The organism is Mycobacterium genavense ATCC 51234, assembly GCF_000526915.1.
In the GTDB taxonomy this organism is placed as follows: domain Bacteria; phylum Actinomycetota; class Actinomycetes; order Mycobacteriales; family Mycobacteriaceae; genus Mycobacterium; species Mycobacterium genavense.
Genome location: NZ_JAGZ01000005.1, coordinates 344,694 through 400,200 on the forward strand (window position 1 = coordinate 344,694; position 55,507 = coordinate 400,200).

Genomic DNA, 55,507 nt, shown 5'->3' on the forward strand with positions numbered 1-55,507 from the left:
CCCGCCCACTTCGACGATTCCGCACAGCGCGTTCCAGCTCAGCATCGTCAGGTAGTCGATCAGCTCGTCTCGGGTCATCCGCGGATTCGACATCCAGGAGTGCGTGGCCAACTGTACACCGCCGACGATCAGGTAGGACCATGGTTCGGCGCCGCCGGTGTCGATTCCGGCCTGCACCATCCGTCGGCGCATCAACACCGCGATCATGCGGGCAATGATCCGTTCGGAATCGGCGATCACCTTGCTTTTACTGGCCGAGCTGTTGGCCATCACGAACCGGTAGGGCTCGGGTTCGTTCGCCACGGTGTCGACGTAGACGCGGATGACCTCGCGGGTCAGGTCGATGCCGTCGAGATTGGACGTCAAAGCGGCGGCCATGTTCGGGATCAGCGTGGTCTGCGCGAACCGCATCATCACCGCGGTCGTCAGGTCGTTCTTGTCGACGAAATAGCGATACAGAACGGTCTTGGAGACCCCGATCTCGGCGGCGATTTCGTCCATGCTCAGGTAGCGGCCGTGCCGGCGGATTGCGTCGATCGTGCCGTCGACCAGCTCGTTGCGGCGCTCCACCTTGTGTTGGTGCCAGCGCCGCTTGCGCCCGTCCGTCTTAACGATTACAGCTGGGATTTGCTCTGTCACAATCGACGATTCCCATTCACTAGACGCCCTCGATAGTACGGCGTGAGGGGTCCGTTTGGCGGGTTGGACGCCCCTGTGCGGGGCTATGGCGGCGGTGTCGCAACACGAACCGGCCCAGGCAATACATGATGGTGGGGTGGTACATAGAGCCGAGGCCCCAGGTTCGGCCGCTTCGCAGCCGGAGCCGAACACGCCGGCGGCCGCGGCGGGCCGAACGCGCACGTCCTTCGCGGAATCCTTCGCTGGAGCCGATCCGGAGGCGGACGCCGCGCGGCGGGTGGCTCTTCGCCGGATGAAATTGGTGGCACTGAGCTTTTTGGTCGGTGCCACCGTGGTGTTCTTGGCATGCCGATGGGCGCAGGCGCACGGCAGCGTGGGCGTCTGGGTCGGCTATGTCGGCGCGGCGGCCGAGGCCGGCATGGTGGGTGCTCTCGCGGACTGGTTCGCCGTCACCGCGTTGTTCAAGCACCCGTTGGGCATACCGATCCCGCACACCGCGATCATCAAGCAGAAAAAGGATCAGCTCGGCGAGGGCCTGGGCACCTTCGTGCGGGAGAATTTCCTGTCGGCGGAAGTGGTCGAGACCAAGCTGCGCGACGCGCAGGTGCCGGGTCGGCTCGGCAAGTGGCTCTCGGAGCGCTCGCACGCCGAGCGGGTGGCCAGCGAGGCCGCCACCGTGCTGCGGGTGATCGTCGAGTTGCTGCGCGACGAAGACGTCCAGCAAGTGATCGACCGGATGATCGTCCGGCGTATCGCCGAGCCCCAGTGGGGCCCGCCGGCCGGACGGGTGCTGGCCACGCTGCTCGCCGAGAATCGGCAGGAAGCCCTGATCCAGTTGCTCGCCGACCGGGCCTTCCAGTGGTCGCTGAACGCCGGCGAGATCATCCAGTGGGTGGTCGAACGCGATTCGCCGACCTGGTCGCCGCGGTTCATCGACCACCTCGTTGGCGACCGGATTCACCGCGAGCTGATGGACTTCACCGACAAGGTGCGCCGCAACCCCGACCACGAGTTGCGCCGCTCGGCGACCCGTTTGCTGTTCGAATTCGCCGACGACCTGCAACATGACGCGGACACCATCGCGCGCGCCGACGCGATCAAAGACCAGCTGATGGCGCGTGACGAGATCGCCAACGCGGCCGCGACGGCTTGGAAGACGCTCAAGCGGTTCGTGCTCGAGGGCGTCGACGATCCCTCGTCCGCGTTACGCACCCGCATCGCCGACAGCGTCGTTCGCATCGGTGAGTCGTTGCGCGACGATGCCGAGCTGCGCGACAAGGTCGACAGCTGGATCGCGCGGGCGGCGCAGCATCTGGTGTCGCAGTACGGCGTCGAGATCACCGCGATCATCACCGACACGATCGAACGCTGGGAAGCCGAGGAGGCGAGTCGCCGGATCGAACTGCACGTGGGTCGTGACCTGCAATTCATCCGGATCAACGGCACCGTGGTGGGGTCGCTGGCCGGGCTGGTCATCTACACGATCGCGCAGCTGGTTTTCTAGCGGTGCTAACTACTGCTTGCAATTGCAAGCACATGTCCGTACGCTCGGTACCTGTCAAGGTCGGCCATCGGACCCAAGGAGCACGCAATGCCACCGGAGGAGACGCTCTCCGCCAAGGTGTCGACCGCGGCGTCCGACATCGGCAGCTTCATCCGCAGCCAGCGTGAACTCGCCCAGGTTTCGGTGCGGCAACTCGCCGAGCTGGCCGGTGTCAGCAATCCCTATCTGAGCCAGGTTGAGCGCGGACTGCGCAAACCTTCTGCCGATGTGCTGAGCCAGATCGCGAAAGCGCTGCGGGTTTCCGCCGAGGTCCTCTATGTGCGGGCCGGGATCCTCGAGCCGAGCGACAAGAGCCAAGTGCGTGACGCGATCATCACCGACACGGCGATCACCGAGCGTCAGAAGCAGATTCTGCTCGACATCTACGCGTCCTTTGTCCAGCAAAACGAACCGATTCGCGAGGAGTGTCCGTCCGAATCCGACAACCACGAGTGAGATAGCCCGGCCAGGCCGACTCAGTTGCGACAACGCCTGAGCACCAGTTGGTGACGCATATCCCAACGGCCGCCGGGTTACCAGAAGCGAAGGATGCGGCGATTCCCACTGATTCCCGCTATTCCGCGGCGCGGCGCAGCGCCGACACCCACTCGATCGTCAATCCGACCCGAACGACCAGGAGGTTTCCCGGCAAGACGCGTGTCATGTCAATCCGCGGGTCTTGACTACTCCTCGCACGAGGAGCCAACGCTTGCCTCGACTTCCACACCAAACGCTTCAACAACCCCGAGAACGACAACCAACCATGAAAGGAAACACCATGGCTGAAAACTCGAACATCGAAGAATTGCGGGCACCGCTGCTGGCGGCCCTGGGCGCGGCAGACCTGGCCCTGGCGACCGTCAACGAGCTCATCAGCAACCTGTGTGACCGCGCCGAGGACACCCGTACCGACACGCGCAGCCGCGTCGAGGAGAGCCGCGCTCGCATCGCCAAGCTCCAGGAGGACCTGCCCGAGCAGTTCACCGAGTTTCGTGAGCGCTTCACCCCCGAAGAACTGCGCAAGGCGGCCGAGGGCTACCTGGACGCCGCGACCAACCGCTACAACGAGCTGGTCGCGCGGGGCGAGGCCGCGTTGCAGCGGCTGCGCAGCCAGCGGCCGTTCGAGGAGACCACCGCGCGTGCCGAAGGTTACGTCGACCAGGCCGTCGAGCTGACCCAGGAAGCGCTGGGCACCGTGGCCACCCAGACCCGCGCGGTCGGCGAGCGTGCGGCCAAGCTGGTCGGCATCGAGCTGCCCAAGAAGGCCGAGTCGGCCGGCGCGGTAGTGGCGAAGAAGGCCCCTGCCAAGAAGGCTCCCGCCAAGAAGGCTCCGGCCAAGAAGGCCTCGGCCAAGAAGGTCACCCAGAAGTAGTTCGGATGCCGAGTTGCCCTTCGGGGCAACTCGGATTCGACGTTTACGACGGCGCCCGCATACCCTTAGTGGCGTGAGCCACCTTGTGGAGACCGTCCTGACGGCCTTGCAGCTCGGCGTCCTGGTGATGTCGGTGTACGCGTTCGTACATGCTGCGATGCAGCGCCCCGACGCCTACACCGCCGCCGACAAGCTGACCAAGCCGGTCTGGCTGGTGATCCTTGCCCTGGCTGCCGTCCTGAGCTGGTTCCTCGGCGTCATGGGCATGGCCGCCGCGGCCTGCGCGGCGGGGGTGTATCTGGTCGACGTGCGGCCCAAACTCCTGGAAATTCAGGGCAAGTCGCGCTGACGCGATGAAGGCCGTGCTGGGCGCGCCCGCCGTGGCGCTCGCGGTGCTGCTGGGCGCGCCGGGCGTCGCGTCGGCCGACCCGGGCACCGCGGCGGTCGACCCCGCGCCGCCGTTCGTCGACCACACCGCATGGACGTCGTGGGGCCTGCGGGTGTTTCCGACGCCGTCCGGGCGGCTGGCGTCCCGACAACCCGGCACCGTGGGCGCGGCGGACGAGGCCTGGGCCGAGGTACTGGCGACGGCGCCCAACGCCGACACCCCCGGCATGCGTGCGCAATTCATCTGCCATTGGCAGCTCGCTGAGATCGCCCAACCCGGCAAGACCAGCTGGAACCTCGAGCCATGGCGGCCCGTCGTCGACGACGCCGAGATGGTCGCTTCCGGCTGCAATCCCGGCGGTCCGGAAGAATCGCCCTCGTGACACTCAGTCGAGCACAGCTGGCGGCGCTCGTCGACCACACCCTGCTCAAACCCGAAGCCTCCGACGCCGACGTGGTCGCGCTGGTGGCCGAAGCCGCGGAACTGGGTGTCTACGCGGTATGCGTCTCCCCGTCGATGGTCCCGGTCGCCGCCGCGGCCGCCGCCGTCCGGGTCGCCACGGTCGCCGGGTTCCCGTCCGGCAAGCATGTGTCCGCGATCAAGGCCGCCGAGGCCGCGGCGGCGGCGGCATCCGGTGCCGGCGAAGTCGACATGGTCATCGACGTCGGTGCCGCGCTGGCCGGCCAGCTGGACGCGGTGCGCGCCGACATCGCAGCGGTGCGCGCCGCGGTACCCGGCGTCGTGCTCAAGGTGATCGTGGAATCGGCTGTGTTGCTACATGACTCGAATCCGCGCAGGCTGACCGACGTGTGCCGGGCCGCCGAGGATGCCGGCGCGGACTTCGTCAAAACCTCGACCGGATTTCACCCCGCGGGCGGGGCGTCGGTGCGGGCCGTGGCGCTGATGGCGCAAACCGTCGGCGGTCGTCTCGGGGTCAAGGCCAGCGGCGGGATTCGCACCGCCGCCGACGCGCTCGCGATGGTGGATGCCGGGGCGACCCGCCTCGGCCTGTCCGGGACCCGGGCGGTCCTCGACGGGCTCGGTTGAATACCGGCGGCTAGATGTTGGCGAAGCAGGAGTCGTAGTTTTCGCCCGCCGGAATGGTGGCGTTCTGGGACGAGAAGTGGCTCGTCACGCCGGTCGGTGTCACCTGGACGCTGTCCGCGTGAATACCCAGCGGGTAGTCGGCGGTCAGTTTCGCGGTGTAGGCGTCCAGCGTCGACTGGACGCTTTCGCGCGGCATGGTGAAGCCGAGTGCGTTGAAGCTTTGAATCTGTAGCTGAATTCCCTTGCCGGACACCACCGGCTTGGTGGTGATGTTGTCCAGCATCCCCTTCAGCTCGATGGTGCCGTCGGCCGGATGGGTGGTCACGCTGTTGGTGACGAACGGGCCCAGCACCGGTATCGCGTTCTGCACCGAGTCCTTGATGCCGTCACTGGTCCAGGTGATGGTGGCGTCGAGCGATCCGATGGTGCCCTTGGACGACGACGTCCGGTCCAGCTTGACGTCTTTGATGCCGATCTCGATCTTCATGCCCTTGGCATCGCGGATCTGGTTGCCCGCCGTCGACACCGAGATGTTGGTGAAATGCTGCGTCGCCAGCTGCCACAGCAGCAGCGGCGCCACCCCGAACGACGCCGTGGCCTGATCCTGAAGCTCGCATGCCACCGCCTCGGCGACCTTGGTGTCGGCCACGTGCCGGGCGTACAGCTCGCCGCCGATCAGCCCCGCGATGAGCAGCGAAACCACGATGACGCAGATCAGCACGATGGACAGCGGGTCGCGGAACCTCTTCTTCTTCGCCGGTGCCGGCCCCGGACCGCCGGGGGCGGTGATCCGCTCGGTGGGAGGCGTGGGCGGCGGCGCGTAGCCGGCCTGCTGGGTGTTTGCCCCGGCCGGGTATTCGTGCTGAGCGGCGTTCGGGTGCGGACCCGGGTCGGCGGGACGCAGCCGCTCGGTTGGGCGCTCAGTGGGGGGTGGGCCGAACGGACCTTGGTCCCCGCCACGAGCCCACGATGACGGGCCCTCGTTCGGTGATCCTGGTGGGTTCGTCACCCAACCGATTCTGCCCTAATCGCTACGAGCAAAGTCGGACTGGTTGCGGAGCACCGCGATGCTGTCGCGGGCCTTCGCGACCTTGTCGACGTCGATGTCGGCGATCACCAATTGCGGGTCGGCGCCGGCCGAAGCGACCACCTCGCCCAGCGGCGAGGCCACCAGGCTGCCGCCGACGCCCGTCGGCGCGCCCGCGGCGGACCCCGAGCCGGCACGTGTGTCACCGGGATCGGCCTGGCCTGCCGCGGCGACGTAGCTCATCGAGTCCAGCGCCCGGGCGCGGGCCAGCAGCGTCCACTGCTCGAGCTTTCCCGGGCCCGAACCCCACGACGCGCAGACGGCGATCAGCTGGGCGCCGCGTCGGGCCAGCTCGGTGTAGAGCTCCGGGAAGCGGATGTCGTAGCAAACGGTCAGCCCCACGCCGACGCCGTCGACGGTGATCACCACCGGTTCCCGGCCGGGCGCGACGGTGTGCGACTCGGTAAAGCCGAACGCGTCGTAGAGATGGATCTTGTCGTAGTGCGCATCGGGCTGGTTGGGGGTGCCGGGCCCGGCCGCGATCAGCGTGTTGGTCACGCGCCCGTCGCCGGCCGGCGTGAACATGCCGGCGATCACCGTGACGCCGGCGTCGGCCGCGATGGAACGGACGTCGTTGGCCCACGGGCCGTCGACGGGCTCGGCGATCGGCGACAGCGGGAGGCCGAACCGGCACATCGTCGCTTCGGGGAACACCACCAGCGCCGCGCCGGCGTCGGCGGCCCGAGCGGTGTAGTCACGCACCTGCTGCAGATTCGCCGCCGGATCGCTGCCGCTGAGCAGTTGCGCCAACGCGATTCGCATGGCCGCCAGTTTAGGCCGGGCGACGATGCGCTCCGGCTTGCGGAGCGCTGTGGAGGCCGGCGATTCAGCTTAGGCCGGGCGATTCACGCGTTGTTGGTGATCCAGTCGGTGGTGAAGCGTTGTTCCCGGCTCACCAGTTCGGTCAGGTGCGTGCCGATGATCTTCTCCACTTTGCCGCCGATCAGCGGAATCCGTACGTGGATGCTGACCCGGAACGTCAGCCGGGCGCCGCCGCGGTCGATGGGCGTCAACTCGGCGGTGCCCGCCACGTGCACCGGGGTGTCCACGATCGAGCCCTTGATCGACGCCGTCGACGACCGGCCGCCACGACTCTTCGCGCCGGAAGTACAGATCGCCCCGGTGCAACTGGGTCACCATCGCCGGCAGGTTGTGACTGTGCACTTCCTGCAGCGTCATCACCTCGATGGTGCCGTCGTCGCCGGATTCCCCACCGACGCGGATCGACTCCAGCCGCGCCTCGTCGACCGGAATGTCGGCCAGCCGGGCTCGCCAGTAGTCGGCCTCGGCGAACGCGCGGTGCAGCTCTTCGGCGCTGTCCTCGTAATCTGCGGACAAGTCAAATGAGCGGGGCATAGCAGGTCAGGCTACCGTTACGGGCCGTGACCGGATTGCCGTACGCGGGTGCGCGCGTCGCCGAGGCGGCGCCGTTGGCGCCGCTGACCACGCTGCGGGTCGGACCGGTCGCCCAACGCCTGATCACCTGCGCCAGCACCGAACAGGTCGTCGCCGTGCTGGGCGAGCTGGACGCGGTCGGCGGCGGACCGGTGCTGGTGTTTGCCGGCGGCTCCAATTTGGTGATCGCCGACGACCTGAGCGACCTGACCGCGGTGCGGTTGGCCGCCAGCGGTATCACCGTCGAGGGCAACCTGCTGCGCGCCGAGGCCGGCGCGGTGTGGGACGACGTCGTCGTCGCGGCCATCGAGCACGGGCTGGGCGGGCTGGAATGCCTGTCCGGCATTCCCGGCTCGGCCGGGGCCACACCGGTACAAAACGTCGGCGCGTACGGCGCGGAGGTGTCTGACACGATCACCCGGGTGCGGGTGCTGGATCGTGCCAGCGGTGCGGTGCGCTGGATCCCCAACGACCAGCTGGGCTTCGGGTATCGCAGCAGCAGGTTCAAGCGCGATCAGCAGGTCCCCGCCGTCGTGCTGGAAGTGGAGTTCGCACTGGATGATTCGGGACGCAGCGCGCCCCTGCGCTACGGCGAGCTCACCGCGGCACTGAACGCGGCCAGCGGCGAGCGGGCCGACCCGCGCGTGGTTCGCGAGGCGGTGCTGGCGCTGCGCGCCCGCAAGGGCATGGTGCTCGACGCGGCCGACCACGACACCTGGAGTGTGGGGTCGTTCTTCACCAATCCCGTTGTGACGCCGCAGGTTTACGAATCGCTGGCCGCGCGCACCGACGGTCCGGTGCCCAACTACCCGGCGCCCGACGGCGTCAAGCTGGCCGCCGGCTGGCTGGTCGAGCACGCGGGCTTCGGCAAGGGCTATCCCGACGACCCCGCCGCCCCCTGCCGGTTGTCCACCAAGCACGCGCTTGCTCTGACCAACCGGGGCAACGCGACGGCCGCGGACGTGATGGCGTTGGCGCGCACCGTTCGCGACGGCGTCCGCGACGTGTTTGGCATCACACTGGAACCAGAGCCGGTGCTGCTCGGCTGCCGGTTGTAGCGGTGGATTCGGTGTGGCGGCAGGCTTTCGCGACTCCGCGTAGCGATGGTGGCGTCGGCAGTGCCGGTATCTTTTAAAGTCGTGAGCACCTCCCCCGACCAGCCGCCGATCAATCGGCGATTGGCGTTGGCGGCCCTCGGGCTGGGTGTGTTCGCGCCGAGCGTGTTGGCCGCCTGCAGCAGCCCCGCGGCCAAGCAAGCGCAGCAGAACAAAGAGCAGGCGGCGCCGAGTCTGAAATACCAGCCCGCCGACGCGGCCGCCGACGTGGTTCCCATTGCGCCGGTCAGCGTGACGGTCAGCGACGGCTGGTTTCAGAAGGTGGCGTTGACGAATTCGGCGGGCAAGGTCGTCAACGGGGCGTTCAATTCCGACCGCACCGTCTACACCACGACCGAGCCGCTGGGCTACGACACGAGTTATAGCTGGAGCGGGTCGGTGGTCGGCCACGACGGCAAGACCGTCCCCCTCACCGGCAAATTCACCACCGTCGCGCCGACCAAGAAAATCGACGGCGGCTTCCAGCTGGCCGACGGCCAGACTGTCGGCGTCGCGGCGCCGATCATCATCCAGTTCGACGCGCCGATAAGCGACAAGGCCACCGTCGAGAAGGCGCTGACCGTCACCACCGACCCGCCCGTCGAGGGCAGCTGGGCGTGGTTACCCGACGAGCAGCAGGGCGCCCGCATCCACTACCGCCCGCGCGAGTACTACCCGGCGGGCACCACCGTCAACGTCGACGCCAAGTTCTACGGGCTGCCGTTCGGCGACGGCGCCTACGGCCTGCAGGACATGTCGTTGAAGATCCAGATCGGCCGCAAGCAGGTCGTCAAGGCCGAGGTGTCGTCGCACCGCATCCAGGTCGTCACCGACGCCGGCGTGATCATGGATTTCCCGTGCAGCTACGGCGAGGCCGACAAGGCGCGCAACGTGACCCGCAACGGCATCCACGTCGTCACCGAGAAGTACGCCGACTTCTACATGTCCAACCCCGCGGCCGGATACAGCCACGTGCACGAACGCTGGGCCGTGCGGATCTCCAACAACGGCGAGTTCATCCACGCCAACCCGATGAGCGCCGGCGCGCAGGGCAACACCAACGTCACCAACGGCTGCATCAACCTGTCCACCGAGGACGCCGCGCAGTACTACCAGACCGCGATGTATGGCGACCCGGTCGAGGTGACCGGCAGTTCGATCCAGCTGTCCTACTCCGACGGCGACATCTGGGACTGGGCCGTCGACTGGGACACCTGGGTGGCCATGTCGGCGCTGCCGCCGCCCAACGCGCACCCGCCGGCCAGCCAGATCCCCGTCACCGCGCCGGTGACCCCGTCGACCGCGCCGAGTTTGTCGGGCACACTGACCACCACGACCAGTTCGGGGTCGCCTACCCCCGGCGGTTGAACCGCATCGTGTTGGCCTGGTCGCGCGGCTTGAGGACGATCAGGTCCAGGTCGACGTGCGGCGGGCGCGACGCCACGAACCCGATCACCTCGGCCACGTCGGCCGCTGTCAGCGGCGTGATGCCGGCATAGACCGCATCCGCGCGCTTTTGATCGCCGTCGAAGCGGACCAGTGAAAACTCGGTTTCGACTGCGCCAGGGGCGATTTCGGTGAGCCGTACCGGTTTGCCGAGTAGTTCCCCGCGCAGTGTGCGGTGCAGCGCGCCCTGGGCGTGCTTGGCCGCGGTGTAGCCGGCGCCGTTGTCGTACACCTCGAGCGCGGCCACCGACGTGACGGTGACGATCAGGCCGTCGCCGGAGTCGATCAGCTTGGGCAGCAGCGCGCGGGTGACCCGCAGCGTGCCCAGCACGTTGGTCTCCCACATCCACCGCCAGTGCTCGAGGTCGGTGTCGACGACGGGTGCCAATCCGCGGGCGCCCCCGGCGTTATTGACCAGCACATCGACCCGGCTCACATTGCCCGCGAGGGCCTGCACCGCCGCGTCGTCTGTGACGTCAGCCACAATCGCGGTGCCGCCTATTTCTTCGGCGAGGGCTGTTATCCGGTCCACGCGTCGCGCCACTGCGACGACGTGAAAGCCAAGGGCAGCAAGGATTTTGGCAGTTGCTTCGCCGATCCCGGAGCTGGCACCGGTAACCACCGCGACCCGTCGATCCGCGTTATTCGAACTCACCGAGCCAACTCTAATAAACGTGCTAAATTCCTGGGGTGCACCACAGCGCCCTGTTCAACAACACTGCCGCGTGTCTTTGCGCGGCATGTGCGTGTTGTTGCCGCGCACTTTGCCGCGCCTGAACCCAAAAACAGGTTGTGGCCAAGACGGCCATCGGAACTCGGACAAAGGACGCTCGTGCGCTCGACTTCTCTCACCCACACCCATCATTCGCCCAGCCGTAAGGGCCACCTGCGGCTGCACCGCCAGATCCTGCCGCCGTCGCTGCACATCTCCGACTCCGCCGCGGCCTCGGTATTCCGGGCGGTCCGGTTGCGCGGCCCGGTCGGCCGCGACGTCATCGCCGGGGTCACCTCGTTGAGCATCGCGACGGTGAACCGCCAAGTCATTGCCCTGCTCGACGCGGGCCTGCTGCAGGAGCGCGCCGACCTGGCCGTTTCGGGAGCCATCGGACGCCCCCGGGTGCCGGTGGAGATCAACCACGAACCGTTCGTGGCGCTGGGCATTCACATCGGTGCGCGGACCACCAGCATCGTGGCCACCGACCTGTTCGGCCGCACGCTGGACACCGTCGAAACACCGACGCCGCTGAGTCCCCCGGGGGCGGCGCTGACCTCGCTGGCCGACAGCGCCTCCCGATACCTGCGGCGCTGGCATCGTCGGCGGCCGCTCTGGGTCGGGGTGGCCATCGGTGGCACCGTCGACGGCGCCACCGGCCACGTCGACCACCCGCGGTTGGGTTGGCGGTCGGCGCCGGTGGGGCCGGTGCTGGCCGACGCGCTGAGCCTGCCGGTGTCGGTGGCTTCCCACGTCGACGCGATGGCCGGAGCCGAGCTGCTGCTGGGTATGCGGCGGTTCGCGCCGAGCTCGCCGACCAGCCTGTACGTCTACGCCCGCGAGACCGTGGGCTACGCGCTGGTGATCGGCGGACGGGTGCACTGCCCGTCCAGCGGGCCCGGCACCATCGCGGGTCTGCCGGCCCACTCCGAGCTGCTCGGCGGCACCGGCCACCTCGAATCCACGGTCAGCGACGAGGCCGTGCTGGCCGTGGCTCGGCGGCTGCGGATCCTGCCGGCGGCCCCGCCGGGTCGTCCCAACGGCTCCACCGCCGGCATCACCGATCTGGTGCGGTTGGCTCGCGCCGGCAACCAGCAGGCCAGGAAGCTGCTCGGGGAGCGTGCCCGGGTCCTGGGCGAGGCGGTCGCGCTGCTGCGTGACCTGCTCAACCCCGACGAGCTGGTGGTCGGCGGCCAGGCTTTCACCGAGTATCCCGAGGCGATGGAGCAGGTGGAGATGGCATTCGCCGAGCGTTCGGTGCTGGCGCCGCGCGACATCCGCGTCACCGCCTTCGGCAACCGGGTGCAGGAGGCCGGGGCGGGCACCGTGTCGCTGGGCGGCCTGTACGCCGACCCGCTGGGCGCGATGCGCCGCGCCGGGGTGATCGGCTCAAGGATCCCCGAGGTCGTCGACGAGTCTTCCGCCTAACGCGAACGGCTTGGGTCGGCCGCCGGACCGTGCTGTAAAGATGACAGTGTGCGGCACGACGACGTCCTCCAGCTGAATGATCCGCGCCGGGTCGCGCTATTGGCGGTACACACCTCACCCTTGGCCCAACCGGGTACTGGCGATGCCGGCGGGATGAACGTGTACGTGCTGCAAAGTGCGTTGCATCTGGCCCGGCGGGGCATCGAGGTGGAGATCTTCACCCGGGCCACCGCGTCGGCCGATCCGCCGGTCGTCGAGGTCGAACCCGGGGTGCTGGTGCGCAACGTGGTGGCGGGTCCGTTCGAGGGCCTGGACAAATACGACCTGCCCACCCAGCTGTGCGCGTTCGCGGCCGGGGTGCTGCGCGCCGAGGCCTCGCACGAGCCCGGCTATTACGACATCGTGCACTCGCACTACTGGTTGTCCGGGCAGGTCGGCTGGCTGGCCCGCGACCGGTGGGCGGTGCCGCTGGTGCACACCGCGCACACCCTTGCCGCAGTCAAGAACGCGGCGCTGGCCAACGGCGACGCGCCCGAGCCGCCGCTGCGCACGGTGGGGGAGCAGCAGGTCGTCGACGAGGCGGACCGGCTGATCGTCAATACCGATGACGAAGCGCGGCAATTGATTTCGATCCACCACGCCGATTCGGAGCGGATTGACGTCGTGCACCCCGGCGTCGACCTGGACGTGTTCCATCCCGGTGACCGCCAAGCGGCCCGGGCCGCGCTGGGCTTTGCGCTCGACGAGCAAATCGTGGCGTTCGTCGGACGAATCCAGCCGCTGAAGGCGCCCGACATCGTGTTGCGGGCGGCGGCGAAACTGCCGGGGGTGCGCATCGTGGTGGCCGGCGGGCCGTCGGGCAGCGGACTGGCCAGCCCGGACGGGTTGGTCCGTCTCGCCGACGAACTCGGGATCAGCGATCGGGTGACCTTTCTGCCGCCGCAGTCGCGGGAGAATCTGGCCACCCTGTTCCAGGCCGCGAATCTTGTTGCGGTGCCCAGCTATTCGGAGTCGTTCGGCTTGGTGGCCGTCGAGGCGCAGGCCTGCGGCACACCGGTGGTGGCGGCCGCGGTCGGCGGGCTGCCGGTGGCGGTGCGCGACGGGGTTACCGGCTCGTTGGTGTCCGGGCATGACGTCGGAGACTGGGCCGACGCGCTGGGCGAGCTGCTGCGACTGGACAACACCGCGTTGAGCGTCGCCGCGGCCGCGCATGCGGCGACCTTCTCTTGGGAGAACACCACCGACGCGTTGTTGGCCAGCTATCGACGGGCCATCGGCGGGTTCGCTGCCGCACGGCAGCCCCGGGTTCGCGACCGGGTGGCCGCGCGCAAACCGCGTCGCTGGACACCGCGTCGCGGGGTGGGCGCATGACAGCGTCGGTGCAGCAGGTGATCGAGCGTGCGCTCGATGCCAGCGAGCTGACGTACTCCAAACACGAAGGCGCGCATGGTGGTTTGGCGGGAATCGTCGTCGAGTTGCCCGGTGAGCGCAAGCTGAAGACCAACACCATCCTGAGCATCGGCGAGCACTCGGTACGCGTCGAGGCGTTCGTGTGCCGCAAACCCGACGAGAACCACGAGGGCGTCCACCGGTTCCTGCTCAAGCGCAACCGCCGGCTCTACGGAGTCGCCTACACGCTGGACAAAGTCGGCGACATCTATCTGGTCGGCCGGATGTCACTGGCGTCGGTCGACGCCGAGGAAATCGACCGGGTACTCGGGCAGGTACTCGAAGCGGTGGATTCGGACTTTAATACGTTGCTGGAGTTGGGTTTTCGCTCGTCGATCCAGAAGGAATGGGATTGGCGGGTGTCGCGCGGCGAGTCGCTGAAGAATCTGGAGGCGTTCGCCCACCTGATCGACGACGACGATGACTACTAGCCCCGTTTCCTGACTCCCGCGAGCGTAAGCCGGCTGCGATTCTGGGTTCCGGATTTCGCAGTGGCCTTACGCTCGGCGAGCTTCGGACAGTGCGTGAGAGACTGACCGGCATGGGTGACACTGCGACGCTGGTACTGCTTCGCCACGGCGAAAGCGAATGGAACTCGCTGAACCTTTTCACGGGCTGGGTCGACGTCGGCCTGACCGAAAAGGGCCGCGCCGAAGCGGTTCGCAGCGGCGAACTGCTGACCGAGCACAACCTGCTGCCCGACATCCTCTACACCTCGCTGCTGCGCCGCGCGATCACCACGGCGCATCTGGCCTTGGACAGCGCCGACCGGCTGTGGATCCCGGTGCGGCGCAGCTGGCGGCTCAACGAACGCCACTACGGCGCGCTGCAAGGCCTGGACAAGGCCGAAACCAAGGCCCGCTACGGCGACGAGCAGTTCATGGCCTGGCGGCGCAGCTACGACACCCCGCCGCCGCCGATCGAGAAGGGCAGCAAGTTCAGCCAGGACGCCGACCCGCGCTACGCCGACATCGGCGGCGGCCCGCTCACCGAGTGCCTGGCCGACGTCGTGGTGCGCTTCCTGCCGTACTTCACCGACGTGATCGTCCCGGATTTGCGGTTCGGCAAGACGGTGCTGATCGTCGCCCACGGCAACTCGCTGCGTGCCCTGGTCAAGCATCTGGACCGGATATCCGACGAGGAGATCTCGGAGCTGAACATTCCGACCGGCATTCCGCTGCGCTACGACCTGGACGCCGACCTGCGTCCGGTGGTGCCCGGCGGCACCTATCTGGACCCCGAGGCGGCGGCCGCCGGCGCCGCGGCTGTAGCCAGCCAGGGCGCCCGGTAGTCTGTCGCGCAGCGCCGGTCTTGAGCGCTGATAGCCCGCTGACCAAATTTCGCATGAACGACAGCCGAACTCCTGTGGCGGAAGTTGTGACTTGTCCGATTTTGGCCTCGTTCCGCTAGGGCTGCGTTCATCAGATTTGTACGATTTTGTTCGTGACTGTGTTCTCGGCGCTGTTGCTGGCCGGGGTCTTGTCCTTGCTGGCGCTGGCCGTCGGAGTGGCGGTCGGCACTCGGTTGTCGGCACGGGTGGTGCGACGACGCCAGCGAGTGGCCACCGAATCGACCGGCATCACCGTCGCGCAGATGCTGCAACAGATCGTTACCCTGATGCCGCTGGGCGCGGCCGTTGTCGATTCGCATCGCGACGTCGTCTACCTCAACGAGCGTGCCAAGGAATTGGGCCTGGTGCGCGATCGGCAGCTCGACGACCAAGCCTGGCAGGCCGCGCAGCAGGCGCTGGGCGGCGAGGTCGTCGAATTCGACCTGCAGCCCGGCAAGCGCGCGGCCGCGGGGCGCTCCGGGATATCGGTGCATGGGCAGGCCGCCCTGCTGAGCGAGGAAGACCGCCGGTTTGCCGTCGTTTTCGTTCACGACCAGTCCGACCATGCGCGCATGGAAGCCACCCGCCGCGACTTCGTGGCCAACGTCAGCCACGAGCTCAAGACCCCGGTCGGCGCCATGGCGCTGCTGGCCGAGGCTCTGCTCGCGTCGGCCGACGATTCGGAAACCGTGCGCCGGTTCGCCGAGAAAGTCCTCATCGAGGCCAACCGGCTGGGCGACATGGTCGCCGAGCTCATCGAACTGTCCCGGCTGCAGGGCGCCGAGCGGCTGCCGAACGTCGTCGCTGTCGAGGTCGATACCGTTGTGGCCGAAGCGATTTCGCGTCACAAAGTGGCCGCCGACAACGCCAAGATCGAGGTTCGCACCGACGCGCCCACGGGTTTGCGGGTGCTGGGGGATCAAACACTGCTGGTGACCGCGTTGGCCAATCTGGTCTCCAATGCGATCGCCTACTCGTCGCCGGGGTCACCGGTGTCGATCAGCCGTCGCCGTCGCGGCGAGAACATCGAGATCGCGGTCACCGATCGCGGGATCGGGATTGCGCTCGAAGACCAGGAACGGGTCTTCGAGCGGTTTTTCCGGGGGGACAAGGCGCGTTCGCGAGCCACCGGCGGCAGCGGGCTGGGGCTGGCGATCGTGAAACACGTTGCGGCCAATCACAACGGCAGCATCGGGGTGTGGAGCAAGCCGGGAACCGGTTCCACGTTCACATTGTCCATCCCGGCCTATCAGGACACCGATAGAGACGAAGAAACCGAGCAATCGCGGGCTCGCGAGGTGCGGCCCACCAGATCCCAACGAGAGGAAGAACTAAGTCGATGACCAGTGTGCTGATCGTGGAGGACGAGGAGTCGCTTGCCGATCCGCTGGCCTTCCTGCTTCGCAAGGAAGGCTTCGAAGCCACCGTGGTAACCGATGGGTCAGCGGCGCTGGCCGAGTTCGACCGTGCCGGCGCCGATATCGTGCTGCTCGATCTGATGCTGCCGGGCATGTCCGGCACCGACGTGTGCAAGCAGCTGCGCGCTCGCTCCAGCGTGCCCGTGATCATGGTGACGGCCCGGGACAGCGAGATCGACAAGGTGGTCGGCCTGGAGCTCGGTGCCGACGACTATGTGACCAAACCGTATTCGGCGCGTGAGTTGATTGCCCGGATCCGGGCCGTGCTTCGCCGGGGCGGCGACGACGACTCCGAGATCAGCGACGGTGTATTGGAGTCCGGCCCGGTGCGGATGGACGTCGAGCGCCATGTCGTGTCGGTCAACGGGGACACAATCACGTTGCCGCTCAAGGAGTTTGACCTACTCGAGTACCTGATGCGCAACAGCGGACGGGTGCTGACCCGCGGGCAGTTGATCGATCGGGTGTGGGGCGCGGACTACGTGGGCGACACCAAGACGCTCGACGTCCACGTCAAACGCCTACGGTCCAAGATCGAAGCCGACCCGGCCAACCCGGTGCATCTGGTCACGGTTCGTGGGTTGGGTTACAAATTCGAGGGCTAGCTCGCTGGGCCTGCTTTGTTGCCGCTCAACCGTTTTGGTTGCGCGCACCTGCTCGTCGAGTGTTGAGGTCCAGTGTGCGCGGGCTTGGGTCCGGTGGCCGGCTTTGATGGCGAGGCTCAAAAATGTTGCGGCACTGGGCTTTAGCCTAACTCACCGCCTACCGTCAACGTGATCCACAACACATTTAGGGTTAGTGACTTTCGCGTGGCGCTGAGGTTAGTGTTCAAGCAAACCCGCTAAACACTCCTGGGCAGACATGTGTCGAATAGGCGCGCAGCCGCTGCTCGGGAAGGGATCGCGGTCATGGACTTTGCATTACTGCCCCCGGAAATCAATTTCGCGCCGATGTATGCCGGCCCGGGATCTGGCCCGATGCTGTCCGCCGCGGCCGGTTGGGATTCGGTGGCCGCCGAGTTGGAGGTGGCGGCGAGCGGGTGCTTTTCGGAGATCGCGGCGTTGACGGGTCGGTGGGCGGGCCCGTCGTCGCTTCGGATGGCCGAGGCGGGGACGCGATATGCGGCGTGGCTGCAAGCCTCTGCCGCTCAGGCGGCAAGGTCCGCCGCGCAGGCGTATGCGGCAGCGGCGTCCTACGAGGCGGCGCACGCGATGACGGTGCCGCCGTGGCTCGTCGAGGCCAACCGGGCGCGGTTGATGGCGTTGGTCGCGATGAACTTTCTGGGCCAGAACACTCCGGCGATCGCGGCCACCGAAGCCGAATACGCGGCGATGTGGGTGCAAGATGCCACCGCGATGTATGCCTACGCCGCGGAATCGGTGACCGCGAGCACCCTGACCTCATTCGAGGAACCACCCCAAACCACCAACCCGAGTAGGCAGGCCGATCAGGCCCGCGCGCTGGCCCAAACCGCCGACGAAAACGCCGGCGCCCGAACCCAATCCATCGTCCAGCTGGCCCAAACCCAGGCGAACGTCGGTCCCGGTATGCACCCCGCGCTCGATGGCTCCACAATCTACGGCCCAGGCACCTACACGATTGGCGACGGCACCCTCACAGTCGGCACCGACGGCAGCCTCACCGTCCAGCCGGGCGTAAGCTTCAGTTTGGTCAACGGAGGCTCCCTGACCATCGGATCGGGTAGCCACGCCCTCTTCGAGTCGGGTAGTCACGTCGTCGTCGACGGCGCGGGCGCGAGCCTTACCGTCGGATCCAACAGCAGCCTCACCGTCGGGGTCGACGGCACCCTGGCGGCCACCGGGCCCGGGGCTACCGTCACGATCCAGAGCAGCACCGTGATCGCGCAGAGCGGAGGCTTGATCACACAGCAGGGTGGAACCATCGCCGTCCAGGGCAGCACCGTCACCATCAACTCCGGCACCATCACCACCACCGGGGCCGATGGTCTCGTCTCGACCGCACCCGCGGGCGGTCTGGTCAGCTACGGCACCGGCGAGGTCCATATCGAAAGCAGCATCGTGACGCTCAACGGAGGCGGTCAGCTGGGTGTACGCCAAGGCGGCGGAGAGCTCACCATCCAGAGCAGCACCGTATCGGTCGGACCGAGGGCGCCGTCCCCGCCGACGGACAGGTCGCTCTTGTCGGAACGGACGGACCGGGCCCGAGCCTTACCATCGGCGCGCACAGCACCGTCAACGTCGACTCCGGAACCTTGATGGCACAGTCGGGTACGACCATCAACGTCGACGGCAGCACCGTCAACATCGACGCGGGCGCCAGCCAGGTTGTCATCGACCCGCCCGCTCAGCCGGCCATCGGCCCGGACGGCATGCCGATCCTGGACGCTAGCGGCAACCCAGTGATGATCGACCCTCCCGCCCAGACGTTCATAACCTTCAACGGCGGACTGGGCGACGTTCCTGAGCTAAACCAGCCATTTGCCGGAGGTGCCGACCTCGCGATCCACAACAGCGTCATCACCATCGGCGATTCCGGTCATCTGGGCGGGGGACTTGCAGACGGCGGTGCGATCACCATTGACGGCAGCGTCGTGACTGTCGGCCCGGGCGGCGAGCTGACCGCTCAGAACAACGTGCTCGTGAGCATCAACGGAGGCGTCCTCAACAGAGTCGACGGGGTCAACGGCAATCTCAACCAGCCGGTCACCATCGGCGCTCTCGGTGGCGATGCCGTGGGATCCCCCAGCGTGCCCGCCGACGCGAGCACCGTTAGCAGCGTGGCCAGCGCCAGCAGCGCCACGGCGAGCACCAGCAGTAGCGCGTCGGCGTCGTCGGCATCCTCGGCGGCAAACCTGTTGGCTACCCCGCACTTCGAGTGGGAAGTCCCCAGCGAACCGATTGAAAATCATGTGCCGGCTACCCCGACCCAAACGCATGTTCCGGACGACCGCGTGTGGACCCTAATCATAAAGAGGTGACGGCCACAAGCCCCTGGCTTGTATGAGTCCCGCTGGCCGGCAACGTGTTTCGCGCGTGATGGGCGCTCAGCGTAAACCGACCTCGGCATGGCCCAGCACCGACCAGCTGTGCTCGACGACGCCGCGGTGTGCGATCTCGACGTGAATGTCGGCCTGCTCGGTGTTGGTGCACACCGCGGTGGCCCCGTCGGGATCGGTGTATCGCAGGCTCACGCATCGTTGCCCGGGCTGGTCGACCCGGATGCACACATCGCGGTTCCCGATGCGCCCCTGGAGTTGCCAACGCTCCAGGGCCAGTGTAGTGCCTGCATTCGCAGGCAGGGTAAAGGCTTGTGGGCCAATCCTTTCCGTCGATACGGAAGCGAATGAAGGCCAGCGGTGCCAGCCATCGCAGCCCGGGCCTGCGCGACACCGCGCTGACCACTTCCAGGACGTCACCGTCGCCGAGGTCGGCGTGGATCCATCCCCAGCGCTCGGCGTTGCCGTGCCCGTAGATGTGGGCGAGGGCACCGCGCCAGCCGTCGACGCGCACCACAGTGCCGCCGACGGTCAGCGACCCGGCGAAGTCGGTGGTGGGTGCGATCACCACCTGGGCACCGGGCAGCAGCCCACGCTCCCAGGCCACGCGGGGAAACGTCCACAGCGGCCTGCTGCTGTCGGACCAGGACAGGTCCCACGCCAGCGATCCCGCCCGCCCGGTCACCCCGTCGGGCCCCACTCGTAGGCCCGTAGCGTCGAACCAGGCCGCACCGGCCGCGGGTTGGGTGGGCTCGGGGCCGAACCGTTCGGTACCCGGCGGGCCGTCGGGCGGGAACCAGCTCGCCCAGCCGTGCGCGTACGGGGCGCCGTTGTCGGTCGGGGCGACCGTCTCGCCGTGAATCCACAGCCCGGCGCGCGTCAGCGGATCCGACAGGGTGGCATCGAACACTATCCAGCCACGATCGTTGACGTACCCGCCGCGCGGATCCAGGTAGTGGAACGCGCCGGCCATCGAGTTGTAATCGCATGCCTCGTTGACGAAGCGGTGCCCGGCCTGGTTGACGATGATGCTTCGCGGCCGGGTCCGCTCCAGTCGCACGCTGCGGCTGCGCTGCTTGCCGTCGATGGTGTCACCGGGGATTTGCACGATCGGGACCCACCACGCTTCGCCCATGTTGGCCAGATCGGCGCCGTGTGCCATTGCCATGCGCAGCCCGTCGCCGGTGTTGTTCGGCGGCGAGACCGCGCCGTGCATCGGGCAGCGCAGGAATGCCTGTACCAAGCCAGGATCCCATTCGAAGCCGCCGACACCCAGGACCACGCCGCGACGGGCACGCACGTTGATCCGCTTGTCGGCCAGGGCAATTCGAACCCCGATGATTTCGCCGTCCGCGGCGATGAGTTCCTCGGCGCGCGCGTCGGTGTGCGGCGTGACCCCGGCGTCGAGCAGGCCCTTGAGCAGCCCCGCGATCAGTGCCGTGCCGGCGACGCACAGATCGCTGCCCTCCTCGACCGTGACGTGCATGCGCGCCCGGGTTTCGGCATCGATACCGACGTTGGACCAGTCGGCGGGAAACGACGTGATCCGGTTGCCCCACTCGCCGATCTGGCTCAGATCGAAGGGGCCCGCGCTCAGCGACCGGCCCCCCTTCGGCTGCCCGCCCGGCAGCTCCGGGCGGTAATCGGGGAAACCGGCGGCGATTTCGAAGCGTAGGGCACTGTGGCCCTCGACGAATTCCAGCATCCTCGGGCCGGTCCGCACGAACGTCTCGACCAGCGCGTCGTCCATCGTGCCGAGGGACTGCGCACGCAGGTACCGCAACGCGTCGGCTTCCGTCAATTCGCCTTCGGGAGAACGGTTATGGGCGGGGATCCACACGACGCCACCCGAGACCGCGGTGGTCCCGCCGACGGTCGGGGCCTTCTTGAACACCGCGACAGAGGCACCGGCGGCCACCGCCGACAGTGCGGCGGTCAGCCCGGCCCCGCCGGTGCCCAGCACGACGACATCGACTTCGGAATCCCAAGACATCAACTGCAATCCCTTCAGCTCAGCAGCTCGGACAACTGCTTTGCCGCTTCGACGACCGCCTCCCGGCCGCGCATCACGACGTCCTCCCGGTGGGAGATGAGGTTGATGCACGTCGGTGGGGACGGTGCCGGGCGGTCGACCGCCACGGCCAGGCCGTAAGTGTTCGGTTCGATCTCGCCGTAGGTCGTCACCCAGCCACGCTCGCGCGCTTGGGACACCAGATCCCGTTCGCCCGGACGCGGGGGCAGGCTTGCGAGCAAGGCGATTCCGGCGGCCCCGCGATCGAGCGGATACCGGCTGCCCTCGTGGAAGGACAGTTGGTAGGCGACGTGGCTCGGCACGATCACCGCGACCGCCACCTGTTGATCGCCCTCGGCGACGAGCAACGACACCGTGGTGCCCAGCTCGTCGGCCAGGGCACGCAGCGTCGGCAGACTCAGCTGGCGCACATTGCGGTCGAACGAGGCGCCGAGCACCGCGAGGCCGGCGGCCGGCCGGTAGCGCCCGTCTTCTCCCTTGACCACCAACCGAAACTGGGCCAGCGTCGACAGCAGGCGGTAGGCGATGGTGCGGTGCACCCCGATCTGGTTGGCGAGCTGCTGGACGGTCAGTCCGGCCGGGGAATCCGCCACCATTTGCAGCGCGGTGATTCCCCTGGCCAGCGTCTGCGAGCCGGTACCCGAACCCGTCACAGCCTTGACATACCTCCACGCGAGAGCGAAGCTCTAGTATATAGCGCACGATAATGTGCGATATTCGCACAATTAGTCTAAAACGAGAACCAGATTTCCACCAGTAGTAGGCGGAGAGGAACCGTGGCCGAGTTCGAGAGCATCTGGAGTGGCCTGCAGGGGGTCGCGTTTGAGCAGGGCTATCTGGACGCCGGCGGAGTGCGCACCCGCTACTTGCGCGCCGGTGATCCCGGCAAGCCGGTGTTGATGCTGCTGCACGGATCCGGCGGCCACGCCGAGGCTTACGTGCGCAATCTGGGGCGCACGCCGAACATTTCTGGACCTAGTCGATCGACATGCTGGGCCACGGGTACACCGACAAGCCGGGCTACCCGCTGGAAGTCGGCCACTACGTCGACCACCTGATGGCCGTGTTGCGCACCATCGGTGTCAACCGCGCCTGCATCAGCGGCGAATCGCTCGGCGGCTGAGTGGCCGCCCGCGCCGCGGTCGACCATCCGGATGTGGTTGAGCGACTGGTGCTTAACACCGCCGGCGGCTCCCAGGCCGATCCGGTGGTGATGAAACGGATCATCACGCTGTCCATGGCGGCCGCGGAGAATCCGACCTGAGAGACGGTGCAAGCCCGCATCAAATGGCTGATGGCCGACAAGTCCAAGGACTACGACGACCTGGTCGCCAGCCGCCAACGGGTGTACCGGCAACCGGGATTCGTCTCCGCCATGAGCGACATCATCGCGTTGCAGGACCCCGAGATTCGCGCCCGCAACATTCTCGGCCCGGCCGAATACGGCTCGATCGTCGCGCCGACGTTGGTGCTGTGGACCAGCGACGACCCGACCGCCGACGTCACCGAGGGGCGCCGGATGGCGTTGATGATCCCGGGCGCGCGTTTCGAGGTGATGCCCGGTTGTGGTCACTGGCCGCAGTACGAGGACGCCAAGACCTTCAACCAGTTGCATCTCGACTTCCTGCTGGGACGCTGATGGCGACGGACGGGCACCAGACACCGGCCGTCGACGTCGTCATGTCGGCGCGGGCCCGGTCGGCTTGACGCTGGCCAATATCCTTGGCGCCCAAGGTGTCCGCACACTGCTGGTCGACGAGCGAGACACGCTCATCGACTACCCCCGCGGGGTCGGCCTGGACGACGTGTCGTTGCGCACCTTCCAGTCGATCCGCCTGGTCGACCGCGTCCTGCCGCACACCGTGCCGAACCAGATCCTGCGCTTTTCGACGGCAATCGCCGGGTGCTCGCCGAAATGGCGCCGCCCGACGCGCGTTTCGGTTGGCCGAAGCGCAACGGGTTCGTGCAGCCGCTCGTCGACGCCGAACTGCTGGCCGGTCTGGACAGATTCGACTGTGTCGAGGTGCGCTGGAGCCGGCCGATGACGGCCTGCGCGGAAACCGCCGACGGTGTTGCGGTCGAACTCGGCGGCGACGGCGAAAGCACCACGGTGCGCGCTCGCTACGTCGTGGGCTGCGACGGCGGTCGCAGCACGACCCGCCGGATGATGGGCGTGTCCTTCGACGGGACGACGTCGTCGACGCGGTGGCTGGTGGTCGACATCGCCAACGATCCGCTGGGTCATCCCAACAGCGAGGTGGGTGCCGACCCCGAACGTCCGTACGCGTCGATCTCGATCGCGCACGGAATTCGCCGCTTCGAGTTCATGATTCACGCCGACGAGACCGACGAGCAGGCCGAGGATCCGGCGTTCCTGCGGCAGATGCTGGCCCGCATGGTGCCGCAGCCCGACCGGGTCGACGTGATCCGTCGCCGGGTGTACACCCACCATTCGCGAATCGCCGGGGTGTTCCGTAGCGGCCGGCTGTTGCTGGCCGGCGACGCCGCGCACCTGATGCCGGTGTGGCAGGGGCAGGGCTACAACAGCGGAATCCGGGACGCGGCGAACCTGGGCTGGAAACTGGCCGCGGTGGTCAACGGCTTGGCCGACGACAAACTGCTGGACACCTACGACATGGAGCGTCGCAAGCACGCGCGGGCCATGATCGACCTGTCCACGATGGTGGGCCGGGTCATCTCGCCGACCAACCGTCGCGTCGCCTCCGCGCGCGACCTGCTGGTGCGGTCGGCGTCAATCGTGCCCACGCTCAAGCGATATGTGCTCGAGATGCGCTTCAAGCCGATGCCGCGCTACGAGCATGGGGCGGTGGTGCATTCGGCGCCGCGCCGCGCCGAATCGCCGGTCGGCACGCTGTTCATCTAGCCCCGCGTCGACACGCGGACTCAGCAAGATGTCCTGCTGGACGACGTGCTGGGTCCGTGGTTCGCGGTGCTGTGCTGGAACAACAACCCGCGCAAGATTCTCGGCGACGAGGCGTTCGCTAAGTGGAAGGCATTGGGCGCCCGCTTTGTTGCGCTGCGGCCGCAGACCCAACTGCACTGGCCCGGGCACGACGACCCGGATGTCGTCGTCGGCGGCGATCGCACCGGAGGCCTCAAGGCCTGGTTCGACGTGCACCCCGAATCGGTGGTGTTCCTGCGTCCCGATCGTTGCATCGCGGGTGCCTGCATCGCCCAGCTCTCTCCCGAACTCAGCGCGTCGCTGCTCGATGCCCTAACGCTCATCCCGGTAGGGGGTGATGTCGACAGTGGCAATGGCTCTGTGCTGTATGTCCCACAGCCCGCTCCTGAATCTTCCGGGGCCGTCGCGGGACCTGCTTGACGACGTCGAGGGCGCCATCGCGCGGGCTGCCCAGTTCGTCCGCGATTACGATCCGGAGCTGGTCGTCATCTTTTCGCCGGACCACTACAACGGGTTCTTCTACAAGGCGATGCCGTCGTTCTGTGTCGGTTTGAACGCCAACGGGGTTGGCGACTACGGAACGCATGCCGGTCCGCTCGACGTGCCGACCGAACTGGCCTCGCAATGCGCCGAGGCCGTACTCGAGGCGGGCGTCGACGTGGCGGTATCGGCCAGCATGGACGTCGATCACGGCACCGTCCAGCCGCTGGAGAAGCTGTTCGGGGACGCGTTGTCGCGTCCGGTCATCCCGATTTTCGTCAATGCGGTCGCGGTGCCGCTGGACCGCTGCACCGGTGCCGCGCGCTGGGCGCGGCCGTCGGCAATTATCTGGCCACCGTGGACAAGCGAGTCCTGGTGATCGGATCCGGAGGGCTCTCGCACAGTCCGCCGGTGCACGACCCTGGCGACCGCGCCCGAAGCGGTCCGGGAGCGCATCGTGCAGGGCCGGCCGATGACATCAGAGCAACGGCAAGCCAGGCTGGCCGCCGTCATCGAGGCGGCCAGGGCCTTCGCCGGCGGCGACAGTGATCTGCAACCGCTGAATCCGGCGTGGGACCACCGCTTCCTGGAGATCATCGACGCCGGCCGGCTCGACGAGTTCAACCTGTGGTCGAACGCGTTCATGCTGTACGAGGGTGGCAGCTCCGCGCACGAAGTCCGCACCTGGATAGCGGCTTTCGCCGCTCTGGAAACCGCGGGCCGCTACGAGACGGCGCTGCGCTACTACAAGCCGGCCGAAGAGTTGATCGCCGGGTTCGCGATCAGGACGGCGATACCGGCATGACGGATACGAACGGCTTCGATCACGTCGTCGACGTGTTGATCGTCGGCTCCGGCGGCGGCGGCATGGCCGCCGCGCTGACCGCGCACACCTGCGGCCTCGATGCGTTGGTCGTCGAAAAAGCTTCCTATTTCGGCGGTTCCACCGCCTTGTCCGGCGGCGGCATCTGGGTTCCCAACGCGCCCGCACAACGGCGCGAGGGCTACTCCCCGGATCCCGAAGGCGTGGTCGAATACCTGCTCAGGATCACTGAGGGCCTGGTCAGCGAGGCGCGTATCCGGCAATACGTCGAGTCGGCCCCGAAAATGCTGGAGTTCCTCGAAGGGCTGTCCAGCTGGTTCGAATTCGTCTGGAAGCCCAGCTATGCCGACTACTACCCGGAGTTGCCCGGTGGCTCCGAACTCGGCAGCACCATCAACGTGCCGGCCATTGACCTGCGGAAGCTGGGTCCCGACGAGGAGCTGATGCTCAAGCCGCTGGCGCTTGCTCCGCGGGGAATCTGGCTGGGCCCCAAAGATCTGCGCACCTTCTACCGGATCAGGCAGTCGTGGGCCGGCAAGGGTGTGCTGCTGAAACTCATCTGGCGGATGTTCAAGGCCAGAGCATTCAACGAACGGATGGCCGCGATCGGCCAGTCGCTGGTGGCCCGGCTGCGGCTGGCCATGCGGGACAACGGTATTCCGCTGTGGTTGGACGCGCCGATGATTGAGTTGCTCACCCGCGCCGACGGATCGGTGAGCGGGGCGGTGGTCGAACGGGGCGGCGCCAAGCAACGCATCGGTGCCCGCCGGGGCGTCATCCTGGCCTCCGGGGGCTTCGATCACGACCTCGCGTGGCGCAAGGAGCAGCTGCCCGTCGTAGACCATGACTGGAGCTTCGGCAACCCCGTCGCGATGGGCGACGGCATCCGCGCGGGCGAAAAGGTGGGCGCGGCGACCGATCTGCTCGACGAGGCCTGGTGGTGCCCGGCGATCCAATGGCCGGACGGCCGAATGCAATTCATGCTCAACGAACGGATGATGCCGTCGCAGTTCATCGTCAACGGCGCTGGCAAGCGGTTCATCAACGAAGCGGCGCCGTACATGGACTTCGGCCACGCCATGATCGACGGCCAGAAACCCGGGATCACCCACATCCCGTGCTGGTTGATCACCGATCACCGCTCGTGGACTCGCTACGTCGTCGGCGGCCACCTGCCGCTCCCGAAGATCCCCGGCACTCCGGTACCCACCGGGCGCAAGATTCCCAAGGCCTGGCTAGAGTCCGGCGTCGTCAAGGCGGCGACCAGCTGGGACGAGATGGCGACCAAGATCGGTGTCCCGGCAGCCGAACTTCGCGCCACCGCAGCGCGTTTCAACGAACTCGCGCGCAAAGGTCACGACGACGATTTCAACCGAGGGGACAGCGTTTACGATAACTACTACGGCGATCCGACCCTGCCCAACCCCAATCTGTATCCGTTGGGCGACCGGCCCTACTACGCGTTCCGCATCGTGCTGGGCGACCTGGGGACGTCGGGTGGTCTGCGGACCGACGAACACGCCCGAGTGCTGCGGCCCGACGGCACCATCGTGTCCGGGCTGTACGCGGTGGGTAACACCTCCGCGCCGGTGATGGGCCGCAGCTACGCGGGCGCCGGAGCGACCATCGGTCCCGCCATGACCTTCGGCTTCGTCGCCGCCAAACACCTTGCCAGCCAGGCCTAGTCTCATAAGGAGGTAACAATGAAAATTTCACTGTTCTACGAGTTCGCGCTGCCCCGCCCGTGGGTGCCCGACGACGAACACATCATGATGCAGGACTGCCTGGACGAGGTGGAGGCCGCCGACAAGGCGGGGTTTTCCACCGTCTGGCTGACCGAGCACCACTTCCTCGAGGAGTACTGTCACTCCACCGCGCCGGAGATCTTCCTGGCCGCGGCGAGCCAGCGGACCAAGAACATCCGGCTCGGGTTCGGCATCATGCATATGCCGCCCGTGGTGAATCACCCCGCGCGGGTGGCCGAACGCATTGCCACCTTGGACCTGTTGTCCAACGGGCGCGTCGAGTTCGGCACCGGCGAATCTTCCTCCGTCGGTGAGCTGGGCGGGTTCAACATCGATCCCGCCGACAAGCGCGCGCAGTGAGAAGAGGCGCTCGAGGTCTCGATCCGCTGCATGATCGAGGAACCGTTCTCCGGGTTCCAGGGTGAGCACGTCCAGATGCCGGCGCGCAACGCGGTGCCCAAGCCGCTGCAAAAGCCGCATCCGCCCGTCTGGGTGGCCTGCACCCGACCGGCGAGCGTGCAGATGGCCGCGCAAAAGGTCATCGGCGCTTTGAGTTTCGCCTACACCGGGCCCAGGCCGCTGACCGAGCGGGTCAACGGCTACTACAAGGAGTTCGAGGAGAACGGCGTGCCCGTCACGCCACAGGTCAACCCGAACATCCTGGCCATCGGTGGTGACCTGTCGATGATGGTCGCCAAGACCGACGAGCAGGCGCTGGAGCGACTCGGGCAGGGCGGTGGATTCTTTTCGTTCGGGATCATGCACTACTACATGACCGGCGTGCACACTCCCGGCCGGACCGGGGTGTGGACTCGCTACCTGGAAGAGGTCGAGAAGGATCCGACGCTGGCCTACGGCCCCGGTCGCGGCGCGATCGGGGCCGTAGGCCACCGTGCGCGAGTTCCTGCGTGGTTACGAGGAAAGCGGCGTCGACGAGATCATCTTGCTGCTCAACCCGCGCAGTCACGAGGGCACCATGGAGTCCATCGAGTTGATGGGCAAAGAGGTGCTGCCCGAGTTCATCGAGCGCGACCAAAAGGCGGTGGCCGAGAAGGCCAAACGGCTCGAACCGGTCATCGAGAAGGTCGAGGCGCGCCGGCCCAAGTCGACCGCACCGAAGTTCGACGAAAGCTACTCCTTCGGCGGCCTGCCCACCGGCCGGGGCGGTAAGTTCACCGCCAGCGAGATCCCCGAGGCCATGGCCGAGATCAACGAGGGCCGGATCCAGGCGGCGCAGCGCGCGAAGGAAGAGCAGAAGAACAAGAAGTAGACGGCCTTGGCTCACATCGACGGGTTGTGGCGATACCTTGGCTATCAAGGCCGCCGTGCGGTGGTCACCGGATGCGCGTCCGGCATCGGCGAACACGTGGTGCGACAGCTCACCGAACTCGGGGCAGAGGTCATCGGGCTGGACCGGTGTCGACCATCGTTGGAGCTCAACGAGTTTCACGAGATCGACCTCGCCGACCCGCAGTCCATCGACGCTGCGGTGGCCGCCGTCGGAGGGCGGGTCGACACGCTGTTCAACGTCGCCGGTGTCTCTTCCGGGATCGGCAAACCGGCGCTGGTCGCCACGACCAACTTCCTGGGCACCCGTCAGCTCACCGAGGCGCTGGTGCCCCGGATGGCGGTGGGGTCGTCGATCGTCAGCGTGTCCTCGCTGGCGGCCGCCGGCTACCGGGAACACGCGGCGGCGGTGGCGCCGCTGCTGAACACCCCGACGATGCAAGCGGGCATCGAGTGGTGCCGCGCGAATCCCGACGCGCTGGGCAACGGCTACCAGCTGTCCAAGGAAGCGATCATCTACTACACGATGCGCAGCGCGACGCCGCTGGGCGCCAAGGGTATTCGGATCAACTGCTCCGGTCCCGGCGTCACCGAGACGCCGATCCTCGATCAGCTGCGCACGGCCTACGGGCAGGGCTTCCTCGACGACATCCCCAAGCCGCTGGGGCGCGTCTCGGACCCCGCCGAGCAGGCCGCGGTGCTGCTCTTCTGCAATAGTGGTGCGGCCAGCTACATTACCGGACAGATCATCTGGGTCGACGGTGGAAACGTGGGCGCCGCGATCGCGCGTGAACTCGAGGAAGGATCCTCTGCCAGATGAGCGGAGTCGACTTGACTGATTTCCGGTGGGTCGCAAAGGACGTCTCCAACTGGGGACGCTGGGGGGACTCCGACGAGCTCGGCACGCTGAACTTCATCACCGCGGACACGGTCGCGCGGGCCGCCAGCCTGGTCAAGCACGGCAAGGTGTTTCCGCTCGCCTTCGAGTTCCGGCACAACCCGGTGCACATCATGACCGTCGACGGCGGGGATGTGAACACGCTGGCCAAGTACGGGCCGGGCTGGCCGAGCAACCCGGTGGCCCAGCAGCTCAGCGGTTACATGACCGCCGACAACCCGTTCCGCTTCAACGACGACATCATCATCATCATGCCGCTGCAGGCGGCCAGCCAGTGGGATGCGCTGTCCCACGTCTACTACGACGACCACCTGTATAACGGCTTCCCGGCGGACTCGGTAACCAGTTTGGCCGCCTACCACTGCGGCATCGACAAGGTCGACGTCAAGGGCATCACCTCCCGCGGTGTGCTGCTGGACTTGGTCCGCCATCGCGGGGCGGAGGTGTTCCTCGAAGCCGGAAACCCGATCTCGCCGGAAGAACTCGACGACGTGGTTCGCGCTCAGGGCGTGACCATCGGGCGAGGCGACATCGTGTTGATCCGGACCGGCTGGTGGACAAGGTTTTCGATGACCGGGAACAAGACCGAAGGCTATTCCGGCCTGGACTGGCGATGTGCGCAGTGGCTCCACGATCACGAGATCGCCGCCGTGGCCGCGGACAACCTTCAGGTGGAAGACCTCGTGTCCGGGGTCGACGGCATCACCTTCCCTTTGCACCTGCTCTGCCTGCGCGACATGGGGATGATCTTCGGCGAATACTGGGATCTCACCGCGCTGGCGCAGGACTGCGCCGCCGACGGTGTCTACGAGTTCCAGCTCATCGCACCGCCGCTGAGAGTCGTTGGCGCCGTTGGCTCTCCGGTCAATCCGATCGCGATCAAATGACGGGCTTTACGCGTAAGACGATGCTGGTGGACGGCCTGGCCACCGGCTACCTGGAAACCGGCGAAGGCGATCCGGCGGTGCTGCTGCACGGCGGAGAGTGCGGCGCCAGCGCCGAACTCAGCTGGGAACGCAATATTTCCGCATTGGCTGCGCATTACCGGGTGCTGGCCCCGGACATGCTGGGTTACGGAAATTCGGCCAAGGTGATCGACTTCGTCGACGGCCGGGGCATGCGGATCCGGCATGTGGCCCGCTTCTGCGAGGCCCTCGGCATCGACTCCGCGCATTTCGTTGGCAACTCGATGGGCGCCATCAACCTGCTCAACGACACCACGTCGGATGCGCCGCGGTTGTCGGTCCGGAGCCTGGCGATCATCTGCGGCGGCGGAGAGATCCAGCAGAACAAGCACTTTGAGGCGCTCCAGGAGTACGACGGGAGCCTGCCGGCCATGCGCCGCATCGTCGAAGCCCTATTCCACGACCCCGGCTACCCGGCCGACGATGAATACGTGGGCCGCCGCTACGAGTCGAGCACCGCGCCCGGGGCACGTGGGAGGCGGTGGCCGCGGCCCGATTCCGCCGTCCCGGTTCGTCGCGGCCCGCCACCCCGTCGACCGCGCGAGCCTACCAACGCATCGGGGTGCCGACGCTGGTCATCGAGGGCGGCAACGACAAGCTGCTGCCGCCGGGCTGGGCAGCCGAGATCGCCAAGCAGATCGACGGCGCCCGCTCGTTGGTGGTCGACAACGCCGGCCACTGCCCGCAGATCGAGCAGCCGTCGACCGTCAACGACGTGCTGCTGAAATTCCTCGGCGAGGCGTCCTAGAAGACGTATTCCAGCCGGGTCATCATCCCGGCGACCTGATGGTAGGTGTTGTGGCAATGCATCGGCCACACGCCGGGGTTGTCGGCGACCAGGACGGCCATGATCTTCTGCTTGGGCAACACCATCACCGTGTCCTTGCGCGCGCCGCGTGACCCGTCGGGGTTGATCAGCTGAAATGTGTGCCCGCGCAGGTGGATTGGGTGATACATTATCGTCGGGTTGTCGAACGTGATGGTGGGCCGCTGGCCCTGCACAACGTGCAGCGGATTGGTCCTGCTGTAGGGCTCGCCGTTGATCATCCAGTCGTACTGGACCATGTTGCCGCCCAGGACGACCGGAATGTTGAGGCCCGGCTCGGGCCGGCCCAACATGACCGGCGTTGCGGCGGTGAACATCTCGACGGTGCCCACCTGTCGGGTGAGTTCGGCGGGCTGGAACTGCGGGTCGGGCGGGCTACCCCTTCCGGTGGACAGCAGCGCCCGCGCCAGCGCTCCCTTGCCCTCCGCCATGGCGACCAGCGGGAAGACTGCGTCGGCGGCGGTCACGATCACGTCGTACCGTTCGGCCATCCCGATGAGCAGGGCGTCGACCTGCCGGGGCACGACGGCGTACCCGTCGGTGTGGGTGACCGTCATGGGATGGCCGGCCAGCGCGACCCGGAACGTGGTGTCGGAGCCGGTGTTGATGAAACGGATCCGGATCCGCTGTCCCGGCTTCGCATTGAAGGTGGTGGGAGCGGCGGGAATTCGACCGTTGATCAGATAGACGGATAGGCGATGTCCCCGGCGTCGCCGCCGAGCAGGTCGCTGTTGCCGACCCTGGCATTCGGCAGGGCGGGCGCCGACCCAGCGGCGCTGGTCGACGTCGTCGGGCTGGTCGAGGTGGTCGATGTCGTGGGACTTGTCGACGTCGTGGACGTAGTAGAAGTGGACGTCGTAGCAGTAGACGTCGTGGTCGGCGATGACGAGGTCGTCTCGGGCATGCCGGGCATGTTGGACATGCTCGGCTTGTTCGGATTGGTGAGTTCTTCGTAGAGCTGTTGGGGGCTCTTTCCCACCCCGTCGGTCCAGTCATCAAGGACCACAATCCATTCGGCGTCGTAGTTGCCCTCGGTGGGGTCGTCGATGATCATCGGCAGGTACAGGCCGGTGTCTTCGTCGAGCCCGGTGTGCGGGTGGGCCCAGTAGGTGCCCAAGTTCGGCGCGGAGAACTGGTAGGTGAATTCCTGGCCGGCTTCGATGTTCGGGGTGGCCGGTTCCGTGCCATCCATGTTGTTGCGTAACGCGATACCGTGCCAGTGCACCGACGTCGGATGGTCGAGTTTGTTCGAGACCTTGACCACGAGCTCGTCACCGACCCGGGCCCGGATCAGCGGTCCCGGAATGGTGTCGCCGAAGGCCAGCGTCCGCACCACCGGTCCACCCAAATCGATCTGGGTCAGCTGCGGTGTCAGGCTGACGTTGACCGTGCGTCCGCTGTGCGGCCGTGCCGTTTCCGCGGCTGCGATCGCGGCTGCCATCTTGGCCTCCGGGCTCGGGTCCTGGGACTTGGAGTGGCCGCAGGCCGCCAGTGTCAGTCCACCCGCGATGCCGGCAGCCATGAAGCCGCGCCTGGTTAGCCGCGCCCCGTCGGTCCCAACCATGGGTAGCAGCGGCATCGGTGCTCCTTGTCGTCGGTCGAAGTGTGCCCGGCGAGTTATACCGTGCTAGGGAGTTAGCCAGAACGCAACCACTGACCGAGAATTGACGAAGAATTGTCGGCCCGCGTCAGACCGCGGCGCCGCCTCCGTCGACATGCAGGGTGGAGCCGGTGATGAAGCTGGCTCGCGGGGAGCTGAGGAATAGCACGGCCTCGGCGATCTCGGACGCGAACGCGGTACGGCCGAGGGGCAGCGACCGCCCCAGCTCCTCGTTGACGTCGCCCCACGCGGCGGCGACTCCGAGCGTGCGGGTGGGACCGGGTGCCACGCTGTTCACCCGCACCCCGGCCGCCCCGAACTCGGCGGCCCAGGTGCGGGTGAGCGATTCCAGCGCGGCCTTGGAGGCGCTGTAGCCCGACGCGCCCGGTATCCCCTTGAACGCGGCCATGGTGGTGACGCTGACGACGCAGCCGCGACCGCGCCGCAACATTCCCGGGATCAGGCCGGCGACCAGGAAATAGGCGCCCCGGACATTGGTGTCGAAGATCGTCTCGAACACCGTGATGTCCTGATCGACGGTCAACGAGGACGGAAAGCTTCCGGCGTTGTTGACGATGATGTCGACCTCGCCGCACTGCCGCACAAGCGAATTCACCGAGTCGGCATCCGCCATGTCGGTCTGCACAAAGCGCGCATTCTGTCCTATGGCGTCGATCGCTTCATCGCCCTTGACCCGGTCGCGCCCGGCGATGCCCTCGACGGGAACAATCATGCGGTCGTCGAGCACGGCGCCGTAGTACCTGGCGTCGGGGTCGGTGATCACCTGGCGGGAATCGCCGGTTGCGGCGAAACGGGTCCGGATGAAGTCGTCCATGCCCCGCTTCTCCGGGCCGGCGATATTGATCAGCCCGGCCGGGTCCCCGACCGCCGCGCGGGTGACGGCCGTGGCCACATCCGCGGCCGCGATGGGCTGGAACGCCCCGTGCGGCGCGCGAACCGTGTCGCCATCGGCCATTGAATCGGCAATGCCCGCAACGAATTCGAAGAACTGAGTGGCGCGTACGATCGTGTACGGAGTTGCCGATTCCGCGATGAGCTTCTCCTGAGCGATCTTGGTGCGCATGTAGCAACTGGCGGCGACGCGGTCGGCTCCCACGATCGACAGGGCGACGTGGTGCTGCACTCCGGCGGCACGCTCGGCCTCGAGGAGGTTACGGGTCGAGGTGGTGAAGAATTCCAGCACCTCGTCGTCGCCCCAGGACGGCGCATTGGTTACGTCCACCACGGTGTGGACACCGGCGACCGCCCCGAGGCCTTCGCCCGTGATGGTGTTGACCCCCGAGCTGGGTGAGGCCGCGACGGCCTCGTGTCCGAGCTCGGTGAGCTGCGCGACAACCTGCGATCCGATGAGCCCACTGCCGCCGACGACCAGAACCTTCATGATCATGCCTTTCGAGTTTCCCGAAACCACTGGTCTGTTCAGCATGGCCCTCGGCGGGTAGGTCGGAACCCTGGAAAGTCCGTAGTCGTCTCGACTAAGGGGCCAGGTCGCAACCCCGCAACTGTCTTCGTGAGCGGATCCCGAGCTTGGCGAACACCTTGCGCAGGTGCCATTCGACGGTGTGAGTGCTGATGAACAACTGCGCTGCGATCTCGGGGTTGGTCAGGCCGTCACCGGCCAACCGCGCGATCTGCGCCTCTTGGGGCGTCAACTCATGACCCGGCGCGGCCGAGCGCTTGCTGACCTTCTGGCCGGTGACCAGCAGCTCGCGCCGAGCGCGCGGCAAACGCATCGGCACCCATTCGCCCGAACATCTCGTGGGCGGTCTGCAACTGCGCGCGCGCATCGATGCGGCGGTTACACCGGCGCAGCCACTCCCCGTAGACTAGGTGAGCCCGCGCCAGTTGCACCGCAATACGGGTATGCTGCAATCTGTCGATCGCCTCTTGGTAGTGCGCTTCGGCGCTCTGGTCGTCGGCCAGCAGCGCCCGCGACCACGCTAAAACTCCTGCAGCCCAATCTGTTTCGGTGACCAGGGCACGCTCTTCGAGCTGGCGCAGCGCCGCTCGCCCACCGTCGGGTGCGCCGCCTCTGGCGGCGGCTTCGACGAGTTCGATCAGGCAGAAACCAAACACGCCGAGATCCTCGTGTTCGCAACATCGCCGGGCCGCGGCCAACGCTTCGTCGTAGCGGCCCAGGCCGTTGTAGAGCAAGGCTTTGGTGTAGTTGGCCAGACCGACGATGCGCCCTTCGCCTCTGGACACGGCGCCTTCCGTCGCGGCATCGATGAATTTCAGTGCGTCCGCTTCGGCGCCACGCTAGGCGGCGAGCAGCAACGTCTGGTACTTCAACGGGGCATAGCCGGTGGCGGCGGCGATCGCGCCGGCCTCCTCGACCAGTGCCGTGGCCGACGCGAGTTCACCGGCCTGCACATGCACGCCGGTGCGGTAGACCAGGGCATGCGGCAGCACCGCCAGCGCGCCGGCGTCGCGGGCCAATCGCACCGCGTCGGTAGCCAGGTGATGCCAAAGGTCGTCGTCCCACACCTCGTGGGTCGCCGATTCCTGCACGAGCGGGAAGGCCAACCAGAACCACCGCATCACGTCGTCGTCGCCGCGCGCGGCCGCGGCGCGGACCAGGTGCAGCGCTTCACGCAGCGTCGGCACTTTCGCGGCGTGGCCCGCGGTGATCCAGCTGGCGATGCCGTCCAGCAGCAGATCGACCGGGCGGGTGGGTTGCGGTCCCGTCGACGCCGCGCGGGCAGCCCGCGCCGTCGTCTGGAGGCCGCCGGTCGGGCATAGTCGGCCGCCGAACAGCGCTGCTCCCAACGCTTCCAGATAGGTCTCGCGGGCCAGCGCGTCGTCCAGTGTCTCCAGCCCGCGGGCGGCATCGAGCAGGCCGGCGGCGGCATCGGAGACGGTGGGCGCGTCCGAGGCGCCCGAGCGGCTGCGAGCGAAGGTGATCTGGGCGCGCAACCGCACGGCGCGGGCCCGCTGCAGCTGATCCAGCGTCGCCGACTCGGCGATGGCCAGCAGCTCGTCGGCGGCGTCGAACGCGGCCACGTCGCGTTTGGCCTGCGCCGCGGCCAGCGCACGGGTTCCGCGGCGCGCCGGGTCGGCGGTCAACTGCGTGGCCCGCTCCAAGAATGCCGCCGCCGCGGCCACGCCCCCTCTGGCCTGCGCATGTCGGCCGAGCGTTCGAGTGCGGCGGCGACCTCCTCGTCGGGACCGGGCGCGGCGATCGTCAGGTGCCATGCGCGCCGGTCCGGGTCGGTGTCGGAATCGGTGGCCTCGGCCAGCGCCTGATACACCCGGCGTCGTTCCATCAGGTCCGCTGAGCGGTATGCCGCCGACCGCACCAGCGGGTGGCGGAACCGCACCCGGGTCCCGACGTCGATCAGACCCACCGCCTCGGCTCGCGCCACCGCGTCCGGCGGCAGCCCCAACCGATGGGCCGCGCGGGTAAGTAATGCGGCGTCGCCGACCGGTTCTGCCGCGGCGGTGAGCAACAGCTGCTGGGTCTGATCCGGCAGCGACCGGATGCGGCGAAGAAACGTCTGTTCGAGCTGCCCGGCCAGCGGTCGCACGTCGGGCCGTTCGAAGCCGCCCGCCAGTTCCGCGGCCGTCAGCCCCCGGGGGAGTTCGACCAGGGCCAGCGGGTTCCCCCGCGTTTCGGCGACGATGCGGTCGCGCACCTGGTCGTCCAGCCCGCCCAGGATGACCGAATCCAACAGTGCGCGCGCATCGGCCGGATTAAGCCCGCGGACCGTCAGTTCCGGCAGCCCGGCGAACTCGTCCTCGAACCCGTCGCGCATCACGAAAATCAGCGCGACGGGCTCGGCGATCAGGCGGCGCGCGACGAAGGCCAACGTCTGAGCCGAGATGCGATCGACCCACTGGGTGTCGTCGACGAGCAAGAGCAGCGGCCGGCTCTCGGCGGCCGCGGCGATGAGGTTCAGCACCGCCAATCCGACCAGGAATCGATCCGGCGCCGGTCCGTGCCTGCGGCCGAAGGCGATGTCCAGTGCCTCCCGTTGCGGCTCGGGCAAGCGGTCGATGTGGTCGAGCAGGGGAGCGCAAAGTTGTTGCAAGCCAGCGAATGCGAGCTCCATCTCCGACTCGACATCGGCCACGCGCGCGGCGCGGAAGCCCGCTGCACGCTCGGCGACGAAATCAAGCAGCGCGGTCTTGCCGATGCCGGCTTCGCCGCGCAGCACCAGCACCTGGCTGCGGCCCGAGCGGGCCGCGGACGTCAACTGTTCGAGGGTGCCGCATTCCGCGCGCCGCCCCCGCAGGGACAGCGCCCGATGATTGGTCACGCACGCCGCCGGATCAGAAGGATTCACGTCTGACCCTACTGGGGCGCTTGTCGATACGCCGTCAGCGTCGGCGGGGACCCTCGTCGGTGCTGGCGACCGAATAGCCAGGCCGCGGTGGAGATGATCGTCGGGACGAGCAGCGACAGCGCCAAGACGAACACCACGAACGCGGCGTTGGGAGTGGTCAGCCAGCCGACCGGAAAGCGCGCCAGGCTGACAGCGAGCCAGGACGCGGCGACGGCCAGAAACAGCGTCCCCACGGTGGCGACCTTGATCGACCGCAGCGCTAACTGGGTCGGCTCGGCGGTGTTGGCCAGCGAGCGGTTGAGATTTTTCGTGCGGCTGTAGACGACCACGAAGTCGAGCACGATGACCAGCGCGCTGAACGTCACGATCGCCCCCGTCTGCCACAGCGCGGGCCGATGGCCGAGCACGAAATGCAGGTAGTCGATGTTCGTCTCCCTCATGATCAAGGTCGTCGCCATCGCGGCCCCGAAGGTCAGCCACCCGCCGAGATCGGCCAGGAAGCAATAGGCGCGGATGTCGGCGGGATCGTCCTTGGGCACCTTGTTCACCACGTGGCTGGCCAGCATCCAGCCCAGCCCGGCGAACAGCCCGGTGGTGCCCGCCGCCAGCATGCCGGTCGCCAGGTCGCCCTGGGTCCAGGCGATCGCGCAGATGCCCTGGCGGTCCCCGCTGTCGGGCGGATGTGTGCCGCTGATGAGGCTGAACAGAAAGCTGTCCAGCATCAGGATCAGCACCGCCGCCGCGAACAGCGCCAAGGTGTGCACGCCCTCGCGGGTGCTGCGGTCGAACAGCAAAGCGATTGCGGTGATCAGGAATCCGCCGAGGACACCGGCGAGTTGTGAGGTCGACGGCGCCGACGCGATCATGCTCCATTGATCGGACGTGCAGAAGGTATCGGGATTCATCGACGCCGCCCAGTCATGCGCCAAACTTTAACCAGCACGGGGGCCGACGACGTCGAAAGTTTGCTGTTGGCAGGGCAAGGACCCCAGGCTTAAATCAACTGCTTGACTTAAAGCGTCGCGCGCCGATTAACTCTCGGTGTGGTTAACGAATTGGATGGCAAGGTCGCCATCGTCACCGGCGGAGCGTCGGGTATCGGCCGCGGCATCGTGGAACGGTTTTTGGCCGAGGGTGCCCGGGTCGTCATCGCCGACGTCGAGACCGAAATGGGCGAACACCTGGCCGCCACACTGGGCGACGACGCGCAGTTTCACCAGACCGACGTCTCCGATCCCGAATAGGTGACGGCACTGGTCGCGACCACCGTCGAGAAATTCGGTGGCCTGCACGTCATGGTCAACAATGCCGCGGTGTCCAGCCCGTTGCGCCGATTGCTCGACGACGACCTGGGCGACTTCCACCGGATCATGGGGGTCAACGTGCTGGGCGTGATGGCCGGAACCCGAGACGCCGCCCGCCACATGGCCGAAAGCGGTGGCGGCTCGATCATCAACCTCACCGCCATCGGCGGGATCCAGGCCGGCGGCGGGGTGATGATCTACCGGGCATCGAAAGCGGCGGTCATCCAGTTCACCAAGTCCGCGGCAATCGAGTTGGCGCGCTACGAGATTCGGGTCAACGCGATCGCCCCGGGCAGCATCCCCACCCCGATCCTGGGCAAGTCGGCCGCCGGGATGGACCCGGAGTAGCTGGCGGCGTTCGAGGCGCGGATTCGGCAGGGGATGCGCGACGACCGGCCGCTCAAGCCCGAGGGCACGACCGACGACGTTGCCCAGGCGGCGCTGTATTTCGCCGGGGACCGCTCGCTGTATTTCGCCGGGGACCGCTCGCTGTATGTCACCGGAACCGTGCTGCCGGTGGACGGCGGGACATCGGCCGGCAAGATGATGCCGCCCAAGAAGCGCGAGAGATGACATCCCGGCTCGAGCGCACCGGCGTGGCGCAGGCCCGCATGCATTTAAATCAAGCGCTTGACTTAAAGCGGCCCATCGAGGTTGACTGAGCCAATGACCACGGCAGGCAGGGCCGTTCGCACCGAACGGGCCAGCTCCACCCAGGAGGTGATCCTGGTGGCGGCCGAGCGGCTCTATGCCGAGCACGGCATGTTCGCGGTATCGAACAGGCAAGTCAGCGAGGCCGCGGGACAGGGCAACAACGCCGCGGTGGGCTACCACTTCGGCACCAAGGCCGACCTGGTGCGCGCCATCGAGGAGAAGCACCGCGGACCCGTCGAGCAGCTGCGCGAGCGGATGGTCGCCGACCTCCTGGCGTCGGGCGAGTCGGGCGAATTACGCGCCTGGGTGGCGTGCCTGGTGCGCCCCCTCACCGATCACCTCGAGGAGCTCGGCAACCCGACCTGGTACGCGCGCTTCGCCGCGCAGGCCATGACCGATCCGGCCTACTACAACATCGTCGTCAAAGGCGCGCTCAGCTCGCCGTCGCTGGTCGAAGTGGTCGACGGCGTCAACCGCTGCCTGCCGAACCTTCCGGCCGATGTCCACTTCGAACGCAACATCATGGCCCGAAACCTGTTGATGCACACCTGCGCCGACCGCGAACGTACGCTCGCTGCGGGTGCTGCGCTGGCCCAGCCCTCCTGGCGCGCAGCCGCATTCGGTCTCATCGACGCGATCGTGGGCCTGTGGCTGGCGCCGGTCACTCCCTACGAATGAAGAGCAAGCTCATGAAAGTGACTGTCGACCAGAACATTTGCGCATCGTCGGGCAACTGCGTGATGAACGCACCCGAAGTGTTCGATCAGCGGGACGAAGACGGTGTCGTCATCCTGCTCAACGAGCACCCGTCCGCCGAGCAGAGCGACGGCGCCCGGCAGGCGGCCGCTGCGTGCCCGGCCCAGGCAATCCACATCGAGGACTGACATGTCAGACGCACTGACGAGTGTTTCGGCCGACGCCGAGATTCCCGACTACCCGATGGCCCGCAACCAGGGCTGCCCGTTCGCTCCGCCCCCGGACGTGATGGCCCTGGCCGAAGAGCGGCCGCTGTCGCGGGTCCGGATCTGGGATGGCAGCACCCCGTGGCTCATCACCGGTTACGAGCAGGTGCGCGAACTGTTCGCCGACTCCCGGGTCAGCGTCGACGACCGGGTGCTCGGCTTCCCGCACTGGAACGAAGGCATGCTGTCGACCGTGCACAAGCGGCCCCGGTCGGTGTTCACCTCCGACGGCGAGGAGCACACCCGGTATCGGCGGATGTTGTCCAAGCCGTTCACCTTCCGGCGGGTGGAAGGGTTGCGACCGACGATCCAGCAGATCACCGACGACCACATCGACACCATGCTGGCCGGCCCGCATCCCGCGGATATCGTTGCCGCCATTGCGCTTCCGGTGCCGTCGCTGGTGATCAGTCAGATGCTCGGCGTGCCCTACGAGGACGCCGAGATGTTCCAGGAGCACGCCTCGATGGGGCGGGCGCCGTATGCCACCGGCGCCGACACCGCCAAGGGCGCGATGAGCCTGCACAAGTACCTGGCCCAGCTGGTCGAAACTACCTGGCCCAGCTGGTCGAAACCAAAATGGAGATCCCCGCTGAGGACGCGATCTCCGATCTGGCTGAACGCATCAAGGCCGGCGAGCTCAGCGTCAAAGAGGCAGCGCAGCTGGGCACCGGATTGCTGATCGCCGGGCACGAGACGACGGCGAACATGATCGGCCTCGGAGTGCTTGCGCTGCTTGAGAATCCGGATCAGTTGGCCGTGATCCGCGACGCCGAAGACCCGAAGGTCCTGGCCAGTGCGGTGGAGGAACTGCTGCGCTACTTGAGCATCATCCAGAATGGTCAGCGCCGCGTCGCCGTCGACGACATCCAGATCGCCGGCGAGACGATCCGCGCCGGCGAAGGCATCATCATCGACCTGGCTCCGGCGAACTGGGATGCCAAGGTCTTCCCCGAGCCCGACCGGCTCTACGTGCACCGCGCCGGGGCCGACCGCAACGTCGCCTTCGGTTACGGCCGCCATCAGTGCGTGGGTCAGCAACTCGCGCGGGCGGAACTGCAGATCGTGTTCCAGACGCTCTTCCGGCGCATCCCGACCATGAAACTGGCCGTGCCGTTGGCCGAGATCCCGTTCAAACACGACCGGCTGGCCTACGGCGTCTACGAACTCCAGGTTATCTGGTAAACGAAATCCATTGAGCAGCAGCCCAGATGATCACGTTTTTGCAGATCCGATTGGAGGGTCAATAATGTCAACGACGACAACCACCGCCTCGCTCTACCCGCCCGGAGGATACGGTGCTCCCAAGGATCGGCGCGGCCACGCCGTGGGCAGCGACGTGGGTCTGCCCGAGGGGACCGTGGTCTTCTCGGCCGACAACCACATTTCGCTGGCCGACGACATCTTCTTCGACCGCTTCCCGGATGACCTGAAGGACAAGGCGCCCCGGATCTGGTACGAGGACGGCGCCTACCAAGTGGGACGCAAGGGACAGTCGTTCCTGCCGGGCGACTTCAGCGCCGTGCTGATGCAGTACGACGACCTGCCCGGCGCAGCGAGCACCAACATCGAGGCTCGGATCGAGGAGCTGCGTCAAGACGGTGTCGAGAAGGAGCTGGCTTTCCCCAACGCTATCTTGGCGCTGTTCCACTACCCGGACAAGAAGCTTCGCGAACTGGCGTTCCGGATCTACAACGAGTACATCGCCGAGCTCCAAGAGCGCTCCAACGGCCACTTCTACGGCGCGGGCCTGATCAACTGGTGGGAACCCGAAGGTGCCAAGCGGACGCTGGCCGAACTGAAGTCGTTGGGCCTCAAGACTTTCCTGCTGCCGCTGAACCCGGGCAAGGACGACGACGGTAACGTGATCGACTACGGCAGCACCGCGATGAAGCCGGTCTGGGAGGAGAGCGAGGCCGCCAGCCTGCCGGTGACCCACCACATCGGCGAGACCCCGCCGAAAACCCCCTGCGAGTTCAACAGCGTGGTGGTCGGCATGATGATCAACGTCGACGGCTTCCGCGAACAGTTCGCCAAGTACCTGTTCACCGGGATTCTCGACGACCATCCCGGCCTGCGCATCGGCTGGTTCGAAGGTGGGATCGCCTGGGTGCCTTGGGCTTTGCAGGATGCCGAGCACCTGGTCGCGTCCTACCAGCACATGTTCAACCGACAGCCGCAGCACGATGTGCGCTACTACTGGGACACCCACATGAGCGCGTCGTTCATGGTCGACCCGCTGGGCCTGCAGCTGATCGACCAGATCGCCGTGGACAAGGTGATGTGGTCCAGCGACTGCCCGCACAACGAAAGCACCTACGGGTATTCCGAAAAATCGCTGAAATCCGTTGTGGACGCGGTCGGTCCGGCCAACGCGAAGAAGATCGTCAGCGACAACATCACGAAGTTCTTGGGTCTACAGTGACGATATTCACCCAACTGGACACCAGCACCGGCAACGGACTGGTGATTCCCGAAACACCCGACCTGAATCGGCTCCGTCGCGAGACCGGGGCCCGGCTGCGCTCGGCGATGGCCGAACGCGGCGTCGACGCGATGATCCTGCTGGGCAACAACGCCGTGGTCTACGCCACCGGCGCCAGCTGGCCACTCGGTGATGCCGGACTGTCCTATGTCGAGCGCCTGGTCGCCGTGGTGGTCGCCGACGACGAGTGGCCCCACCTGTTCCTGCCGTTCCGGGAGGGCGCCTCGCACGAGACCGGCCTGCCAGACGACCACTTGCACGGGCCGGTCTACCTCGAATCCGAGGAAGGCGTAGCCAATTTCGCGCGCGCGATTGCCGGCCTGATTCCGCCCGGAGCGGTGATCGCGGTCGACGAGTGCACGGGCGCGATGTCGCGCGCGGCGAACCTGTTGTTCCCCAACGGCGCTCCGGTCGACGCCGCCGCGATCGTCAGCGCGGCGAAGTCGGTGAAGACACCGGACGAACTGTCGTGCATGCGCACCGCGATCCGGATCACCGACGAAGCCATGGTCGAAGTCCAGAAGCGGCTGGCTCCGGGGATCCGTCAGATCGATTTGTCGGCAAGCTTTTTGCGGCGTGCCTTCGAGCTCGGGGCCACGGCCAGCATGCTGGAACCGATCTGGCAGGTGATGCCGCCGAGCAAGGCCGAGGGCGTGTGGACCACGCACGGCGACCTGGCGCTGCCGCTACTGAGCACCGAGCGCGAGCTGGGCGAAGGCGACGTGCTGTGGACCGACGTCAGCATCACCTACCAGGGCTACTGCTCCGATTTCGGGCGCACCTGGCTCGTCGGCCGGGATCCGTCGCCGCGTCAGCAGGCGCAGTTCGACAAATGGTTCCAGATCATGACCGCGGTGCTCGGAGTCGCCAAGGCCGGCGCCACCGCCGCGGATCTGGGGCGGGCCGCGACCAAGGCCAACGGGGGCAGCAAGCCATGGCTGCCGCACTTCTACCTGGACCACGGCATCGGCGTCAACGCGCCGAAATGCCGATGATCGGAACCGATCTCGGTCAGAAGTTCGACGAGCACTTCGTCCTAAGGGAGGGGATGGTGCTGGTCTTGGAGCCCGTGGTGTGGGAAGACGGCACCGGCGGCTATCGCAGCGAAGAAGTCCTCGTGATCACCGAGGAAGGCTGGATTCGTTTGACCAACTACCCCTATGACCCCTATGGCTCTCATGTCGGTTGAAGTTTGCCCTGACGAGCGCACCCTGCGCTTGGGGCGTCGCCGGCGGGCGCTGGAGCAGATGGCCGCCCACGATCTCGATGTGCTGGTCCTGGGCCGGCAAGCCAACGTTCGTTACGTAACCGGTGCGCCGCAACTGTGGATAGCCGGCACCCGTCCGATCGGCCCGAGCTGCGTGCTGGTGCGCGAGGCCGGTGCGGTGCACCTCCTGAGCACGTGGGACGAGGGCGTCCCCGAGGACATCCCGCACGAGAACCTGTACGGCATCTCGTGGAACCCGATGAACACGATGTCGGTACTGCAGCGCATCGACGGGGCGGCGACCGCTCGCCGCGTCGGAACTGACGCCCTCTCACCGGTTTTCGCGCAACTGCTGCCCACCGCATTTCCGAACGCCCAGCTGGTCGACGGAGAGCTGGCGATGCGGGCCGCGCGCCGGATCAAAACGGCCGAGGAGATCGCCGCGCTGCGCCGGTCCGTCGCCGTGGCCGAGTCGGCGCTGGCGGCCGCGGTCTCGGAATTGCGGTCCGGGGTCGGTGAGCAAACGTTGGCCGGCGCCTTGCTGGAGGCCTCGGCGGCCGGCGGGGTGAGCACGCAGTCGAATCAAGATGTCGCATGGGTGACGTCGCGCCGGCACCCGTGGCGGCGGGCCGATGGCGATGGTCGTATCCAGGACGGCGACCTGGTGGCATTCTCCGCCGGAGTCCTGGCCGGTGGCTATGTCGGCGAGGTCGGACGGACCTGGCCGGCCGATCGAAAGCATGCACCCGATGGTGCCGCCGCGCTATACGGACGCTGGGAAGGCTTGTGGGGCAGGCTAATTGCGGCCTGTCGTCCCGGTGCGGGCGCGGGCGAACTGCTGGCCGCCTATCACGCCGCCGGTGAGCCCGAGCCGCCGATGCCGGTGGCCCGCGGCCTGGGCATGGGATTCGACCCGCCCGTCGTCTCCAAGCACCTGCCGTCGACCGCGGCCGAGGAACGTCTGGAGCCGGGGATGGTGCTCGCCGTGACCGGCTATGTGTGGGAAGAAGGAGTCGGCGCGGTATTCGGGCGGGAAGCGGTCTTGATCACCGCCGACGGTCCCGAAGTGCTCACCGCCAGCCCGTCCTGGCAGCCCTAGGCATGCCTGACCCCGCGGAACCGGCAGCCGAAGAGATCATCCGGTACACCAAAGACGCCAAGACGCGGATCGCCACGATCACGTTCGACCGGCCGGACTATCTCAATGCGCCGACCATCGCGGCGCGGCTGCGCTACGCGGACTTGTTGCACCAAGCCGGCATTGACGACGACGTCAAGGTCTTGGTGGTGCGCGGCGCCGGCGACGACCTCGGCTCGGGTGCGGATCTGACCGAGGTCATGCGGGTCCGCGATGCCCCGGATCAGGGTCCACGACTGGCCGAATATCGGGTCAGCCCCGACGACGTCAGGTATCCGCCACCGGGTTCGTTTCGCAACGGCGCCACTCTCGGGCAGTGGTATGCCAACCCGAACTCCGGCATTCGCGGCCTGCAGGACTTCAAGAAGATCAGCATCCTCGAGGCGAAGGGCTACTGCTACGGCTGGCACTTCTATCAGGCGGCCGACGCCAACTTGGTCATCGCCAGCGACGACGCGCTGTTCGGGCATCCGTCGTTTCGGTATTACGGCTGGGGACCGCGCATGTGGTGGTGGGCGCAGACGATGGGGATCCGCAAGTTCCAGGAAATGGTCTTCACCGGAAGGGCTTTCACCGCAGCCGAGATGTACGACTGCAACTTCCTCAACAGCGTGGTGCCCCGGGAGGAGCTCGAGGCCGAGGTGGAGAAGTATGCGCTGGCGTGCGCCCGCAACCGCCCCACCGACACGGTGTTCATGCAGAAGGTCTTCTTCGAGATCATGAAACAATTCCAGGGCGAGTACCTGGGCAGCATGCTCAGCGGTGTCTTCGAATCGATGGGGGCAGCGTTCGCCCGGACGGTGGCGACGAGCTGATGCTTGATGAGGCCATGAGACAGGGCCTGGGTGACGCGGTCAAGGACAACGACGCCAAGTTCCCCGCCGACTGGGCCTTGAGCAAGGTCGCGCGCAAGAAGGCACGCAAAAAAGCGAAGCGACCAAAGTAGTGGCGCACATCGAGTCGCCGCTGGCCGGTTACACGGTCATCGATCTGTCCACGGGCATCGCCGGCGCCTACTGCACCAAGCTGCTGGCCGACGGCGGCGCCGACGTCATCAAAGTCGAAGCACCAGAAGGCGATCCGCTGCGCTCGTGGTTGGCCTCGGGGGCGGTCGTCGGAGCCGACGGTGACGGCGCCTTGTTCAGCTTCCTGGCCGCGGCCAAACACAGTGTGGTCGCCGATCCGGTCGCGGATGCCGAACTGGTGAACCGGCTCCTGGCGTCGGCGGACGCGGTGGTCTGGTCGACCGGGTCGAAAGTCGCCGAGCACCAGGACTTTACGCCGCACGCCATTCACCGCCGCCACCCACATCTCACCGTCACCGCGATCACGCCGTTCGGGCTGGAAGGCCCCTGGCGAGACCGCGCCGCCACCGAGTTCACGCTGCAGGCCTGGTCGGGCGGAATCGTCGGTCTCGGGTGCGGCGAGCAGGAGCGCCTACCGGTGTTCGTCGGCGGACAGGTCGGCGAGTACTTGGCCGGAGCCTATGCAAGCGCGGCCACCCGGACGTCGCGGCACCGCCGGATCGACGGCGGGCCAGGCGAACTGCTGGATCTGTCGATGCTCGAAACCCAGATCCTGTGCCTCACGTACTACCCGGTCACCTACTTCGAGCTGCTAGGCCGTCCGTGGCGAGACACCTGGCGGCCCACCATCTCGGGAGTGGCGCAGGCGAAAGACGGCCTGGTGGACCTCGGGTGCGGCACGGCGCAACAGTGGTTCGACTTGTGCGCGATGGTGGGTCACCCGGAGTGGCTCGACGAGGAGTCGCCGCTGTCGATCACCGAACTGGCCAACGTCTACGCCGACGAGATCTTCGCCTGGCTGGCCGCCACCGAAGTCGACGAAATCCGGGAACTGGCGTCGGCATTCCGCATCCCCAACGCACCGGTCGGCAACGGCGTGAACGTCACCTCGTTCGACCAGTTCGTGCAGCGCGGGTCGTTCGTGCGCAACCCACACGGCTTCCTACAACCGAGCCACCCGTATCGGATGCGGCCGGCGCAGTTGCGTCAGCCGCAACCGGCGCCGCGACTGGGCGAGCACACCGAGCACTACCGCAGTGCGCGGCTGTCGCAGCGACCGTTGCCGACCGGGGTGGCAAAACCGTTGCCGTTCAACGGGCTTCGAGTGTTGGACATGACGACGTTTTGGGCGGGTCCCTGCGGCATCCATTTTTTGGCCCTGCTCGGCGCGGAGGTCATCCACCTCGAATCCACCCGTCGCCCGGATGGCACCCGGCTGATCGCCGGCCTACCGATAACCGAGGACCAATGGTGGGAGAAGTCGCCGATCTTCGAGGCGCTGAACACCAACAAGAAGGGCCTGACGCTCGACCTGCAGAGTGGGCGTGGCCGAGAGTTGTTGCGGGAGCTGATCGCAACGTGCGACGTGGTGGTGGAGAACTTCACACCGCTAGTGCTGGACCAGATCGGGCTGGATTTCGCTGCTGTGCAGTCGATTCGGCCGGACGTGGTGATGGTCCGGATGCCCGGCTTCGGCCTCGACGGGCCGTGGCGCGACAACCCGGCGTTCGCCTACGTGATCGAGGCCGCATCCGGCGTCAGTTGGCTCACCGGATATCCGGACCGCACGCCGTACGACCCATATTCGATCGGTGACCCCAATGCGGGGGTGCACGCGCTCAACGCGATACTGCTGGCGCTCGAGCATCGCCGCCGCACCGGCGAAGGCGTGTTCGTCGAAGCGGCGATGGTCGACGCGGCGCTGAGCATTGCCGCCGAGCAGGTAATCGAGTACTCGGCCTACGGGGCACTGCTGGAGCGCGCCGGCAACCGGGGACCGACGGCGGCGCCCCAGAACCTCTACCGCAGCAACGACATCGACGAATTCGGCCGGCTCGACAGCTGGGTAGCCATCGCCGTGGCGACCGACGAGCAGTGGAAAAACCTTTGCCGGGCAATGGGATCACCCTCCTGGGCAACCGATCCCACACTATCGACCGAAGCCGGCCGGCGTGCGCACCAGGATTTGATCGACGAGCAGCTGGCTGCCTGGTGCGAGCACCACACCCGCGACGACATCGTCACGACGCTCTGGGACGCCGGCGTATCGGTGGCCAAGGTCCTGCAACCGCACCGGCAGACCGAGCTGGAGCAGCTGGTGTTTCGCGGCTTCTTCGAAGAAGTGGACCATCCGGTGAACGGGCGGGCCAGGCTCAGCAGCGTCCCGATAAGGTTCTCCAGCGGGCCGAAGCTGTTTCACGCGAATCCCGCACCCACGCTGGGACAGCACAATCACGAGTTGCTGGCCGAGCTGGGCCTGACGCCGGCGGAGATCGCGGACCTGGAAGCTGGCGGCGTCATCGGCGTGACACCGGCGATGCGGTCGGGCTAGTGCGTCCACCCTTCGGCGGCCTGGTCTTCGAAGGTGTGGTCGATCCGTTCGAACCCGCGCTTGACCGAGGCCCGGGCCGCTCCGTGCGGCAGGCTGTACAACCGGTTGGCCAGAATCGCATCGGCGGTCAACCGTGCCACCGCGTCGACCGTCACGCCTTGATCCTGCGTCGGCGGTAGCGGCCGGAAGCCCTCCGTCAGATCGGGCGTCGACGCAAGCCCGTAGTCGGCGCCGCGGATGCGCTCGGAGTTGGCGACCAGCTTGGTTTCGATGACCATCGGGCAGAGCACCGAAACGCCGATGCCGTGGTCCTTGACCTCGCGGGCCAGCGTTTCGGCCAGCCCGACAACGCCATACTTGGCAACGCCGTACGCCTCGAGGCCGGCGTTAGGCACCAGTCCCGCGAACGACGCGGTGAACGCGACGTGGCCGCCCTTACCCTCCCTGCTCGACGAACTTGGGCACGAACGCCTCGACGGCGTGGATCGACCCCATAGGTCGATGTCGATCACCCACCGCCAGTCCTCGTGCGTCATGGTCACCAGCGGGCCCGCGACCACGATGCCGGCGTTGCTGAAGATGACGTCGACCTGGCCGAGCAGGCGGAAGGAAGGACTCGTCGGCGAGGTTCGTCATTTGCTCGAGGTGCCGCACATCGCATTCCACGCCGTGCGCCTCGACTCCCTCGCTCTTGAGGTGTGCCACGGCGTGTTCCGGCGCGGCCTTGTCGACGTCGGCCAGCACGATGCGGGCGCCGCGGCGGGCGAACTCGGTCGCGGTGGCCAAGCCGATCCCGCTGGCGCCGCCGGTGACGACCGCCCCGCGTCCCTCGAATCCGTCCATGGAATCCGAGCGTATTACCCGGCTATGCCCGCGGTGTGAGAGGACTCATATAGATAGGGCACTAACTATTACCTAGGATCGAAAATGTGGCCACGCTGACCGCCCGCGAGATCGATCCACTCGCCCTCGAACATCAGGTGTGCTTCGCGCTGGCGACCACCAATCGCGCGGTGTTGGCGGTATACCGACCGCTGTTGGAGCCGTTGGGCCTGACCCATCCGCAGTACCTGGTGATGCTGGCGCTGTGGGATCATCGCAAGGCGGCGCACGAATCGCCGCTGTCGGTAAAGCAGATCGCCGCCGCCTTGCAGATGGAGTCGGCCACGCTGTCGCCGATGCTCAAACGGTTGGAGGGACTGGGCTTGATCACCCGCGCCAAGAACGCCACCGACGAGCGCGCCACCGACATCACGCTCACCGAGCGCGGAATCGCTTTGCGTGAGCGGGCACTTGAGATTCCGGCCGCCGTCGTCGCGCGCCTCGGTGTCGAGCTGTCCGAACTCGAGAACCTGCACCAGGTCCTGACCCGAATCAACGCGGCCGCCGTGGCGGCGGGCGCATTGCAACGCTGAGGAGCCACCATGACCGCCGCGAAACCCAATCTCTGGCAACGCATTGGCTATGCCTACGGCCGACGCCTGCCCGACTCGATGCGCAGCTGGGTCGCGCACGACCTCGCCGGCGAGGGAGCGATCCGCCGGCACATGATCAGATGGGCGATACCGCCCCTGTTTGTGCTCGCCCCGTTCTGGCTACTGCCCGCATCGCTCTACGTGCACACCGAGATGACCGTGCCGCTCTACGCGTGGGCGTTGGTGATTAACGTTGCGCTGAACAAGGTTTGGCGCCGGCACCGCTTGGCCGTCCACGGGTTGGACCCGAACCTGGTCGACGTGATCAATCGCCAGAAACAGGCTCGGATGCACGAGGACTACGCTCGCCGTTACGGGCCGCGGCCCGCCGAGGCCGAATGGCAGTCCAACAGCAGCCCGTTCTAGCGGCTACTTCAGGCAGCTGCCACCGTCGACGGGCAGCGTGACGCCGGTGATGTAGCGCGCCTCGTCCGACGCCAGGAACAGCACCGCGTTGGCGATGTCCTCGGGCTCCACCCAGCCGATCGGCAGGGTGTGCATCAGCTGTCCGACGACCTTCATGTCGTCGGGGCCCGGGTTCTCCAGAGCGGGACGGAACAGCTTCATCGTGCCCTCGTTCATGAACAACGGGGTGTTGACGTTGGTCGGATGCACGGAGTTGACGCGGATGTTCTGGGCGCCGAGCTCGACGGCGAAGGTGCGCATCAAGCCGACCACGCCGTGCTTGGCGGCGACGTAGTGACCGGTGTGCGGGTAGGCCTTGAGGCCGCCGACCGAGCTCGTCAGGATGATCGAGCCGCCGTTGCCGCCCGCAAGAATATGCGGCACACCGGCTTTCACAATCTTCCACACCCCGGCCAGGTTGATGTCGATCATCGCGGTCCAGTCGGTTTCGCTGGTCTTGTCCAGCGTCTGGCCGCCGTTACCGATGCCCGCGTTGGCGACGATGCTGTCAAGCTTGCCGAGCTGCTCGACGCCGGTGTCCACCGCGGACTTGAGCGCGTCGTAGTCCCGGACATCGACCTCGGCGGTGTAGATCCGACGGTTTTGCGCCTTCACCAGGTCCGCGGTCTCGGCCAGATCCTCCGGCGTGGAGGCCGCGATCAGGTCCACGGTGTCGATCTTCTCGCAGATGTCGACCGCGATGATGTCGGCGCCTTCCTGGGCCAACCGCACCGCATGGGCACGGCCCTGACCGCGCGCCGCCCCGGTGATGAAAGCGACCTTGCCTTCAACACGTCCGGTCATCACTACCTCAATTCGTCGATCGACGTCTCAGCGGCTGACTGTCACGGATTGTCGATGGCCCCTCGCAGGAACCGCTGCGCCTCGTTCCCCGGGGGGCGAGGAGGGTGCCGCCACTGACTCTGTCATCGCCCGGCAACGAGTGTCAACGGCGAATCCGTTTTGGCTATCTGCAATTCTGGATTTTAGAATACGATTCTCACCGCAAATCACGTGCGCTATTTGCTCAGGTCAGGCGGGGTGCCGCGACGGCAGTGTTAGGCGACGAATCCGGCTGAGCAGAAGTCCCACACCTCGTCAGCGGTGATGGGGTGAATCGTCGCGTCGTCGGAACCTCCGCTGGACTGCGCGATGAACATGACCGTCTGCATCGTCATCGCGGCAATGCGGTGGGGATTGAGCCTGTCGCGCAACTTGCCTGCGTCGGCGGCTGCTTCCATGAGCTCGGTCAGCAACGCCAGCAGTGGCGCATGGGCGACCTTGACCTCGGCTGGGTGCGTCACCAGCAGCCGGGGGGCAAAGTCGGTGAACAGCGGGCGCTTGGCGGTGGGGTCCGGTCGCGAGGCCTCGTACAACAGTTCAACGGCGACCTTGAGCCGCTCCAGCGGGTCGGAATGGCTTTCGGTGGCGGCGCGGATCTGGTCGGCCGACCGGCTCAGCGCGTCCTCGAACAACGCCAACAGCAGCTCGTGCTTGCCGTCGAACTGCAGGTAGAAGCTCCGCAGCGATTGCCGCGAGCGGTCCACGACCTCCTGGACGGTAAAGTCCGTGCTGCCCTTTTCGATGATGATGGCCTGCGCCGCGTCGAGGAAGCGCTGAACACGCTGCGCCGCACGCAGTTTCGCAGTCTTGATGGATCGCTCGACGGCGCGCTGCTTCCAGGCCGGCTCTTCGCTTGGATTGGTCACGGAAGGTTCGGACGATTGCCGCGAGGGGAGAACATGGTTGGACTCTACCGGAGAACGCCGTGACATCGCTGCGCTCGACCCCCTCACGGAGCATGTGTCGGCGATTGTAACTTTCTTACCACGAGAATACTATTCTCGTCCACGTGTGTATAGCAGTGGAATCGCAAGAGCGAACCGCACCATCGGTGGAAACCCGGTCTACCGACGGCCTATCCGCTAGCAAATCCTAGGGGAGTGCTGTGCAGCTGACCTTTGACAGCGACGTCGAGGAGTTCCGCGCGGAATTCGCGGCCTTCCTAGACGCCAATCCTCTCGACCCGGCCCTGACGCGCGAACGGCCGCAATCGAGTTCGGACATCCCGCAGTGGGCCCGTCGCTGGCAACGGCTGTTGTTCGACAACGGCTGTTGTTAGACAACGGCTGTTGTTCGACAACGGCTGGCTGCTGCCCGGGAACCCGCCGGAGTTCGGCGGTCGCAACGTCACGCTGCTGCAGCAATACGTGTATCTCGAGGAGTTGTCGCGGCGGCGGATCTATCAAAGCTTCAATCCGCAGGGCGTGGGCATCATCGCGGCGTCGTTGTTGTCGTTCGGCACACCGGAGCAAAAGCAGCGTTGGGCGGTGCCGATTCTGCGTGCGGAGATAACCGCGTCGCTGGGGATGAGCGAGCCCGGTACGGGCTCCGATCTCGCCTCCCTGAAGACGCGCGCGGTGCTAAACGGCGACCATTTCGTCGTCAACGGGCAGAAGGTGTGGACATCGGGTGCCCATCACCCCGACGTGTTGCTGACGTTCGTGCGCACCGATCCCGCTGCACCAAAACACAAGGGCATCAGCGCTTACTGATTCCGACGGACACCCCCGGCGTAATATGCCGTCCGTTCGCCTCGATGGGTGACATCGAGGACGTCGACTTCAACGAGGTCTTTTTCACCGACGCTCGGGTGCCGGTGGAGAACTTGGTGGGCGAGCTCAACGCGGGCTGGCGCGTCGCGACCGGTTCACTCGGACACGAACGCGCGATGCTGTGGCTGGTCCAGCCAGGCGTAGTAGCCGATGGCGATGAGCCCGGCCACGATCGCGACCGCCCCCAACACCATGCCGGCCGTCGCGGCGCGGGGGTTGATGGCCTCGCCGTGGCCGGCTCGCCGCCGCGCGATATCGCCGGTGATCAGCGCCGCGGTACCCAACGGCACCCCGATTAGCAACCAGCAGGTGACCAGTGCCAACCCGCCCAGGACCACCGCGACCACGCCGGCCTGATTTCGGGGCTCCACGGGGTAGCGCATGTGCGCGAATACTAGGCAATGCGCATACCCGCACCACCCGCGGGCGCTAGAGCTGCACCAGCCGTGGTGCAGATCCCTTGGCCCGCAGCGTCATTCCGGCCTGTGAGGTCAGTTCCCGGGCGCTGCCGAGCAGATTGTCCAGTAGCAGCGACCGTTTGAAGTGGTGGTGCAGCTGGTGTTCGGCGGTGAAGCCGATACCACCGAGCACCTGCTGGCAGTGCCGGGCCGTGGTCACCGTCGCCTGACCGGCCGACGACCTGGCCAGCAAGCTGGCCAGGTCGTCGGGGTCGTCGGTTGCCGTGGTCGCGGCGTCTAGGGTCGCCTCGGCGCCCTCGATCGCGACGAGCGTCTCGGCCAGTCGGTGCCGGATCGCCTGAAACGAGCTGATGTGGCGGCCGAACTGGACACGATCTAGGGCGTGCTGGCGCGAAAGTGCCAGCATCGCGCGGCTGGCGCCGACCAGCCACCAGCCCAGGGCCCGACGCCCTGCGGCAAGCCCGGCTTGGGCAGCCGAATCGCCTTCTGCGACAGTATGTATCGGCAACTCGTTGTCGATCGCCGAACCCGGAATGTCCTCGCGCTTCCACACCACCCAGGAGCCTCCCGCGAACGGGAGCGCGGTGACACCGCCCGGCGCCCGTCCGGCCGCGCGCAGCACCACGTCGTTGAGCACCGGCGCATGCGCACCCGCTTCGCCGAGCAGCCCGAACACCAAAGGGATTGCGATGTGGGGTATTTCGTCGAGCATGTCGCGCCAGCCGAGGTCGGTCAACGCCGCATCGAGCTTTGCACCGGACGCGGCCGTCATCGCGGTGCGCAGCGAGTCGGCAAGCATCTGCACTGCCTCGGGGTCCACGATCACTCCTTCCCGAGGTCGAGCAGCCGACGGGCGATGATGTTGCGCTGAATCTCGGCGGTCCCGCCGTAGATGGTCGACGCTCGTGAGTAGAGGTAGTCCGAACGCCACGGCGTGTCGTCGAGTTCGAGGGTGCCAAAGGGGCCGAAAGGATACGTCATTCTCACCAAGGCCATCAAGGACCCGGAGGGCATGAAGGCGTACGGCAAGGCCGCCGGTTCGGCGATGGCCGGTGCCACCGCCCATTCCGGCAGACGCGAAGGCCGTAATCGTCGCTCCGAACCTGGTGGCCGCCCGCTACGTTCAGCTTTCACCGGCCTATCGCGACCGGGGGCCCGTCATGCGCGATGGCGCCGTCATACCGGTCGAACGGACCGCGGTGCCGGTCGAGTGGGATGAGGTCAAGACCCAGTTGATGCGACTGGCAACGGATTTGGGACCCAAGAGTGGCGGTCGGGCACATCCGTAGGCCGTTTCATCGACAGCGCCGCCAATGCTCTGGAGGGTAACGGCGACAAGCTGCGGCAGACACTCGGGCAATTGTCAGGAGTGGCCTGGATCCTGGCCAACAGCAGCGGCAACATCGTCGACATCATCAAGAACCTGCAGACCTTCGTCGGAGCGCTGCGGGACAGCAACGTTCAGATCGTGCAGTTCAACAACCGCCTGGCAACGCTCACCAGCGTGGTCAACGACAGTAAATCCGACCTGGACGCGGCGCTGACAGATTTGTCGACGGCGGTCGGCGAGGTGCAGCGATTCATCGCCGGCAGTCGCAACCAAACCAGCGAACAGATCGCCAGGCTGGCCGATGTCACCCAGAATCTGGTCGATCACCACATGGCGCTCGAAAACATTTTGCATGGCGCGCCGAATGCGCTCGGCAACTTCTTCAATGACTACAACGCCGACACCGGAACCATCGTGGGAGGTTTCGGACTGATGAACTTCGCGAATCCCACGTGGGGCGGCCAACTGCTGCTGTCGTTGCCGGGCTGCAGCAAAATCGGCGCCATCGAGAACGTCACCGCAGTCGAATCGGGCAAGCTGTGCTCCCTGTTCATCGGTCCGGGATTGCGACTGCTCAACTTCAACAACTCGCCACTGCCCATCAACTTCATTCTGCAGAAGTCCATCGACCCGTCGAAGATCCTCTACACCGAACCGCGCCTGGCGCCCGGCGGCGAGGGTCCGAAACCCGGACCGCCCGAGATCCCGCCTGAGGTATCGGCGTATACCGGCCTGCCGGGTGATCCCGTGGGACCGCCGGGGGCGGTACCACCGGCGCGGATACCGGGCGCGGCAATGCCACTGCCGCCGCCACCGTCGACACCGATGCCACCCCCACCGCCGCCGGCGGCGAGTGTGTCGGACATGTTGCTCCCAGGCGAAGGGCCACAACAGTGATCGGCTCGGTTGCGTTTCGGCGGGTGTGCGCCTTCGGCTGCAGCGTGG

General features: G+C 66.9%; 39 protein-coding genes and 19 pseudogenes (1 of these 58 running past the window's edge). 38 read left to right on the plus strand and 20 right to left on the minus strand.

The window, feature by feature from the left end; genetic code table 11:
* Positions 1-639, minus strand: the 5' portion of a protein-coding gene (locus tag T428_RS0114295; RefSeq protein WP_025737024.1) for a TetR/AcrR family transcriptional regulator. The gene continues 63 nt to the left of window position 1, outside the view; 639 of the gene's 702 nt are visible here — the first part of the coding sequence; the start codon lies at positions 637-639; the stop codon falls past the left edge of the window.
* Positions 640-724: 85 nt separating this feature from the next.
* On the opposite strand from T428_RS0114295, the gene T428_RS0114300 reads away from it, so the two are divergent.
* The 6 genes from T428_RS0114300 to deoC all read left to right on the plus strand — a co-directional run bounded on the left by T428_RS0114300 (position 725) and on the right by deoC (position 4,989).
* Positions 725-2,143 carry a DUF445 domain-containing protein gene (locus T428_RS0114300; RefSeq protein WP_084298748.1) on the plus strand — a complete coding sequence of 473 codons (1,419 nt, stop codon included), beginning with the start codon at positions 725-727 and terminating at the stop codon, positions 2,141-2,143.
* An 87-nt stretch (positions 2,144-2,230) separates the two neighbouring features.
* Complete coding sequence (locus tag T428_RS0114305; RefSeq protein ID WP_025737026.1) at positions 2,231-2,638, plus strand: helix-turn-helix domain-containing protein; 408 nt, start codon at positions 2,231-2,233, stop codon at positions 2,636-2,638.
* Positions 2,639-2,960: 322 nt separating this feature from the next.
* Positions 2,961-3,554 carry a hypothetical protein gene (locus T428_RS0114315; RefSeq protein WP_025737027.1) on the plus strand — a complete coding sequence of 198 codons (594 nt, stop codon included), beginning with the start codon at positions 2,961-2,963 and terminating at the stop codon, positions 3,552-3,554.
* 73 nt (positions 3,555-3,627) lie between these two features.
* Complete coding sequence (locus T428_RS0114320) at positions 3,628-3,903, plus strand: DUF2516 family protein (RefSeq protein ID WP_025737028.1); 276 nt, start codon at positions 3,628-3,630, stop codon at positions 3,901-3,903.
* A gap of 4 nt (positions 3,904-3,907) precedes the next feature.
* Entirely contained in the window at positions 3,908-4,324 is a 417-nt protein-coding gene (locus T428_RS0114325) for a DUF2599 domain-containing protein (RefSeq protein WP_025737029.1), read from the plus strand.
* Positions 4,321-4,989, plus strand: coding sequence for a deoxyribose-phosphate aldolase (deoC, locus tag T428_RS0114330; RefSeq protein WP_025737030.1), 669 nt, complete (start codon positions 4,321-4,323; stop codon positions 4,987-4,989). The genes T428_RS0114325 and deoC overlap by 4 nt, the downstream gene beginning before the upstream one ends.
* Before the next feature lie 10 nt (positions 4,990-4,999).
* Here the strand turns inward: deoC and T428_RS0114335 are convergent, their stop codons facing one another.
* The 3 genes and pseudogenes from T428_RS0114335 to T428_RS28130 form a co-directional block, all read right to left on the minus strand.
* Positions 5,000-5,998 (minus strand): LmeA family phospholipid-binding protein, encoded by a 999-nt coding sequence (locus T428_RS0114335; RefSeq protein WP_025737031.1) that lies wholly within the window; start codon positions 5,996-5,998, stop codon positions 5,000-5,002.
* Positions 5,999-6,013: 15 nt separating this feature from the next.
* On the minus strand, positions 6,014-6,838 hold the full coding sequence (locus T428_RS28125; protein ID WP_036468007.1) for a carbon-nitrogen hydrolase family protein: 825 nt from the start codon (positions 6,836-6,838) through the stop codon (positions 6,014-6,016).
* A gap of 83 nt (positions 6,839-6,921) precedes the next feature.
* Positions 6,922-7,432, minus strand: a pseudogene (locus T428_RS28130) (DUF2505 domain-containing protein).
* Between the two features lie 26 nt (positions 7,433-7,458).
* On the opposite strand from T428_RS28130, the gene T428_RS0114350 reads away from it, so the two are divergent.
* Positions 7,459-8,529 carry a UDP-N-acetylmuramate dehydrogenase gene (locus T428_RS0114350; RefSeq protein WP_025737032.1) on the plus strand — a complete coding sequence of 357 codons (1,071 nt, stop codon included), beginning with the start codon at positions 7,459-7,461 and terminating at the stop codon, positions 8,527-8,529.
* 45 nt (positions 8,530-8,574) lie between these two features.
* Positions 8,575-9,933, plus strand: a complete 1,359-nt coding sequence (locus T428_RS0114355; RefSeq protein WP_025737033.1) for a L,D-transpeptidase — start codon at positions 8,575-8,577, stop codon at positions 9,931-9,933.
* Here T428_RS0114355 and T428_RS0114360 read toward each other — a convergent pair.
* On the minus strand, positions 9,917-10,666 hold the full coding sequence (locus T428_RS0114360) for an SDR family oxidoreductase (protein WP_025737034.1): 750 nt from the start codon (positions 10,664-10,666) through the stop codon (positions 9,917-9,919). The genes T428_RS0114355 and T428_RS0114360 overlap by 17 nt on opposite strands.
* Positions 10,667-10,843: 177 nt before the next feature.
* On the opposite strand from T428_RS0114360, the gene T428_RS0114365 reads away from it, so the two are divergent.
* From T428_RS0114365 to T428_RS0114400, 8 genes are all read left to right on the plus strand, one after another.
* Positions 10,844-12,151, plus strand: coding sequence for an ROK family protein (locus T428_RS0114365; RefSeq protein WP_025737035.1), 1,308 nt, complete (start codon positions 10,844-10,846; stop codon positions 12,149-12,151).
* A 48-nt stretch (positions 12,152-12,199) separates the two neighbouring features.
* A complete protein-coding gene (mshA, locus tag T428_RS0114370; RefSeq protein WP_025737036.1) occupies positions 12,200-13,522 on the plus strand; it encodes a D-inositol-3-phosphate glycosyltransferase in 1,323 nt (440 codons plus the stop codon).
* On the plus strand, positions 13,519-14,031 hold the full coding sequence (locus T428_RS0114375; protein ID WP_025737037.1) for a type III secretion system chaperone family protein: 513 nt from the start codon (positions 13,519-13,521) through the stop codon (positions 14,029-14,031). Before mshA ends, T428_RS0114375 begins: the two co-directional genes overlap by 4 nt.
* Positions 14,032-14,141: 110 nt before the next feature.
* Positions 14,142-14,891 carry a phosphoglyceromutase gene (locus T428_RS0114380; protein ID WP_025737038.1) on the plus strand — a complete coding sequence of 250 codons (750 nt, stop codon included), beginning with the start codon at positions 14,142-14,144 and terminating at the stop codon, positions 14,889-14,891.
* Positions 14,892-15,043: 152 nt separating this feature from the next.
* Entirely contained in the window at positions 15,044-16,273 is a 1,230-nt protein-coding gene (locus tag T428_RS0114385; protein WP_156942958.1) for a sensor histidine kinase, read from the plus strand.
* Positions 16,270-16,953 carry a two-component sensory transduction protein RegX gene (gene regX, locus T428_RS0114390; protein ID WP_025737041.1) on the plus strand — a complete coding sequence of 228 codons (684 nt, stop codon included), beginning with the start codon at positions 16,270-16,272 and terminating at the stop codon, positions 16,951-16,953. The genes T428_RS0114385 and regX overlap by 4 nt, the downstream gene beginning before the upstream one ends.
* A 303-nt stretch (positions 16,954-17,256) precedes the next feature.
* Positions 17,257-18,585 (plus strand): PPE family protein, encoded by a 1,329-nt coding sequence (locus T428_RS35455; RefSeq protein WP_025737042.1) that lies wholly within the window; start codon positions 17,257-17,259, stop codon positions 18,583-18,585.
* Positions 18,585-19,307: a hypothetical protein gene (locus T428_RS0114400; protein ID WP_025737043.1), complete on the plus strand. Its 723-nt coding sequence runs from the start codon at positions 18,585-18,587 to the stop codon at positions 19,305-19,307. Before T428_RS35455 ends, T428_RS0114400 begins: the two co-directional genes overlap by 1 nt.
* Before the next feature lie 66 nt (positions 19,308-19,373).
* Here T428_RS0114400 and T428_RS35780 read toward each other — a convergent pair.
* The 3 genes and pseudogenes from T428_RS35780 to T428_RS0114410 all read right to left on the minus strand — a co-directional run bounded on the left by T428_RS35780 (position 19,374) and on the right by T428_RS0114410 (position 22,010).
* Positions 19,374-20,238 (minus strand): annotated as a pseudogene (locus T428_RS35780) (hypothetical protein).
* Positions 20,224-21,318 (minus strand): annotated as a pseudogene (locus tag T428_RS33630) (FAD-dependent oxidoreductase); the annotation flags it as partial. The pseudogenes T428_RS33630 and T428_RS35780, both read right to left, overlap by 15 nt.
* A 14-nt stretch (positions 21,319-21,332) precedes the next feature.
* On the minus strand, positions 21,333-22,010 hold the full coding sequence (locus T428_RS0114410) for an IclR family transcriptional regulator (protein WP_025737045.1): 678 nt from the start codon (positions 22,008-22,010) through the stop codon (positions 21,333-21,335).
* A 123-nt stretch (positions 22,011-22,133) separates the two neighbouring features.
* On the opposite strand from T428_RS0114410, the pseudogene T428_RS28145 reads away from it, so the two are divergent.
* The 8 genes and pseudogenes from T428_RS28145 (at position 22,134) to T428_RS28170 (ending at position 31,226) form a co-directional block, all read left to right on the plus strand.
* Positions 22,134-22,996, plus strand: a pseudogene (locus tag T428_RS28145) (alpha/beta fold hydrolase).
* 64 nt (positions 22,997-23,060) lie between these two features.
* Positions 23,061-24,700 (plus strand): annotated as a pseudogene (locus T428_RS28150) (bifunctional 3-(3-hydroxy-phenyl)propionate/3-hydroxycinnamic acid hydroxylase).
* Positions 24,648-25,565: pseudogene (locus T428_RS28155) on the plus strand (3-carboxyethylcatechol 2,3-dioxygenase). The pseudogenes T428_RS28150 and T428_RS28155 overlap by 53 nt, the downstream one beginning before the upstream one ends.
* A complete protein-coding gene (locus T428_RS28160) occupies positions 25,562-27,268 on the plus strand; it encodes an FAD-binding protein (protein WP_036468011.1) in 1,707 nt (568 codons plus the stop codon). Before T428_RS28155 ends, T428_RS28160 begins: the two are co-directional and overlap by 4 nt.
* A gap of 18 nt (positions 27,269-27,286) precedes the next feature.
* Positions 27,287-28,598: pseudogene (locus T428_RS28165) on the plus strand (LLM class flavin-dependent oxidoreductase).
* Between the two features lie 6 nt (positions 28,599-28,604).
* Positions 28,605-29,435 carry a coniferyl-alcohol dehydrogenase gene (locus T428_RS0114440; protein WP_025737047.1) on the plus strand — a complete coding sequence of 277 codons (831 nt, stop codon included), beginning with the start codon at positions 28,605-28,607 and terminating at the stop codon, positions 29,433-29,435.
* Positions 29,432-30,400 (plus strand): cyclase family protein, encoded by a 969-nt coding sequence (locus T428_RS0114445; RefSeq protein WP_025737048.1) that lies wholly within the window; start codon positions 29,432-29,434, stop codon positions 30,398-30,400. The genes T428_RS0114440 and T428_RS0114445 overlap by 4 nt, the downstream gene beginning before the upstream one ends.
* Positions 30,397-31,226: pseudogene (locus T428_RS28170) on the plus strand (alpha/beta fold hydrolase). The gene T428_RS0114445 and the pseudogene T428_RS28170 overlap by 4 nt, the downstream one beginning before the upstream one ends.
* Here the strand turns inward: T428_RS28170 and T428_RS28175 are convergent.
* The 5 genes and pseudogenes from T428_RS28175 to T428_RS28195 form a co-directional block, all read right to left on the minus strand.
* Positions 31,223-32,883, minus strand: a pseudogene (locus T428_RS28175) (multicopper oxidase family protein). The pseudogenes T428_RS28170 and T428_RS28175 sit on opposite strands and share 4 nt — an antisense overlap.
* Before the next feature lie 109 nt (positions 32,884-32,992).
* Positions 32,993-33,739 (minus strand): SDR family NAD(P)-dependent oxidoreductase, encoded by a 747-nt coding sequence (locus T428_RS33635; RefSeq protein WP_425412040.1) that lies wholly within the window; start codon positions 33,737-33,739, stop codon positions 32,993-32,995.
* A 66-nt stretch (positions 33,740-33,805) separates the two neighbouring features.
* Positions 33,806-34,351: pseudogene (locus T428_RS32815) on the minus strand (SDR family oxidoreductase); the annotation flags it as partial.
* 49 nt (positions 34,352-34,400) lie between these two features.
* Positions 34,401-37,160: pseudogene (locus T428_RS28190) on the minus strand (helix-turn-helix transcriptional regulator).
* Positions 37,161-37,219: 59 nt separating this feature from the next.
* A complete protein-coding gene (locus T428_RS28195) occupies positions 37,220-38,116 on the minus strand; it encodes a hypothetical protein (RefSeq protein WP_245604917.1) in 897 nt (298 codons plus the stop codon).
* A 138-nt stretch (positions 38,117-38,254) separates the two neighbouring features.
* Here T428_RS28195 and T428_RS28200 point away from each other — a divergent pair.
* The 9 genes and pseudogenes from T428_RS28200 (at position 38,255) to T428_RS0114520 (ending at position 48,318) form a co-directional block, all read left to right on the plus strand.
* A pseudogene (locus T428_RS28200) lies at positions 38,255-39,088 on the plus strand (SDR family NAD(P)-dependent oxidoreductase).
* A gap of 93 nt (positions 39,089-39,181) precedes the next feature.
* Positions 39,182-39,847: a TetR/AcrR family transcriptional regulator gene (locus T428_RS0114485; RefSeq protein WP_025737052.1), complete on the plus strand. Its 666-nt coding sequence runs from the start codon at positions 39,182-39,184 to the stop codon at positions 39,845-39,847.
* 11 nt (positions 39,848-39,858) lie between these two features.
* On the plus strand, positions 39,859-40,053 hold the full coding sequence (locus T428_RS0114490; protein WP_025737053.1) for a ferredoxin: 195 nt from the start codon (positions 39,859-39,861) through the stop codon (positions 40,051-40,053).
* A gap of 1 nt (position 40,054) precedes the next feature.
* Positions 40,055-41,316, plus strand: a pseudogene (locus T428_RS28205) (cytochrome P450).
* A 175-nt stretch (positions 41,317-41,491) separates the two neighbouring features.
* Entirely contained in the window at positions 41,492-42,556 is a 1,065-nt protein-coding gene (locus T428_RS0114500; RefSeq protein WP_025737054.1) for an amidohydrolase family protein, read from the plus strand.
* A pseudogene (locus T428_RS28210) lies at positions 42,553-43,805 on the plus strand (M24 family metallopeptidase). Before T428_RS0114500 ends, T428_RS28210 begins: the two are co-directional and overlap by 4 nt.
* Positions 43,795-44,922 carry a M24 family metallopeptidase gene (locus T428_RS0114510; RefSeq protein WP_025737055.1) on the plus strand — a complete coding sequence of 376 codons (1,128 nt, stop codon included), beginning with the start codon at positions 43,795-43,797 and terminating at the stop codon, positions 44,920-44,922. Before T428_RS28210 ends, T428_RS0114510 begins: the two are co-directional and overlap by 11 nt.
* Positions 44,923-44,924: 2 nt before the next feature.
* Positions 44,925-45,907 (plus strand): annotated as a pseudogene (locus tag T428_RS28215) (enoyl-CoA hydratase/isomerase family protein).
* The gene (locus tag T428_RS0114520; RefSeq protein WP_051465245.1) at positions 45,907-48,318 is read left to right on the plus strand and encodes a CaiB/BaiF CoA-transferase family protein; all 2,412 of its coding nucleotides are present in this window, start codon (positions 45,907-45,909) and stop codon (positions 48,316-48,318) included. The pseudogene T428_RS28215 and the gene T428_RS0114520 overlap by 1 nt, the downstream one beginning before the upstream one ends.
* Here T428_RS0114520 and T428_RS35460 read toward each other — a convergent pair.
* Together T428_RS35460 and T428_RS35465 are read right to left on the minus strand one after the other, a co-directional pair.
* Positions 48,315-48,860 (minus strand): SDR family NAD(P)-dependent oxidoreductase, encoded by a 546-nt coding sequence (locus T428_RS35460; RefSeq protein WP_281173866.1) that lies wholly within the window; start codon positions 48,858-48,860, stop codon positions 48,315-48,317. The two genes, T428_RS0114520 and T428_RS35460, sit on opposite strands and share 4 nt — an antisense overlap.
* Complete coding sequence (locus T428_RS35465; RefSeq protein WP_281173867.1) at positions 48,754-49,161, minus strand: SDR family NAD(P)-dependent oxidoreductase; 408 nt, start codon at positions 49,159-49,161, stop codon at positions 48,754-48,756. Before T428_RS35465 ends, T428_RS35460 begins: the two co-directional genes overlap by 107 nt.
* 86 nt (positions 49,162-49,247) lie before the next feature.
* Here T428_RS35465 and T428_RS0114530 point away from each other — a divergent pair, with 86 nt between their 5' ends.
* Together T428_RS0114530 and T428_RS0114535 are read left to right on the plus strand one after the other, a co-directional pair.
* Entirely contained in the window at positions 49,248-49,733 is a 486-nt protein-coding gene (locus tag T428_RS0114530) for a MarR family winged helix-turn-helix transcriptional regulator (protein WP_025737057.1), read from the plus strand.
* Between the two features lie 9 nt (positions 49,734-49,742).
* Positions 49,743-50,159 (plus strand): DUF5313 domain-containing protein, encoded by a 417-nt coding sequence (locus T428_RS0114535; RefSeq protein WP_025737058.1) that lies wholly within the window; start codon positions 49,743-49,745, stop codon positions 50,157-50,159.
* Positions 50,160-50,162: 3 nt separating this feature from the next.
* Here the strand turns inward: T428_RS0114535 and T428_RS0114540 are convergent, their stop codons facing one another.
* Complete coding sequence (locus tag T428_RS0114540; protein ID WP_025737059.1) at positions 50,163-51,002, minus strand: mycofactocin-coupled SDR family oxidoreductase; 840 nt, start codon at positions 51,000-51,002, stop codon at positions 50,163-50,165.
* 254 nt (positions 51,003-51,256) lie between these two features.
* Positions 51,257-51,907: a TetR/AcrR family transcriptional regulator gene (locus tag T428_RS0114545; protein WP_025737060.1), complete on the minus strand. Its 651-nt coding sequence runs from the start codon at positions 51,905-51,907 to the stop codon at positions 51,257-51,259.
* Positions 51,908-52,146: 239 nt separating this feature from the next.
* Here T428_RS0114545 and T428_RS28225 point away from each other — a divergent pair.
* Positions 52,147-52,941 (plus strand): annotated as a pseudogene (locus T428_RS28225) (acyl-CoA dehydrogenase family protein); the annotation flags it as partial.
* Here T428_RS28225 and T428_RS34645 read toward each other — a convergent pair.
* The 3 genes and pseudogenes from T428_RS34645 to T428_RS0114565 form a co-directional block, all read right to left on the minus strand.
* Positions 52,909-53,196, minus strand: a complete 288-nt coding sequence (locus tag T428_RS34645; RefSeq protein WP_025737061.1) for a hypothetical protein — start codon at positions 53,194-53,196, stop codon at positions 52,909-52,911. The pseudogene T428_RS28225 and the gene T428_RS34645 sit on opposite strands and share 33 nt — an antisense overlap.
* 46 nt (positions 53,197-53,242) lie before the next feature.
* The gene (locus T428_RS0114560; protein WP_036468071.1) at positions 53,243-54,031 is read right to left on the minus strand and encodes an acyl-CoA dehydrogenase family protein; all 789 of its coding nucleotides are present in this window, start codon (positions 54,029-54,031) and stop codon (positions 53,243-53,245) included.
* 23 nt (positions 54,032-54,054) lie between these two features.
* Positions 54,055-54,189 (minus strand): annotated as a pseudogene (locus T428_RS0114565) (acyl-CoA dehydrogenase family protein); the annotation flags it as partial.
* Between T428_RS0114565 and T428_RS32820 the strand changes: the two are divergent.
* Positions 54,185-54,292 (plus strand): annotated as a pseudogene (locus T428_RS32820) (DUF1330 domain-containing protein); the annotation flags it as partial. The pseudogenes T428_RS0114565 and T428_RS32820 overlap by 5 nt on opposite strands.
* A gap of 1 nt (position 54,293) precedes the next feature.
* Positions 54,294-55,459, plus strand: a pseudogene (locus T428_RS28230) (MCE family protein); the annotation flags it as partial.
* Positions 55,460-55,507 lie beyond the last annotated feature (48 nt).

Bases quoted from the DNA above. Each gene is read 5' to 3' on its own strand.
- T428_RS0114300 (WP_084298748.1), top strand. From the start codon at position 725: ATGGCGGCGGTGTCGCAACACGAACCGGCCCAGGCAATACATGATGGT.
- T428_RS0114305 (WP_025737026.1), top strand. From the start codon at position 2,231: ATGCCACCGGAGGAGACGCTCTCCGCCAAGGTGTCGACCGCGGCGTCC.
- T428_RS0114315 (WP_025737027.1), top strand. From the start codon at position 2,961: ATGGCTGAAAACTCGAACATCGAAGAATTGCGGGCACCGCTGCTGGCG.
- T428_RS0114325 (WP_025737029.1), top strand. From the start codon at position 3,908: ATGAAGGCCGTGCTGGGCGCGCCCGCCGTGGCGCTCGCGGTGCTGCTG.
- T428_RS28125 (WP_036468007.1), bottom strand. From the start codon at position 6,838: ATGCGAATCGCGTTGGCGCAACTGCTCAGCGGCAGCGATCCGGCGGCG.
- T428_RS0114355 (WP_025737033.1), top strand. From the start codon at position 8,575: ATGGTGGCGTCGGCAGTGCCGGTATCTTTTAAAGTCGTGAGCACCTCC.
- T428_RS0114375 (WP_025737037.1), top strand. From the start codon at position 13,519: ATGACAGCGTCGGTGCAGCAGGTGATCGAGCGTGCGCTCGATGCCAGC.
- T428_RS0114380 (WP_025737038.1), top strand. From the start codon at position 14,142: ATGGGTGACACTGCGACGCTGGTACTGCTTCGCCACGGCGAAAGCGAA.
- regX (WP_025737041.1), top strand. From the start codon at position 16,270: ATGACCAGTGTGCTGATCGTGGAGGACGAGGAGTCGCTTGCCGATCCG.
- T428_RS35455 (WP_025737042.1), top strand. From the start codon at position 17,257: ATGGACTTTGCATTACTGCCCCCGGAAATCAATTTCGCGCCGATGTAT.
- T428_RS0114400 (WP_025737043.1), top strand. From the start codon at position 18,585: ATGGCACAGTCGGGTACGACCATCAACGTCGACGGCAGCACCGTCAAC.
- T428_RS28160 (WP_036468011.1), top strand. From the start codon at position 25,562: ATGACGGATACGAACGGCTTCGATCACGTCGTCGACGTGTTGATCGTC.
- T428_RS0114445 (WP_025737048.1), top strand. From the start codon at position 29,432: ATGAGCGGAGTCGACTTGACTGATTTCCGGTGGGTCGCAAAGGACGTC.
- T428_RS33635 (WP_425412040.1), bottom strand. From the start codon at position 33,739: ATGGACGACTTCATCCGGACCCGTTTCGCCGCAACCGGCGATTCCCGC.
- T428_RS28195 (WP_245604917.1), bottom strand. From the start codon at position 38,116: ATGAATCCCGATACCTTCTGCACGTCCGATCAATGGAGCATGATCGCG.
- T428_RS0114485 (WP_025737052.1), top strand. From the start codon at position 39,182: ATGACCACGGCAGGCAGGGCCGTTCGCACCGAACGGGCCAGCTCCACC.
- T428_RS0114490 (WP_025737053.1), top strand. From the start codon at position 39,859: ATGAAAGTGACTGTCGACCAGAACATTTGCGCATCGTCGGGCAACTGC.
- T428_RS0114510 (WP_025737055.1), top strand. From the start codon at position 43,795: ATGTCGGTTGAAGTTTGCCCTGACGAGCGCACCCTGCGCTTGGGGCGT.
- T428_RS35465 (WP_281173867.1), bottom strand. From the start codon at position 49,161: ATGGACGGATTCGAGGGACGCGGGGCGGTCGTCACCGGCGGCGCCAGC.
- T428_RS0114535 (WP_025737058.1), top strand. From the start codon at position 49,743: ATGACCGCCGCGAAACCCAATCTCTGGCAACGCATTGGCTATGCCTAC.
- T428_RS0114540 (WP_025737059.1), bottom strand. From the start codon at position 51,002: ATGACCGGACGTGTTGAAGGCAAGGTCGCTTTCATCACCGGGGCGGCG.
- T428_RS34645 (WP_025737061.1), bottom strand. From the start codon at position 53,196: ATGCGCTACCCCGTGGAGCCCCGAAATCAGGCCGGCGTGGTCGCGGTG.
- T428_RS0114560 (WP_036468071.1), bottom strand. From the start codon at position 54,031: ATGCTTGCCGACTCGCTGCGCACCGCGATGACGGCCGCGTCCGGTGCA.